This is a genomic window from Synechococcus sp. CCY 9618 (genome assembly GCF_019038415.1).
Taxonomy (GTDB): domain Bacteria; phylum Cyanobacteriota; class Cyanobacteriia; order PCC-6307; family Cyanobiaceae; genus Cyanobium.
In genome coordinates this window covers 1-47,636 of record NZ_JAFKRG010000021.1, presented here as the reverse complement: position 1 = coordinate 47,636, position 47,636 = coordinate 1, and the positions used below count along the sequence as shown (strand labels likewise).

Below are 47,636 nucleotides of genomic sequence, written 5' to 3'. Positions count from 1 at the left end.
ACCTCGACATCGCCGCCAGCCTCTATCGCGCCAACGGCTCCCTCCTCCAGACCTTCAACCCCGCCGATCTCACCAGCGCCAGCTTCTCCATCAACCTTGATGCCGGCACCTATTTCCTCGGCATCGACGGCGTCGGCGCCGGCAATCCCTTCGCCAGCAGCCCCACCGGCTACACCGACTACGGCAGCCTCGGCCAGTACATGGTCAGTGGCTCCGTTCAGCAGGTCACAGAAATCATCGCGCCCCCGCCGACGCCCCCCCCGGTGACGCCCCCGCCGGGAACGCTGGTGATCCAATCCACCGGCATCCTCACGACCAGCGAGAGCGGCGGCAGGGCCAGCTTCCAGCTGAGCCTGTCCCGCGCCCCACTGCAGGACGTGATCGTCACCCTGGCCAGCACCAACCCGGGGGAGGGCGTGCCCCTGACCAGTCGCTTCGTATTCACCGCCGGCGACTGGGCGACCCCTCAGACCGTCACCATCGAGGGGATGGATGACGGGGCGGTCGACGGCACCGTGAATTACGCGATCACCCTGAGCACGAGCAGCTCCGATCCAGGCTTCGACCAGATCCAGTCCACTCCTGTGGCGCTGCAGAACCTGGACAACGATGTGGCGGCCAGCCCGACGCTGTTCATCGCCAGCGCCGGGGCGCTGAAACTGGCCCAGAACTACATCACACCTCCCAGCGTCAGCGGTTCCCTGGCAGACATCAGCGGCAGCGACGATCGGCGCATGGCCATCAGCGAAGGAACCATCGCCCTGAAGAGAAACCAGACAGGCAGCGATCTCAATGCCTATCAGTGGACGTTCGACAACCTGATCGATGCCCGATCTTTGCTGTTCGAAGGGTTTCGGACGGCCAATTCGGTCCTCGACAACTTCAGCATCCAATTCTCCACCAACAACGGCAAGCGATGGACCACGGCCTTCACCGTCTCGAACAGCACCGAGAGCCTCTTCTCCCATGACCTGGGGAGCTCAGTGAACGGGACGGTGCTCGTGCGAGCGATCGACACCAACTCCAACAGCAACTCCCGGGACGGCAACACCCTGTATGTGGATCAGCTTGTGTTCAGCAGCGCGTCGTCGGCGACTGGCTCGAAAGGCAAGGCCCCCGAGGCGGATCCCATCATCGGATCGGCTCTGGGATCGGGTGCCTGCTGTGATCCAGCGCCGGTGGGGTGGATGGAGAACCCACCAGGGACTTTGGTTGATGTCGCGCCCCACGACCTGCAGACCGCATCATCGATGGTGCTGCTCCCCGGCAGCACCAACAACGGGCCGTTCACCGAGACAACCGATCCCCTGTCGGTCTGGCATGCGGGGCCGACAGGTCTGATCTGAAGGATTGAGGGCTCGTGGCTCAGGACTCGGCCAGCCCAGGAAACACCATCAGGTCGATATGACCACCGGCGGGCTGGCGCCACTCCCGGAATTCAGCCGCCAGGGCCTTGTGCTCATGATCCAGGGATTGCGATTCCAGATCCAGCAGGCGTTGGTGCACCAGATCGAGGGTGTTGTCGATCAGCTGGGCAGCCTGTTCGGAGGTCATGGCATCGCTGCGGTGGGGAAAGCCTGCGCTTCGAGGTGTTGTAGAAGACGTCGCCGGGCAGGGCTGTAGCCCCTGACACGGGCCGGCCTTCCGGTGGGTGTCAACGCACAGGCTCAGACCCCTGCCGCGGCCTCCGGCGCCAGCGTGAGCGCCAGCCAGTTGTGCAGGGGCGTCCAGTCGTCCCGCTCGTCGATGGCGGTCCAGAGCCCTTCGATCAGCGGCCGGATCGGGGGTTCGGGCAGGTTCCAGCGGACCAGGGCGGCGGCGAGGGTGGGGCCGGCCCCGACGGCATGGCTCCAGGCCCACCAGGCATCACGCCAGACCAGCCATTCGGCCCGGGGCGGCGCCGGCGCTTCCGCCACGAAGGGTTCCAGGTCTTCTGCCGTGGCAGGCGGTCCCCCCAGCCGGATGCGTTCGGCCAGGGCGGCGAAGAAGCGGCCATAGGCCACGGGCCATGCGGCCAGCAGCCGCAGGGTGGGCGGCACCGGATCCGGCAGCTCCGCCCCAGGGCCGGCAGAAATCGGGACCCCATCAAGCCCCAGCCGGCGGGCCATCCGGCGGCGGTAGTGGGCGTCATACACGGCCCCGAATCGCTCCAGCGCCGCCGCCAGGGGCCCCCGCGGCAGCAGCATGGCCAGGGGCTCCTGCAGGAGCCGCAGGTTGTGCTGACAGACCAGGGGCTGGCGGCCATAGGCGTAGAGGCCGCTGTGGTCGAAGTAGGCGGCGGTGAAACCCGGATCCCAGGTCTCGAGGAAGGCGAAGGGGCCGTAGTCGAAGCTCTCCCCGGCCAGGGACATGTTGTCGGTGTTGAGCACCCCATGGGTGAAGCCGGCCGCCATCCACTCCGCCGCCAGCCGCGCCACCCGCTCCACCAGCTCGCCGTAGAAGGCCAGCAGCTGGGGCTCGCAGCCGCCGGGCCCATCGGCAGGATGGGCGAGCGCCAGGTGCGGATAGTGCACGGCGACGACATGGCGCAGCAGCCGCTCCAGCTGGGCCGGCCGGCGCAGGTGCAGCAGCCGCTCGCAGGTGCCGAAGCGCAGATGGGTGCGGGCCATCCGCACCATCACCGAGCTGCGGGTGGGGGAGGGCTCATCACCGCGCCAGAGCTCCTCGCCGGTTTCGATCAGCGAGAGGGTGCGGCTGGTGGTGACGCCCAGGCGCTGCAACGCCTCGCTGGCGATCACCTCCCGCACACCCCCCTTGAGGGTGAGACGGCCGTCGCCGCCCCGGCTCCAGGGGGTGATGCCGGAGCCTTTGGTGCCCAGGTCCTGCAGCTGGCCGTGGCGATCGCGCAGCTGGCCGTAGAGGAAGCCGCGGCCATCGCCCAGCAGGGGGTTGTAGACGCCGAACTGATAGCCGTGGTATCTCAGGGCCAGCAACGGCGCACGCCCCTCGAAGCGGCCGTAGGCGGCCTCGAGATCGGCGTCGCTGACGGTGGCCGGATCGATCCCCAGCTGGCGCAGCAGGGGATTGTTGCGGAAGCGCAACCGCGTCATCGGGAACGGGGCCGCCTCCACCACGTCCCAGTGGTCGGGACCGAGACCCTCAATGGACGGTTCGAAGGGCAGGCCCAGCAGGGGATTGGGGCGCTGGGGCCCATCCGCCTCCCTCCCCGCCACCGGCGAGGGAGGCGGGGGCGAAGGCTCGGGGATGGCGGGACTGCCGGTCATGGACAGGGTTCGGGGGGCCTGGCGGGGGACGGGAACGTTGCTCACCAGGGGTGGCTCTAGCCTGGATCAGGCCCTGCGGCCTGTCTCCCTGAGGCGTCGGCTGCCGTGCGGGGGCGGCTGGAACCCGGTGCTTGAGATATCACTTGAGATATCAGAGATGAGAACCATGAGCGCCGAAGCCTGATCTCCATGACCGACCATCAGATCCGTTTCGTCGATGGCACGGGTTACGAGCGGTACATGGGGAGATGGAGCCAACGGGTCGGTGAGCGGTTCCTCGACTGGCTGGCCCCACCATCAGGGTGGCGCTGGCTGGATGTGGGCTGCGGCAATGGTGCCTTCACCGCAACACTCGCCGCCCGGTGCCACCCGAGCGCTCTTCATGGGGTCGACCCCTCCGAGGAGCAGCTGGCGTTCGCGCGTCGTCGATCCGGGCTGGGCGAAGCGGTGGTGGCCAAAGGCGATGCCATGGCCCTTCCCTTCGGCGACGACAGCTTCGACGCCGCTGTCATGCCGCTGGTGATCTTCTTCGTCCCCCAGCCGGCCAGGGGTGTGGCGGAAATGGCCCGGGTGGTCTGCCCCGGTGGCCTCGTGGCGGCCTATGGGTGGGACCTGGCAGGCGGTGGATTTCCTTACCAGGCCCTGCGGGAGGAACTGCAGGCCCTCGGGGCCACCATCGGGATGCCTCCCAGCCCCGGCGCGGCCCAGATCGATTCCCTGCTGGCGCTCTGGAGGGGTGCCGATCTGGAGAGACTGGACACCCTGGCCATCACGGTGGAAAGGACATTCACCGATTTCGACGACTACTGGCAAACCGTACGGGTGGGGCCAAGTGTCAACGCCACGCTGGCGACCCTCGAGTCCGGGGCCCTTGCGGAACTCCGGGTGCGCCTGAAGCAGCGCCTGCCGACCGATGCCGACGGCCGGATCATCTGTTCCGCCCGGGCCAATGCGATCAGGGGATTCGTACCCATCCGCTCCGGGCAGCAGGCTCAGGGCTGAGCAGACGTCCTGAGCTGTGGTGACCCGCGCGGCGCGTCGTGTTCGCCCGATGGCAAGCGAGCAGGAGAAGACGACCACCTGATGTCTGCCTGCTTCATCAGCGACGGCAGGTCTGGGGCTTGCTTTGATGTGGGGGCACCAAATTCCTGCAACAGACCGGTCCAGGTGTCGCGAATGATCTGTCCCCTGGGGAGCCTTTCCCGACGGGTTTGTGGAGCAACGCCACCACTCAGTGGCGGAAGGTCAGGGCCAAGGGTCAACAAGACCCGGAATCAAATCAATGAAAAGAGACTGATCGTCCCCTCTGCCTGGATGGTCGTGAAGCGGCCATTCAGCCGATGCCGGTGCGGCAGAGATCCAGCACATCGGCCATGGAGCGGATCTGATCCATGGTGGTGCGCAGCTGGGCCGCGCTCAGCAGCTCCACCCGCAGATCGATGCGGGCCGGCTTGCCGGCGCTGGTGCGCACCCGGGCGTCGCTGACGTTGATGCGGTGGTCGGAGAGGCGCATCAGGATGTCCTTGAGCACTCCCACCCGATCCAGCACCTCGATGCGCAGCCGCACCGGGTAGCGGCGCTGGTGGGCTTCGCCAAGGGGATTCCAGCGCACCGGCAGACGCCGTTCGGCCGGCACCTGAGCCACGTTGGAGCAGTCCTGGCGGTGAATCGTGATGCCGTGGTTGCCCAGGGCCACGGTGCCCACGATCCCCTCGCCGGGCAGGGGGCTGCAGCAGCCACCCAGCCGGTATTCCAGGCCCTCCAGCCCCAGGATCGGGCTGTCGGAGGGGTGCACGGCCGGAGCGTGACGGGGCTGGGACGCCGCCACGCTGGCGGCCACCTCCTCGTTGGTCCGGGCGGGGGTGGCAGCTTCGGTGCTGAGGCGCACCTCCTCCCGCAGACGGTTGAGCACCTGCTGCAGGGTGACGCCGCCGAAACCCAGGGCGGCCAGCAGATCCTCGGTGCCCACCAGATTGCAGCGCCGGGCCACCCGGGCGATGGCCTCGCCGTTGAGCAGGGCGTCGAAGCCCTCGCGGCCCAGCTCCCGCTCCAGCATCTCGGTGCCCCGCTGGATGTTGTCGTCGCGGTGGCTGCGCTTGTACCAGCCGCGGATGCGGTTGCGGGCCGTGGGGGTGGCCACGAAGTTGAGCCAGTCGAGGCTCGGGTGGGCGTTCTTGGCGGTGATCACCTGCACGAAGTCGCCGTTCTTGAGCGGGGTGGCCAGGGGACAGAGGCGGTCGTTGATGCGCACGCCCTGGCAGTGGTTGCCCACCTCGGAATGGATGCGGAAGGCGAAATCCACCGCCGTGGACCCCTTGCGCAGCCCCACCACATCGCCGTTGGGGGTGAACACGAACACCTCCTCGTCGAAGAGGTCCTCCTTGATCGAGGCCAGGAAGTCGCTGCTGTCCTCGCCGCCGTCGTCCTTCTGCCAGTCGACCAGCTGCCGCAGCCAGTTGAAGCGCTCCGTCTCGCCGGCGGCGGGGGAGCCCCCCTCCTTGTACTTCCAGTGGGCGGCGATGCCGTACTCGGCCACCTGGTGCATGTCGGTGGTGCGGATCTGCACCTCGATCGGCCGGTGGCGGCCGATCACGGCGGTGTGCAGCGACTGGTAGCCGTTGGGCTTGGGCAGGCCGATGTAGTCCTTGAAGCGGCCGGGGATCGGCCGGAAGGTGTCGTGCACCACCGCCAGGGCCCGGTAGCAGCTCTCCACGCTCGGGCAGAGGATCCGCAGGGCCGCCACGTCATAGATCTCGTGGAAGGCCTTCTGCTGGCGCTGCATCTTGCTCCAGATGCCGTACAGGTGCTTGGGCCTGCCGCTCACCTCGCAGTCGGCCAGCCCCACCGCCGCCAGCCGATCGCGCAGCAGCTGCACCGTGGCGCCGAGCCGCTCCTCCCGCTCGCTGCGCTTGGAGGCCACCTGCTGCTGCACATCCCGGAAGGACTCGGGCTCCAGCACCTTGAAGGCCAGATCCTCCAGTTCCCACTTGAAGCGGCCGATGCCCAGGCGGTTGGCCAGGGGGGCGTAGATGTCGCGGGTTTCGCGGGCGATGCGCTGTTGCTTCTCTGGCTTGAGGGCCGAGAGGGTGCGCATGTTGTGCAGCCGGTCGGCCAACTTGACCAGCACCACGCGGATGTCGCTGGCCATGGCCAGGAACATGCGGCGCAGGTTTTCGGCCTGGGCTTCGGTGCGGTTGGTGAAATGGATGCCGCCCAGCTTGGTGACCCCCTCCACCAGGGCGCGGACCTCCTCGCCGAAGCGGGCCTCGATCTCCTCCGGGGTGACCTGGGTGTCCTCCACCACGTCGTGGAGGAAACCGGCGGCGATCACCGCCGGGCTGGCGCCGATGTCGCGCAGCAGACCGGCGACGGCGATCGGGTGGACGATGTAGGGCTCGCCGCTGGCCCGGAACTGGCCGTCGTGGAGCTGGTAGGCGAAGTCGAAGGCGGCGGCGATCAGCGCCTCGGGGTCGCCGGAGGGCGCTCCCTGGCCGACCGGCGGCAGGTGCTGAAGGCTCTGGCGCAACCAGGGGGGCAGGGAAACGCCGTAGGCCTGGTCCGCCGTTTCCGGAGACGGGGCGCCGGCGACCGAGGGACAGGATCGGGACGGCCGCATCGCGGCTGCATCCACGGGGCCGGCTGCAGCAGGGGATGGAACCGGGGCGTAGGCCACCGGAGAGGAACCTTGATCCGGCACCGCTCTCAGCATCACACCCTTCGGGGTTCACCCATGGTATGGGGCAATCGTCACGAAGCCGGGGATATGCGCGTACGGCCATCCAGACTGGGCGCCGCCGGCGTCGTCCATGGCCCTGCCCGCCCCGTCCATCCCCCAGCCGCCGGTGCTGCAGATCGGCGGATTGCTGGTCCGGTACCCCGGCAGCGAGCACCCCACCCTGGACGGCCTCGATCTCAGCCTCTCCGGTGGCGAACGGCTGGCCCTGGTGGGTCCCTCGGGCTGCGGCAAGAGCACCGTGGCCCGGGCGGTGCTGCAGCTGCTGCCCCCCGGCAGCCGCTGCGACGGGGATCTGCTCCTGGCCGGCCGGGATCCCCGCCGCATGACGCGCTCAGCCCTGCGGCAGCTGCGGGGCGAGGCGGTGGGCCTGGTGTTCCAGGACCCCATGACCCGACTGAACCCGTTGCTCACCATTGGCGAGCACCTGCGCGACACCCTGGCCGCCCACCGCGGCGGCGGCCGCGAGCGGGCCCGGGAGCTGCTGGCGCGGGTGGGCATCGCCCCGGAGCGCTACGGCAGCTTCCCCCACGAATTCAGCGGCGGCATGCGCCAGCGCCTGGCCATCGCCCTGGCCATGGCCCTCAATCCCCCCCTGGTGATCGCCGACGAGCCCACCACCAGCCTGGACGTGGCCGTGGCCGGCCAGGTGATGGCCCAGCTCAGCGACCTCTGCACCGAAGCCGGCAGCGCCCTGCTGCTGATCAGCCACGACCTGGCCATGGCCGGGCGCTGGTGCGACCGCATCGCCGTGCTCGACCAGGGGAAGCTGGTGGAGGAGGCCCCCAGCCGTCAGCTGCTCACGGCACCGGCCTCCCCCCTGGCCCGGCGGCTGGTGCACGCCGCCCGCGAACGGGAGGGGAGCCGCAGCGAAGCCCCCGCCGCAGCCCCGGTGCTGCTGGAGGTGGAGGAACTGCGCAGCTGGCATTCGCTGCCCTCGCCGCCCTGGAGGCCCCGCTGGATCAAGGCGGTTGATGGTGTCAGCCTCACCCTGCATGAGGGGGAGACCATCGGGGTGGTGGGGGCCTCAGGCTGCGGCAAGAGCAGCCTCTGCCGGGCCCTGATGGGTCTGGCGCCCGTGCGGGGCGGCGCGGTGCGGCTTCAGGGCGTCGACCTGCGTCAGCTGCGCGGCCGGCCCCTGCGGCGGGCCCGGCGTCGCCTGCAGATGGTGTTTCAGGATCCCCTGGCCTGCCTCAACCCCCAGATGACGGTGGGGGAAGCGGTGGCTGATCCGCTGCTGATCCATGGGCTGGCCTCCCGCCAGGACGCCCGCCGCCTGGCCCGCCGCCAGCTGGCACTGGTGGGGCTGGATCCGCCCGAAGGGTTCGAGGACCGGCTGCCGCGGCAGCTTTCCGGCGGCCAGCAGCAGCGGGTGGCGATCGCCCGGGCCCTGATCCTGAAGCCCCAGGTGCTGCTCTGCGACGAGAGCGTCAGCATGCTGGATGCCGAAGTCCAGGCCGAGGTGCTCGCCCTGCTGCGGCGACTGCAACGAGAACTGGGCCTTGGGATGCTGTTCATCACCCACGACCTGGCCGTGGCCGGCGGTTTCTGCCATCGGGTGATCGTGCTGGACGGCGGCAGGGTGGTGGAGCAGGGGGCCGGCGCGGATCTGCTGGCCCACCCCCAGGCAGCGATCACCCGCACCCTGGTGGAGGCGTGTCCGCGCCTGCCAGCCCTGCCCTAGCCGCCGGGCCGCAGCGCCGGTGCAGGGCCTCGAGCAGCTTCACGAACACCTCCGGCAGGGGGGCCTCGCACACCAGCCGCTCGCCGCTGATGGGGTGATCCAGTCCCAGCTGCACCGCATGCAGAGCCTGGCCGGGAAGCGCCACGGGAAGGCGGCGGCAGCGGCCGTAGGTGGCGTCGCCCACGATCGGATGGCCCATGTGGGCGCAGTGGACGCGGATCTGGTGGGTGCGGCCCGTGTCCAGCCGGAAGCGCAGCAGGCTGTAGTCACCGAGGGCTTCGATCAGGCGCCAGTGGGTGCAGGCATGGCGGCCGGAGGCATCGGCGACGACGGCGTACTTCTTGCGATCGAGCGGATGGCGACCGATGGCCCCCACGATCGTGCCGCTCTCCGCCGCAGGCCGGCCATGCACCACCGCCAGGTACTCCCGTGAGGCGATGCGCTTCTGGATCTGCACCTGCAGCTTCACCAGGGCCTCCTGGCTCTTGGCCACCACGATGCAGCCGGTGGTGTCCTTGTCGAGCCTGTGCACGATTCCCGGCCGCATCTCGCCGCCGATGCCGGGCAGGTCGGGGCAGTGGTGCAGCAGGCCGTTCACCAGGGTGCCGTCCCTGTTGCCTGGGGCCGGATGGACCGTCAGACCGGCGGGCTTGTTGAGCACGATCAGGTGGGCGTCCTCGTAGAGCACGTCCAGCACCATGGGCTGGGCCACCAGGTAGGGCAGGGGCTCGGGCGGTGGCATCCACAGCTCCACGGTGTCGTCGGTGCGCAGGGGGGTCTTGGCCCGGCCGGTGACGCCGTTGACCCGCACGTAGCCGGCATCGATGAATTTCTGGATGCGGGCCCGGCTCTGTTCGGGCCGCTGGGACACCAGCCAGCGGTCGAGCCGCATGGGCAGCGGCCGGGGGTACCGCAGGGTGAGCAGCTCACCGTCTCCCTCGCCGAACGCGCCCATCAGTCGGGAGGCGGCTCCTGGAGGGGCAGTTCCAGGGAGATCGGCCCCAGCAGGGAGCGGCGGAAATCGTCCAGCAGCCGCTGGGCCATGCGGGCCGTGTCGCCGCTGGTGTGGCGGGCGGCGCTGGCCGCCAGCCAGGCGGCGGCATCCGGCCGCCCGGGGGCCATCGCCACGCCGTAGCGCTTCTCCAGCAGCCCCGGGGCCACGCCGGCACCCGCCACCGGCTCGAGCTGGCTCAGCAGCTGCAGGAAGGCCTGGGCCACCGCCTCACCGTCGTAGGCGGCCTGGCCGATGTCGTCGCAGAGGGCAAGCCGCAGCCCGGCCAGCTGATCGTCGAGCCGGGGCGGCAGCACCCCGGGGGCATCGAGCAGGTCCAGATCCTGGCCCAGCCGCACCCAGCGCAGGCTGCGGGTGACGCCGGCGCGGCGGGCGCTCTCCACCACCTTCTGGCGCACCAGGCGGTTGATCAGGGCTGACTTGCCCACGTTGGGGAAGCCCAGCATCAGGGCCCGCACCGGCCGGGGCCGCATGCCGCGGCCGGCCCGGCGGGCGTTGAGCTGTTCCCCGGCCCGGATCGCCGCCTGCTGCAGCTGCTTGACGCCGGTGCCCACCTTGGCGTCGCACCACCAGGGCACCTGACCCCGCCGGCGGAACCAGCCATCCCAGGCCAGGCGCGCCTCGGGGCTCACCATGTCGCGGCGGTTGATCACCAGCAGATGCTGCTTGCCCCGGATCCAGCGTTGCAGCCGCGGGTGGCTGGTGGCCAGAGGGATGCGGGCGTCCCGCACCTCGATCACCAGATCCACCTTCTCCAGGTTGGCGCTGAGGGCCTTCTCCGCCTTGGCGATGTGGCCGGGATACCACTGAATCGGTGGGGCGGCCGTGCTGAGCCGGACCGGATCGCCGTGATCCGGCATCAGGGCACCACCAGCACCGGACAGGGCGCCAGCTGCAGCACCCGGGCGGCGGTGCTCTGCTGGTCCCCGTCGAGGGTGATGCCGCGGGTGCCCATGACGATCACATCGGCATTGATCTCATCAGCCACGTCGCCGATCACGAAGGCCGGCTTCCCCTCCCGCTCGATCACCTCACAGCTCACGCCGGCCTGGCTGAAGCTGGCCCGGGCCTGCTCCAGCAGGCGGGCCACCTCGGCCGGATCGTGCATCACGCCCTCCTCCGCCTCCACCACCGACAGCAGCACCACCCGGCTGCCGTGGCGCTGGGCCAGCTGCAGGGCGACGGCCGCCGTATCCATCGTCTGACGGCTCTGATCGATGGGAAAGAGGACGGTGTCGAACATGGGGGGTTAACCAGCTCACTTGTCCTAGCGCTGACCGCCGCGGTCGCCAGGGGCGGGGGGTGGGAAGAACCGAATCGCCCCACACGCGGGGCAGGAGGGGCCGGAGGCTAAGGTCCCCCCGCCTTTCCTTAACCGTATCCATGGCGAAGCGATCCCTCTCCAGCCTCAGCGCCGACGATCTCCGCGGCAAGCGGGTGCTGGTCAGGGTCGACTTCAACGTTCCCCTCGATGACGCCGGCGGCATCACCGACGACACCCGCATCCGGGCCGCCCTGCCGACCGTGCGCCATCTGGTCGACCACGGGGCCCGGGTGCTGCTGGCGGCCCACTTCGGCCGGCCCAAGGGCCAGGTGAACGAGGCCATGCGGCTCACCCCGGTGGCGGCCCGGCTCGGCGAGCTGCTCGGCAAGCCGGTGGTCAAGACCGACAGCTGCATCGGCCCCGACGCCGAAGCCAAGGTGGCGGCCATGGCCGACGGCGACGTGGTGCTGCTGGAGAACGTGCGCTTCTTCGCTGAAGAGGAGAAGAACGACGCCGGCTTCGCCGAAAAACTGGCCGCCCTGGCCGATGTCTACGTCAACGATGCCTTCGGCGCCGCCCACCGGGCCCATGCCTCCACCCAGGGCGTCACGGCCTACCTGAATCCCAGCGTGGCCGGCTTTCTGATGGAGAAGGAACTGCAGTACCTGCAGGGCGCCATCGATGAGCCCAAGCGCCCCCTGGCCGCCATCGTGGGCGGATCCAAGGTGAGCAGCAAGATCGGCGTGCTGGAGTCGCTGATCGACAAGTGCGACAAGGTGCTGATCGGCGGCGGCATGATCTTCACCTTCTACAAGGCCCGGGGCCTGGCGGTGGGCAAGAGCCTGGTGGAGGAGGACAAGCTGGAACTGGCGAAGGAACTCGAAGCCAAGGCGGCCGCCAAGGGCGTGCAGCTGCTGCTGCCCACCGATGTGGTGCTGGCCGACAACTTCGCCCCCGACGCCGCCAGCCAGACCGTGGCGATCGAGGCCATCCCCGACGGCTGGATGGGCCTCGACATCGGCCCCGATTCGGTGAAGACCTTCCAGGCCGCGCTGGCCGACTGCAAGACCGTGATCTGGAACGGCCCCATGGGCGTGTTCGAGTTCGACGCCTTCGCCGCCGGCACCAACGCCATCGCCCACACCCTGGCCGACCTGAGCGCCAAGGGCTGCTGCACGATCATCGGCGGCGGAGACTCGGTGGCGGCGGTGGAGAAGGTGGGCGTGGCCGAGCAGATGAGCCACATCTCCACCGGCGGCGGCGCCAGCCTGGAGCTGCTGGAAGGCAAGGTGCTGCCTGGCGTGGCCGCCCTCGACGAGGCCTGAGCGGCAGTCATGACCGGATGGAACCGGCTTCAGATGGAGCCGGCTTCGCCCTGGGACCGCTCACCCCATTGGCCCTTGCGATCCCCCTTGCTCCACTGGGGCAGGGGGATGCCGTTGCGCTCAAACACGGCCTTCATCGCGGCGCGATGCTGCTGGCGCTGCCGCTGGTAGGCGTCGCGTTCCTGCTTCATGCAGTTGCGAAGGGCTTCACTGCTGCCGGCGGACGAAAGGCAGCGCTCGCCGTTCTGGAGGATGGCGATCCGGGCCTGGTGGTCGCTGATGGCCAGACGCTTCTGATCGGGGAAGATCTTCTGCATCTGGGCGGCGGTGGGCCGGCCCGGCCCGGAAGACCCCGCCTGGGCCAGGGCGGCACCGGAGGACCCCAGAGCCAGAGCCAGGACGGCGATCGGGAGGGAGAGACGACGGACGCAATTCATGGGGGAGACACATTCATAAACATCGTCATCGTGACGGTCAGGTGTGACGGGATTCGGACTGGCCACCGGCGACCTGTGACCGGATACGACTGTCCAGGTCACGCAGATGCTGTCGGACCTCAGGGGGCCGGCAGGGGCCAGCCCCGCAGCGCCACCGCGAAGCGTCCCACCGCCGGATCCGCGACGCCTCCCGACGCCGCCAGGGGCCGCAGGTCACCACCGTGGTCCCGGGCCACCTTGGCGGCGATCGCCAGGCCCAGGCCGCAGTGGCCCTCACCACCTCTGGCCTGATCGAGCCGCTGGAAGGGCGCCATGGCCTTCTGCCACCGTTCCGGATCGATGCCGCCACCACAGTCCCAGACCTGGATTTCGAAGCCGCTTTCCACGGAGCCGCCGCCGCCGGCGGATCGCCCCGTCCCTTCCCCCGCTGCCAGGGACCTGAGCACCACCCGCAGGGGAGGCTGGCCGTAGGCCAGGGCGTTGTCGAGCAGATTGCCCACCGCCCGCGCCAGTCCGATGGGGCGGACCCGCCGCACCAGCGGTTCCAGATCCAGCTCCAGGGGCACATCTCCCACCGCTGCCGCCGCCTCCGCCACCAGGGCATCGAGGGGCACCAGCACAGGAGCCTCGCCGGCTTCGGCCCCGGCGAAGATCAGGAACTGACGGGTGATCCGTTCGATCGAGCGGATGTCGGCCTGGGCCCGCTCCTGCTCCACCGGGGCCATGGGGCCCTCGGCGGCGAGGGCCAGTCGCAGCCGGAGTCGGGTGAGGGGACTGCGCAGGTCGTGGGCGATGCCGGCCAGCATCGTGGTGCGCTCCCGGCCGGACTCCTCCAGCCGCCTCAGCATGGCGTTGAAACGGGCCGTCAGCTGGCGCACGGCCGGCGCTCCCCTGGACGGCAGGGCCTCGGGCAGGGCCTCCACCCCCACGTCCGCGAGGGCCTCCTGCAGCCGCAGCAGGGGTCGCTGGATCTCCAGCGTCAGATAAAGCAGCACCGCTCCCAGGCCCCCCAGACCGAGGGAGAGGGAGAGCAGGAACGGATCGGGTGGCCAGCCCTGGGGCGAAGGCAGGGAGGAGAACAGCCACACCGCCTCCAGGGGGGAGGCCATCTCCACCCACACCCCCCGCCGGGGGGAGAGGGCCGGCCGCACGGCGGGGCAACGGCCCAGCCGGCGGCACAGTTCCCGCTGCAGTCGCTGCGCCTGCCAGCGCAGCCTCTGGTCCGCCCGGCGGACCTCGGCCAGGGTCGCCTTCGGCTCGGGCTCGGTGCCCACCACCAGGAGCATGCCGCTGATCTGACTGAGCACTTTGGGGCTGAAGCGCTCCAGGGCCACCTCCCCCAGCAACAGATTCGAGGCCACTTCCGAACCCTTCTGGATCAGCTGCTGCTGGGCCAGCCGCCGCCCCACCAGCAGCTGCAGCATCACGAGCGTGAGGGCAGCCGCACCGGTACCCACCAGCAGGTAGCCGAGGATGCGGGTGAGCGAAGGCCGCCAGGGGGAGCGATCAGGACTGACGGGGCTTGCCATCGGGGACGAACACGTAGCCGTAACCCCAGACGGTCTGGACGTAGCGGGGGCGGGCCGGTTCAGGTTCGATCAGCCGCCGCAGCCGCGACACCTGCACATCCATGCTGCGGCTGTCCGTGTCGCTGCCGGGCCCCCGGGCCAGCTCGACCAGCCGCTCCCGTGACAGGGGCCGGTGGGGGTGCTGCACGAAGGCCGCCAGCAGGGCGAATTCACCGCTGGTGATCGCCAGGAACTCCCCGTGGCGCTCCAGGGTGCGGGCCGCCAGATCCACCTCCAGGTCACCGAAGCCGACCCTGACCCCGTCCGGCTGGGGCAGGCCGCCTGGCAGGCTGCCCCGGCGACGCAGCACCGCCTCGATGCGGGCCGACAACTCGCGCGGCAGAAAGGGTTTGGCGAGGTAATCGTCGGCGCCCTGTTCCAGGCCGATGATCCGATCCACCGCATCGGCCCTGGCCGTGAGCATCAGCACCGGCAGGTCGTCATCCCCATCCCGCAGGCGCCGCAGGAGGGTGAGGCCGTCATCGCCGGGGAGCATCAGATCGAGCACCAGCAGGTCGGGACGCTGACCTTCGAGGCGAGCCATCATCTGGGCGCCGTCCCCCATGCAACGGACCTCGTAGCCCTGCTCCCCCAGATAGGTGGACAGCAGATGGCGCAGATCGGGATCGTCGTCCACCACCCAGATCCGATGCGGTCGGCCCATGGGTCAGGGTTCGAGCGACTTGCGATCGGCCACGACCCGCACCCGTTTGGTGGCGCTGACAATGCCGTCGGGATGGACCAGCAGCACAGACCAGGTCTGGGAGCCGGGGGTGAAGGGAGCCTGCACCGTCTTGAAGATGCCCCCGCCACCCAGGGCGCCCAGTTCCATGCTCGGACTGGCCATGACGGCCTGCTGCTGGGGGGTGATGGCCGTGATGCCACCGGCGGCAAGGGCACCGTCGAGGGGCTCGTCGAAGATCACGTCCACGTCGTAGCGCTGGCCGGTGAGGACGGCATCGGGGATCAGCAGGCTCACCGGCAAGGGCTTGTCACCACTGCGCAGCAGAGATCGCTCGCGCAGCACCGTCTGACCGTTGATGCGGCTGCCGTCGCTCTGGAGCGCCAGCTGCTGTTCCGCCTCCAGCCGGTAGGTGGTTCCCCCCTGGCGGCGGGTTCCATCCACCTTGAGGGTGACCGTGGGCTGGCCGTCACGCAGGGGCGCTCCGGCGCTCAGCTGCCAGCGGGCATCCGGGAACTGCTGCCGCAGCAGCCGGCGGCGGCTCTCCATCAGGCCTGGATCCAGTCCGGGACCGGCCTGCAGCAGACCGGCCAGGGCGTTCTCGGAGCTGCTGTTGAGGGCGCTCTCCAGGGCCTGCAGCTGGGCAGGGCTGGGGGCGGCCGCCAGGGCGGGCACACCGACGGCCCCGACCGCAGTGGCCAGGAGTGCGCCGAGCAGGACGGACGGGGAGGGAGTGGGCAGCGGGCGGGGCGAGGCCATCGAGAGGGGGGAACCGGGGCGGCGGTGAGCGGACCGGAATCGGCTTTTAAGTTAGGCGCGCCCGTTCCCCCCGCCCATGCCGACCCTGCTGATCGCCGCCAGCGGCACGGGTGGCCACCTCTTCCCCGCCCTGGCCGTGGCGGAGGCCGTCCCGGAGGACTGGCAGGTGCACTGGGTGGGGGTCCCGGACCGGCTGGAGACCCGACTGGTTCCCAGCCGCTACCCACTGCACCTGGTGAGGGCGGGGGGGCTGCAGGGCCGCGGCCTGCGCCGACTGTGGAACCTGCTTCAGCTGCTGCTGGCGGTGCTGCCCATGCGCCGCCTGATCCGTCGGGAGGGCATCGCGGCCGTGTTCAGCAGCGGCGGCTACATCGCCGCCCCGGCCATCCTGGCCGCCCGCTGGTGCGGTGTGCCGGTGGTGCTGCATGAAAGCAACGCCATCCCCGGCCGGGTGACCCGGCTGCTGGGTCCCCTCTGCTCCCGGGTGGCGGTGGGGCTTCCCCAGGCCGCCGATCGCCTGCCCCGCTGCCGGCCGCTGGTGAGCGGCACCCCCGTGCGGCGGGCCTTCCTCTCCCCCGCGGCCCAGCCGGACTGGGTGCCGACGGGCACCGGGCCGCTGCTGCTGGTGATGGGGGGCAGCCAGGGAGCCCTGGGCCTCAACCGGATGGTGCGGCCCCTGCTGCCGCGACTGGTGGCCAGCGGCTGCCGCGTCGTGCACCTCACCGGCAGCCACGATCCGGACGCCGGCCAGCCGGCCCTCGACGGGGTGGTGGAACGCGCCTTCAGTGACGATCTGCCGGGGCTCCTGCAGCACTGCGATCTGGCCATCAGCCGGGCCGGCGCGGGCAGCCTCAGCGAGCTGGCCGTCTGCGGCACCCCCGCCATCCTGGTGCCCTTCCCCCAGGCGGCCGATCACCACCAGGACGCCAACGCCGCCGCCGCCGCCGCCGTGGGTGGCGCGGTGATCGTCTGGCAGCACGCACCGGGAGAAGCGGCCCTGGGCCGGGCGGTGTGGCGGTTGCTCGGCCCGCGCCTGCGGAGCGCGCCCGCCGCCGCCGACCCGCTGCTGCAGCTGCGTCGGGGGATGGAAACCCTGGCAGTTCGGGACGCGGACCGGCAACTGGTTCAGGTGCTGGTGCAGGTGATCCGGCGCTCCCGAAGCGCCCCCCGGCGGCCCTAGCCAGAGGAGCTCAGAGACGCGGCCCTGTGCAGGGCCCGCAGGAGGCGGCGGTTGCCGGCCCGGTCCTGCAGCCCGATGCGCAGCCAGCCCGCCCCCAGACCATCGAAGGAGCGGCAGTCACGCACCAGGATCCGGTGGCGGCGCTCGAGCTCCAGCCGCAGGGGATCCAGGGAAACGCCCGGAACGCCGCTGCGCACCAGCAGAAAATTCGCCGCCGATGGCAGGGGCCGGAGGGCTGGCAGCTCCGCCAGCCGGGCCGTCAGCCAGGGCCCCTCCAGGGCCACCCACCGCTGCACCCGCTGCTGCCAGCGGCGCAGGCCGGCCTGATCGGCCATCAGGGCCTGCCCCACCGCCGCAGCCAGACCGTTGACGGGCCAGGGATCCCGCCAGCCGGCCCAGCGGGCAAGCCGCTCGGGGGCGCCGAGGGCGTACCCGAGCCGCAGTCCCGCGATGGAGAAGAGCTTGGTGAGGCTGCGGATCACCACCAGGTTGGGGTGGGCCGTCAGCTGCGGCACCAGCGACTGGGCCTCACCGTCAGGCACCAGCGGCAGGAACGCCTCATCCACGATCACCAGGGCGTACCGCTCCAGCAGGGGTTCCAGGGAGGCCCGACTCCAGAGCTGGCCGGTGGGGTTGTGGGGATTGGTGAGCCACAGAACCGCCGGAGCGCCGGCCGGGGCCCCGGCGGTTGAGGCGGAGCTGGCAGCCGCCTCCAGGGGCCAGGCGCATGGACCTGGCTCCTCCCAGACCTTCGGCAGGGACAGGGACTGCCAGCCCGCGCCCCAGCAGGACAGGGCCCGGCGGTAATCCCCGAACCCCGGCGAGGGCAGCAGATTCGTCCCACAGAGGACCGCATCCCGGGCCGCCCAGGTGAACAGCTCGGCGGCACCGTTGCCGGGCAGCACCATGGCCGGATCCAGGCCGTGCCAGGCGGCGATGGCCTGGCGGAGGCCTGCGTAGTCGCGGTCGGGGTAATCCCGCAGACCGGTGAGCTCGGCCCGGCGGAGCAGGCGCCGCAGGCTGGGCGGCGGCCCAAAGGGCACCAGGGAGGCACTGGCATCGAGCAGTTCGGCCGGACGGCAACCCAGGCGGGCGGCGGCGGCCTGCCGGTTGCCGCCATGGGGGGCGGGAGGATCGGGATCCTGCGTCGCCGGGAGCTGAACTGGCACCGACCCCAGCGAACGTTAAGGCGGTTGTAACACGGAAGGAAGGCAGGGCTGCTGCAATGGGTGGGCCCTCGGCTCGCCAACGCACCCCCGTGCCCGCCTCCCCGCTTCAACCGGTGATCAGCGCGATCGGAGGCGTCCTGCTGGGCAAGGAGCATGAGGTGCGGCTGGCCCTGGCCTGCCTGCTGGCCCGGGGCCACCTGCTGATCGAGGATCTGCCCGGCATGGGCAAGACCACCCTGGCCGAGGCCCTGGCGCGCAGTTTCGGGCTGGGCTTCAAACGGGTGAGCTTCACCAGCGATCTGCTGCCCGCCGATCTCACCGGTCTGAACGTGTTCGATCCAGGCGAGGCCAGCTTCCACTTCCAGCCAGGACCGCTGTTCAGCCAGGTGCTGCTCGCTGACGAGATCAACAGGGCCAGCCCCCGCACCCAGAGCGCGCTGCTGGAGGCCATGGCGGCCGGCCGGGTGAGCGTCGACGGCACCAGCCATGCCCTGCCCGAGCCCTTTCTGGTGATCGCCACCCAGAACGGCCTCGACCAGGGGGGAACCTCGGCCCTGCCCGAATCCCAGCTGGACCGGTTCCTGATGCGCCTCAGCCTGGGCTACCCGCCCCGCCAGGCGGAGCGCGCCCTGCTGCTGGGCGAGGGGCAACGCCCCGATGGCATCGTCCGCGCCTTCGGACCGGCCGATCTGCTGGAGCTGCAGGACCGCTGCGACCACCAGCACTGCAGCCCCGCCCTGCTCGACTACGTGCTCGATCTGCTGGAGCGCAGCCGGCGGCAGCCGGCCCAGGGCCATCCCCTCTCGCCCCGGGCCGGACTGGCCCTGGTGGCGGCCGCCCGGGCCTGGTCACTGCTGGAAGGCCGCGACCATGTGATTCCGGACGATGTTCAAGCGGTGCTGGCCGCCGTCTGCGAACACCGCATGGACGGTGGCCAGCGCGGCAGCAGCGACCCGGAACTGAGCCAGCGGCTCCAGGCAGGAGTGGATGGACTTCGGTAGGCCCCAGCAGGGCGAGAGGGTGCGCCTCAGGATGCGCAGTCTCTACATCCTGCCGACCCGGTTCGGCTGGCTCTGGCTGGCCGGCACCGTTCTGCTGCAGGTGGTCGGCATCCAGATGCAGAGCAACGGCCCGCTGCTGCTGAGCTTCCTGATGCTGAGCCTGTTCCTGCTGGCCCTGCATCTCACCCACTTCAATCTGCAGGGCGTGGAGCTGTCCTGCGGCGTCCCCGCTCCCGGCTTCGCCGACGCCCCCGTGGCCTACCCGATCCGCCTGCGCTGCCCGGGGCCCAGCGAAGGGGTGCGTCTGCGCCTGGCTGGGAAAGAGCCGGACCTTCCCCTGTCCCTGCCGCCGGGGGAGCATGAACTGCTGCTGCGCTGGAGCCCACCGGGCCGGGGCTGGCAGCGGCCGGGACTGCTGCGGATCCAGACCACGGCCCCCCTGGGCCTGTTCTGCTGCTGGGCCCGCTGGCAGCCGGCGGCGAGCCAGCTGATCTACCCGGCCCGCCGGGCCGGACCGGTCCGCCTGCTGGCCAGCGCCACCGCCCCCCTGGTCGGTGAGCGCGCCGTTGCCAGCCAGCGGGATGGCAGCGACGACTGGCGGGACCTGGCTCCCCATCGCCCCCAGGACAGCCCCACCCGCCTGGCTTGGAAGCTGCTGGCCCAGGGTCGCGGGGAATACACCAAACGCTTCCGGGATCTGCCCGAAGCGGCCCCCCTGCTGGCCCCGGAGCCCGGCGTGCCCCTCGAGGACGCCCTGGAGCACCTGAGCGAACGGATCTGGCGGCTGCATGGCCAGGGCCTCAGCTACGGCCTCGAGCTCCCGGGGCAGAGCGTGAGCCCGGGCCGGGGCCTGGTCCACCGCGACCAGTGCCTGGCGGCCCTGGCCTGGTGCCGATGAGCCGGGCCGCCGCTCCCCTGCAGTGGCTGACCATGGGCCTGCTGGCCCTCGGTCTGCTGGGCCTGACACCCACCCTCAGCCTCAGCCTGCTGGCCGTCGGCCTGGTCGTGCTGACGGCCCTGAAGCTGCGCGAAGCGCGGCGCATCGAGGAGCGGCGGACGGTGGCCCTGCTGCAGCTGGTCTGCGCCGGTCTGCTGGCGGCCCTGCAGCCCGAACTGGGTCCGAGCCTGCTGCAGGGCCTGGCCATCCTGCTCGCCCTGGCTGGCCTGCTGGCCCTGGAACTGGGGGCTGGTCCCGACTGGAGGGTGCTGCTGCGGCGCAGCCTGCAGGTGCTGCTCGCCGCCCTGCCGATCGCCCTGGTGCTGTTCCTGCTGCTCCCCCGGATGATGCCCTTCACCAACCTGGGCTGGGGCCAGGGGATGGGGGCCGTGACCGGCCTCAGCGACACCATGGAACCGGGCGCCATCGCCAGGCTCGGCGTCAGCCGCGACGCCGCGGCCCGGGTGGCGTTTCCCGGCGGCGGTGGTCCGGCACCCATGGATCAGCGCTACTGGCGGGTGCTGGTCCACGAACGCTTCGACGGCCAGAGCTGGCGCAGCACCACGCCCAGGATCGGCATCCCTCCGGCGGCACTGCCGGTCGAAGCGCCGCAGCCCGCCCGTCCTGGGGAGGGAATCCAGCTCTGGCTGACCGAACCCAGCGGCCTGGCGGCGGTGCCCTGGAGCGGCAGGGGACGGCCCCTCTCCCCGGACCTCCGGCTGAGGCGCAACGGCGAACTGCTGAACCAGTCGCCGGGAAGCCAGCGTCGGGTCTACGCCCTGACCGACAGCGCCACCCCGGACGACTGGCGCAGCCAGCCCCCCCGGCCCATCAACCTGGCCCTGCCCCGGGGGGAGAACCCCCGCCTGGAGGCCCTGGCCGACGGCTGGCAGCGCCTCGGCGACGACCGTGAGCGGCTGCGCGCGGCGGAACGCTGGTTCCGCAGCCAGGCCTTCCGCTACACGCTGGAGCCGGGTCCCCTGCCCCGCCAGGCCCCCCTGGACTCCTTTCTGTTCGAGACGCGCCTGGGCTTCTGCGGCCACTACGCCAGCGCCTTCACCACCCTGATGCGGGCCGCCGGGGTGCCGGCCCGGGTGGTGAGCGGCTACCGGGGGGGGCAGTGGATCCAGCCCCTGGGAGGAACGGGCTATGTGGATCTGCGGCAGGCGGATGCCCACGCCTGGAGCGAGGTCTGGCTGCAGGGGGAGGGCTGGCGCCGGGTGGATCCCACCGCCTGGGCCGACGGCGACCCCCTGGCCAGCGCGGCGGTGGCTGGCGTCAGCCGCTCAAGCACCGGCCCCTGGGGCTGGGTGCAGCAGCAGTGGTGGGGGCTGGATGTCGCCTGGGCCCGCTGGTGGCTGGGCTACGACCGCGACCGGCAGGAGGCCCTGATCAGCCGGCTGCTGGGGGACCGCCGCCAATGGCTCGGGCTGGTGGTGCTGCTGGCGGTGGGCCTCTGCCTGGCCGCCAGCCTGGGGGGCCTGGGCTGGCTGGGCCGCCGCCGCCGCGGGGATCCCCTGCGCCTGGAACTGGAGCGGACCCTGCGGATTCTCGCCGACCAGGGCGTGACACCCCAGGCGGGGGAGACCCTCCCCGACTTCGCCGAACGACTCGCCCAGCTCCGGCCGACCCTCGCCTCTCCCCTCGGCGCGTTCGTGGCCCTGTACCAGCGGCAGCGCTTCGCCCCGGGGCCCTCCCGGGCGCGGAGCAAGGAGACAAGGCGCCTGGGCCGGGCGCTGCGACGGTCGCTGAAGAACGGCGAAAGTGTCCGGGAGGCGGTACAACGGGGGCGATCCTGAGGCGGGACCATGCCCAGCCATGTCCACGGCCCTGTCCGACGCCTGTCCTCGGCACCCGGGAGCCGAAGAGAATCGGTGGGCGGCGCCGGTCTTTTCCTGCTGGCACTGCTGACCACCCTGCTCATGCCGGCGCCGGCCAGGGCGGGCACGGACGACGACCTGATCCGCCTGCTGAACCAGCGCGACTGCCCCAGGTGCAAGCTGCAGGACGCGGACCTGGTGCACGCCGACCTGCGGGATGCGGATCTGCGCGGTGCCCAGCTGCAGCGGGCCAACCTCAGCCAGGCCCGCCTGGACGGGGCACGGCTCGAGGGGGCCGACCTGAGCTTCACCAGTCTCCAGGGAGCGTCGCTGCAGGGGGCCGATCTGCGGGGCGCCCGGCTTGAGGGCACGGATCTGCGCCAGAGCGATCTGAGTGGTGCCCTGCTCGATCCCGGCGGCCTGGCCCGCAGCCACTGGCAGGAGGCCCGGGGCTTGGGTCCTTCGGTGCTGAGCTACCCGGAACTGCACAACGCGGGCGTCACCGAAGCGATGGCCAACCGTTTTCCCCAGGCCGAACAGCTCTTCTCTGATGCGATCCGGCTCCAGCCCGACGCCGCCATCAGCTGGGTGGCCCGGGGCCTGGCCCGCAGCGAACAGGGCAACACCGAGCTGGCGGCCCGGGACCTGACCTATGCGGCCAGCCTCTACGCCAGGAACGGGGATGAGGAGCAGGCAAAGCAACTCACCAAGGCCTCGGCCGCCCTGCTGGCGCCGGCCAAAAAAGGGCTTGAGGGCAATGGCATGGGAGGGCAGTTGCTCAGCGGAGCGGCCGGATTTGCCCAGGTGCTGGTCCCCCTGGCAATGAAGTTCCTGCTGCCCCTCGCGTTCTGATCGTGGGAGCCCCCGATCAGGGGTTCAGGGGCGGTTGAGGAGCACCGCGGAGGAAAGCGCGGGAATCGGGGGTGGAGGGCTGGTAGCCGTAGCCGTAAGTTCCGCCTTCGGTGTCATTGATGATGCGAGGGGTCACCATGATGACCAGTTCGCGCTTTTCCCGGCTGTTGGAGGTACCCCGGAAGAACTGGCCGATAAGGGGAATATCCCCGAGGATCGGCCATTTGGTTACCACGGACCGGTCAAAATCGGAGATCACACCAGTGAGAATTAAGGTTTGGCCGTCGCGGACGCGCAAGGCACCAGAATCAAGGCGTCTAACACTAAGAGTATCAATAAAGCCACATCCTGGAACAGACTGACGGTCAGTAACGGCAGAGACACTAGGGGAAAGGGTAAATGTAACGAATCCATTGTCATCTATCTTTTCGACTCTAGCCCCCAAGACCAAGCCTGCAGTGGACAAGGTGGGCTCGCAAGTAATAATATTGGCCGTAGCCCCACTACCACCTGATGAATTTACATCAAATTGTGTGATCACGTTCGTTCCGACTCGAACCACAGCCTCATTGGCTCGGCGCCGTCCGATAGGCGAATCAATCGTGTATTCATCAAGGCCGCCGGGATTTTCAGTGTCTCCGCCCCCGGAACTGGATTGACCGCCACCCTCACGCAGCACCGAAGGGTTTTCTTGCATAATTATAGTGGGACTGGCGAGAAGCTTGGTGTTGCGCGACAAGATTTGAGCTTGTACAAAATCAAAGAAACTATCTTTTGGATAATTATTGGCGACCCCGGGATTGGGAGTTCCATTGAAGCCTTGAAAAGGAACCACCGCAGGCAATTGCTGAGTTCCCAAGTTCGGCGAACTGCCGCCAAGAAGTGAACCAAAGTTTGCCGCAAGCGAGCCATTGTCATTGACAATGAAGTTATTGCCCCAGCGGAAGGCGAAACTGTTAGCCACTTGGAAATCGTTCTCTAGATTTACATCTAGAATTTTTACCGACAGGGCCACCTGCCGCTGGCGCAGATCTAGTTGCTTCAGATACTGCTCGGCGATCGCCACCAGGCTTGGACTCCCTACAAGGGTGATAGTCGACAGACGGGTGTCGGTAGTGGCGCGCAGACCGATCAGAGGACCTTCCGAAGCTCCGAAGGTTTCCACCAGCGTGGTGCTGCTGGAGGTGGTTGTGGCGGAGGTGGGGCTGCCGGCGGGGGCCGATGTGCTGGCGACACCTTCAGAGACCGCGGTGGTGATCGTGTTGGTCTTGCTGACCTGGGCACCCAGGTTGGCAAGGTAGTCAGCCGCTGAATTGGGGGGTACCTGGTTCAGCCGATAAACCTTGGAGAGTTGGGCACCAAAATTCTTGGCCAGCACATTCGGGCCAGCGAAGATGGTGTTTCCGTCCTTCTTCCCTTGGAGGCCGGCCGCCAGGAGTGCCGAATTCAGCGCCCGCCCATAGGCTTCCCTCCGGAAGGAAATCGAAATGGGACGGGTCGCTGGAGAGCCGGGCTTTGGAGGCTCGGCTGACGGGGAGAGTGACTCTCTTCTGCCCAGGTCATTGGCATCATCGACGTAGACGAACCCGTAACCGCCCAGCTGGCTCAGGGCCATCAGCACGTCCTTGGCTGGGGCGTTGCGCAGGGTCATGGTCACCGGCGGACCGCTGACATTCACAGAGCTGGGGTTGCTGATGGTCATGGTGCCCACGGCCATGTCCCCCAGCGGGGGGGCTACGGCCCGGGGCTGCAGGGGAGGGATGAAGCCGGGCTGGGGGACCCGCCCGGGGGTGGTGGCGTTGGGGGTCAGGGTCTGGAGAGTGCTCAGCGCCGGGGCGTTGAAGGTGAGGATCAGGCTGCGGCCGTCACCACTGACCACGGGACGACCGACCGGAAAACCGGGCGTGGGGGAGACCTTGAGTTCGAAGAGGGTGCCCGAACCCTCGAAGGTGACGCTCTGCAGGCCGGCCTCGGGCAACGACAACCGCTGGGGGCCGGCCCGCAGGGCCATGGGGGTGGCGGTCTGCAGCCGGCCCATCCAGGTGGCTCCCTGGGTGGTCTGCTGCAGGACAGGGGCGGGGCCCGTTCCCTCGATCACCACCTCAACCGAATCGGGCAGCCGGCGCAGCTTGATCTGCAGCGAACCGGAGGCCTGGGAAACATCCCTGTCGGCCCGCGATGGGGAGGATCCGGAAGGGGGCGGGACCACGGTCGCCGCCAGGGCGCTCAGACCTGTCCCCTGCTGGAGGGCCACAAGACCGATGGACGCGGAGAGAACGTGCCGCCACCGACGTTTTGCCACGTTTCCCTGATCTCCGAATCGGCCGAATGTTATCGGCGGGTCAACGAATCGGCCAGTTACCGGGTCCCTTCGTGTCGACATGTCAGTTGGGAGGCGCTTGGGTGGAGGGGGCAGGAGCGGGGGCGGGAACGGCGGTGCCGCCTGGAGCCGGGGGGGCCGAGGGCGAGCGGCTGTAGAGGCCCAGGGAAAGTTTCAGGACCACGGGAACATCGGCGTTGAGGGGTTTGCCGTCAGGCCCCTTCGCATCGGGGAGAGTGAGATTGAGATTGCTCTGGACGACGAGCACGTTGAGTTCCTCCAGGCGGCGCAGGAAAGCCAGCAAGGCCGGGAAACTGCCGCGGGCTGACACCAGCAGGGTCTTCAGGCTGAGACCCTCCAGAGCGAGGGGACCGGGCTGAGCGGCTGGAGCGCCCCCCTGGGCCGGAGGCGTGCCGGGCGCAGGAGCCGGTGCTGCTGCCGGAGGGGGGGGTGTTCCACCAGGCGTGGCAGTCGGGGCACCAGGTGTCGCTGCACCAGGTGGCATCTCGGCAGGCTCGAAGAGATTGAGCTGAACCCCGGTGGCCGTGGCCTCCCGGTCGAGCATGGCCACGAAGGTGGACAGGTCGCCGTTGCCTGTGATCAGCTCCACGATCTTGGCCTTCCTGTCCGTGGCCGCCTGGGTGTTCTCCCTGGTGGCGGTCAGCTGGCTTCGCATCAACGTGACCTGGTCACGGATCTGCTCCAGTTCCTGCAGACGCTGGCTGTCCCGCTGCAGGCTGCTCCAGAGGGGCAGCAACCCCCCCAGAATCACCAGCAGACCCAGCCCGCCGAGGGCTCCGGCCGGTACAAGGAACCAGAGCCGGCGCAGGGTGGCCCCCGAGAGCCTGGAGGCACCGTCCTGAAGATTGGTCATTGGATCAGACCCTCCCCCTGAAGAAGTTGCAGACGCCGCGCCATGCCCTGGGAGCCCAGCTGCCGCATGACAGCCAGCTGTCGGGCGGGAGGCAGGCTGGCGAACGGACCGGTCATCTCGAAGCGGACCGCCGAGGCGATCACCGGATCGTCCGGCTTGGCAGTGCCGGCCGTCGCCTCGACCCGCTCCAGCTTGACGAGGTTCACCCCTTTGGCATCCATCAGGGGTGAACGGCGCAATTCCAGCTGCATGGCATTGATGCGGGCGAAGGCCAGGGGGTCAACGGCCTGACCCTTCAGAACGAGCACTGTTCCCCTGGCTTCGGCGCTGGTGATCTGCACACCCTCCGGAGTTCGCAGCTGCAGATCAGCCAGCAGGGCCGAGGAGGTGCGCAGGGTGGTGAGGGCTTCTGTGAGGCCGCGATTGATGGCGGTGAGCTGATCGAGCTTGGTCTTGCTGGCCGCCATCTCCGCCTGGAGCTGGTTCGACTCCGCCTCGAAGCGAGTCAACTGGGCGGTCTGGGCCTTCACGACCTGCTGCCGCAGAAACACCAGGGCCGTGCAGCCCACCGCGACCCCGAGGACCACCGCACCGACCAGAGCGCCCCTGAGCAGCAGGGGGCGCCTGTCGAGCAGGGCCGAGGTCATGCTCTCCTGGCCCAGCTTCTGCCGGCGCTCCCGCAGCAGATCGAGGAGGGGGGCGCTCATCGTTCCGACTCCGCCATGGCCAGCCCCTGAAGGACCAGGGATCCGTAGGGCTCCGGGGTGAGGATTTCGGCCGGAATGCCAAGCGCGTTCTGGAGTGTCTCCTGGCCAGCCACAGGAGCGCTGAGCAGGAGCCGAAGCCGGCGCACCGAAGGATCCTGGCGGCGGTAGAAGCTCACACAGCGCTGCACCTCCCGAACCAGGTCGTCATCCATCTCCGGGAGGAGCCAGTTGAACACCGGCTCGGCACGACGCAGCAGGAGCAGGCGGGCACCCTCCGCCAGCGGATGGATGAACACCGTGAGCTCGTCGTCCGGGGCCCTCTCCAGCAACGCATTCACCGCCGCAAGTCGACAGGACTGGGCCGGAGCCAGGCGCTCCAGCTGGGCGCCGGCCAGGGTGAACACCTCGATCCAGTCGTCCACCAGCTGCCTGGACGCAACGGCCATCAGCATCCGCGATGTGGGACCCGCCAGGGGCCTCAGGTCAATGGCGGCCTCGACCAGGGGAACGTTCAGCGGAAGCGGCGGGTCAATGGTGCGCAGGGCTTCGATGGGATTGTCGGGGATCGCGTCGAAGGGCCAGTCGATGACCCGCCACTCCACCGCGCCTTCGGGCAGGGAAGCCAGGACATAGGCATCTTGCAGGCCATCGCGGACCAGCAGATCGCCGATCAGATCGCCGAGGGGCTCCTTCTCCAGTGGCTGGCCATCCAGACAGGTGAGCGGGGGGAGGGGGAGATCGATGCTCACGGGCTCGGGGCTGTCCCCCTTCAGCACCTGGCCAAGCAGGGCGTCGTCCCGCAGCTCCAGCAACACCTGTCTGGGAAACAGCTGCGCCCCAATGGGTCGCAGACGATCTTCCAGATCATCCTTCAAGCCGATCAGGCCAGAAAAAACCAATTCTCCGATCCCATGCCAGCGAAAGGTACCGAATCATGGGCGCCAGGGCATCCCCGAACCCACAACTTCGGAAAGCGTCCTGCATCCATGGCGATCGAGCTGGAGCGTCAATCCCTCCAGAATCGAAGGGACAAGTGCCGGACCTTCGTAGATCCACCCGGTGTAGATCTGAATCAGGGATGCTCCGGAGCTGATCCGCTCCCAGGCCGCCTCGGCCGAGTCGATGCCGCCCACGCCGATCAGGGGCAGGGCCGGGCCGGCCGTGGCGCGCAGTCGGCGCAGCACCTCCACGGCCCGTCGGCGCAGGGGACGACCGCTCAGCCCCCCGGCTTCCTCGGCCAGGGTGCGACCCGAGGCAGCCAGACGACGGTTCTCCAGGCCCAGTCGGTTCACTGAGGTGTTCACCGCGATCACACCCGCGAGCCCCTCCTCATAGGCAAGGCGGGCGATGGTGTCGATGGCGTCGTCCTCCAGATCGGGCGCGATCTTGACCAGCAGCGGCGGGCAGGCCGGCAGACGCCGCAGCCGTTCCACCAGTCGCCGCAGCTGGGCCTCCTCCTGCAGATCCCGCAACCCGGGAGTGTTGGGGGAGCTCACATTGACCACGGCGTAGTCGGCCAGCGGTGCCAGCAGCTCCAGGGAGGCCGCGTAATCGTCCGGGGCCTGCTCCAGGGACACCGGCTTCGATTTGCCCAGATTGATACCGAGCACCGCGGGACGCTGACCCGGCGGGGGCATCTGCTGCCGTTCCAGCGTGCGGCGCACCGCCCGCGCCCCGTCGTTGTTGAAGCCCATGCGGTTGAGGGCTGCCCGCTCCTCGGCCAGCCGGAACAGCCGGGGCCGGGGGTTGCCCTGCTGCGGCTGCCAGGTGACGGTGCCCAGTTCGGCGAAGCCGAAGCCGAACAGATGCCAGATGGCAGCGGCCACACCATTTTTGTCGAAGCCGGCGGCCAGTCCCACGGGGTTGGCGAAGCGGCAGCCGAACAGGGTCTGCTCAAGGCGGGGATCCCGCCGCTGCAGCTCGGCCCCCAGCCCCGCCAGGCTGCCGCTCACCAGGGGCCAGCGGCGACGCAGGGCCGCCTGGCCCAGGGCAGCCAGGGTGAGCCGGCTCAGCTGCTCGGCATCAGCGCCGTCATCCCGGCGCAGCAACGGCTCGACGAACCGGGCGTAGAGGGCGCCGGTTCCCGACGGGCCGCCGCCGGTTGCTTGCTCCTGCGGCATACCGTTTCTCCTCACTGCGGCCTGGCCAATCCTCCCGCGCCGCGCTCCAGGCGCCAGCGTCCGTCCCCCAGAGGCCGCACGAGCCAGTCACGCCAGGGCCAGGGATCCCCTTTTCCCTCCAGGGACGCGATCGGCACCTCCAGCAGCCGGGCCAGTTCCACCGCGGTCAGTCCGTAGCCCCCACCGGCCAGACGGTCAGCCAGCTCCAGGCGTGACAGCAGCTGCTGAAGGGGCGGGGGGGCGGGGTCGGACAGCTCAGCGACGACGTCGGCGTCCACTGGCTGAGCTGCCGCACTGCCGCTCTCGCCCGCCAGCGACGGTGGCTGGCCCCGGGAGAAGGCCACGGCGATGGCGTCGCAGCGATCGTTGTCGGGGTCGCCGCTGTGGCCGCGGACGTGGCGCAGGGCGAGCCCGGGCAACCGGGCGGCGTCCAGCTGTTCCCAGAGGTCACGGTTGAGCACCGCACTGCCGGAGGCCGTGCGCCACCCCTTCCGCTTCCAGCCGGCCATCCACTTCTCGAGGCCATCGATCAGATAGCGGCTGTCGGTCCGCAGCGCCAGATCGGGATGGCGCGGCAGGTCCTTCAGGGTCTCCAGCACCGCCAGGGCCGCGGTGAGCTCCATGCGGTTATTGGTGGTGGCCGCTGCCGCTCCTCCCAGTTCGCGGCGGGAACCATCCTCGAACCGCAGCAGCGCCCCCCAGCCCCCGGGGCCCGGGTTGCCGCTGCAGGCCCCATCACAGGCGGCAGCCACCACGCGCACCGGTCGATCACCCATGAAGTCCCCTTGACGGCCTCGCTTGAATTGAACACTCATTCCCGGAGAACGCCCGGGCCCTGGAGGTGTTCCCATGCAGCGAACCTACCTGGCCCTGGCGGGCCTGGCTCTGGCCGGTGCCGGGCTGCCTCTGGTCCAGCCCTCCCTGGCCGGTGCCGTCGGTCTGTTTCAGGGTGCCGACGTGGAGGAGGAACGCTTCGCCGTGCTCGCAAGGCCGGTGGGGAAGAACGACTGGACCCTGCTGGTGCTGGAGCAGCTGGCCGCCCAGCCCGCCTGCTGGGCCCCCCGCGAAGACGGCCTGGTGGATCCGGCCCTGAACCGGTTCGACTTCACGGGCATCTGCAACCGCTATCTCGACAGCAACGGTTATTCCCTGCGGGTCGCCGACGAAGACCTGGGCACCACCTACCGGCTGCGGGTGCAGCAGGTGGGCTCCAGGCTGGAGCTGCAGGCCTCCTCTCCCAAGAGCCCGACGATCCTGGTGGTGGGCAGGGCCGAAGTGCCCGTCCGCGACCGGGACGGCTTCGTGTCCCTCCAGCTGGAACCGGGCTGGCAGCTGAAACGGCGCACCTACCAGGAACGCGCCCTCACCCACGTCTACTTCGCCAGCCCCACGTCCCTGGAGCAGCTGATCGCCAGGGCCGGTGGTGGCCAGCCCTACCGACCCATCGGAGTCGGCAGGCCCGGGACCCTGCCGGCCGTGGGCGAGCTGGACCCGCGCGACGACGACACCCTGGCAGCGGGCCGCTCCGGCAGAGCGATCGCCCTACAGGTGATTCCCTTCACCGACGACAACGAGGATGGGCGCTGACGCCTGGCCGCTGCCCCAGCCGAGCCGCTGAACGTGGTCAGTTGAATCACCGGCCTTCTCCCTCTCCACCCCCCCAACCCCTCCTTTACCTTTGAGAAGTGAGGAGTGAAGGACGCTCTTCCAGGGTCGAAACGAGGACAGACTCCCGGAATCGTTCCATCTCCAGAACCCTGCCTTCGGCGGGGTTCTTTTTTTTGTCCGGGCGTACACAACGGGCGTCAGGCCAGAAAAAAGCCGGCCCCTGAGGGCCGGCGCTGCAGAAAGGGTGGGTGAAGCCGGGCCGGAAAGCACCGACTCCGGACGGTCACTTGATCGAGACCTTGCCGCCCACTTCTTCGATGGCCTTCTTGAGGGCTTCGGCATCGTCCTTGGAGATGCCTTCCTTGACGGCCTTGGGAGCGGCCTCCACAAGGGCCTTGGCTTCGCCCAGACCGAGGCCGGTGGCCTCGCGGACGGCCTTGAGCACCTTGATCTTGGAAGCAGGATCGAAGCTGTCGAGGATGACGTCGAATTCGGTCTGCTCTTCGACGGCCTCAGCGGCGGCGCCGGGGGCGGCGGCGGCCATGACGACGCCGGCGGAAGCGGCGGCGGAGACGCCGAAGGCCTCTTCAATCTGCTTGACGAGCTCGGAAGCCTCAAGCAGGGAAAGGGTCTTCAGTTGTTCGAGAATCTGGTCGGTGGTAGCGGACATGGGGGGGGGGAATCAGCAACAGAACGGGAGGATCGGTGGAGCCCAGGGGTTCGCGACAGGCGAACTCAGCCTTCGCCGGATTCGGCGTGCTGCTTGAGCGCCCTGGCGAGACCGGACGGAACCTCGTTGATGCCCACAGCCAGCTTGGTGGCCAGGCCATTGATCGCACCGGCGATCTGGGCCATGAGCACCTCCTTGGAGGGCAGATCCCCGATGGCCTGGATGTCGTTGGGTGAGAGGAGCTTGCCTTCGAAAAGGCCTCCTTTCACATCGGACTTCTTCGTGTCCTTCTGGAAGGACTGCAGGGCCTTCACCGCACCGCCGACGTCGCCCTTGACGAGGACGAAGGCATTGGTGCCGGTGAGCAGGGAATCGAGATCCGACCAGGCGCTGTCCCCATCAATGGCACGGCGCATCAAGGTGTTTTTGGTCACCTTGCACACACCGCTGCTGGCCTGCAGACGGGTCCGCAGATCAGTCATTTCCTTGATGGTCAGGCCCTTGTAATCAAGGACCAGCGCCATTTCGGCTTCACCGAGGAGCCCCTTGAGCTCTTCGACGATCTGTTGCTTGTTCTCCAGCGTGCGGCCCATAGGAGGTGGATCGGATCGGGGGAACAAGCAGGGAACGCAGCCCGGACAGCCTCCCGTGGAGGGTGGCTTCGAGGCCGCTCATCGCTCCGCTCCGATCGGCGGGATTCCCAGGGAATCCCGCCACTCAGGCCAAAACCAATCGCGTGGACCTCGGCAGGACTTACGTGGAACGTCCATCAATCGAAGTTGATGGGGCCCTGACAACCTGCTGTCTTGGGTGGGGCGCGTGCCCCTCTGGACGAATCCAGCCATTCAACCTACACCACAGCAGGCCCCGACCCGCACCAGCGGCGGCAGAGGCCCACGAGCAGCTCAGCTCTCCTGCTTGATGTCCTGCAGCGCGGCGAAGTCGACCAGGACGGAGGGGCCCATCGTGGAGGCGACATACAGGCTTCTCCAGTAGCGGCCTTTGGCACCGCTGGGTTTGTTGCGGTCGATGGTTTCCTGCAGGGCCTTGAGGTTCTCCAGCAGCTTGGCGGTGGGGAAGCTGGCCTTGCCGAAACGCACGTGGACGATGCCGGCCCGGTCGGCCCGGAATTCCAGCTTGCCGGCCTTGAACTCGCTGATCGCCCCGACGAGATCGGTGGTGACCGTGCCGGCCTTGGGGTTCGGCATCAGACCCCGGGGACCTAGCACCCGGCCGAGCTTGGCCACCTTCGGCATCATGTCCGGGGTGGCGATCAGCAGATCGAAATCAATGGAGCCACCGGCGATCTGATCCACCAGCTCGTCATCACCGGCCAGGTCGGCGCCGGCGGCCTTGGCCTCGGCCACCTTCTCGCCCCGGGCGATCACGGCGATGCGGATGCTCTGGCCAGTGCCGTGGGGCAGGGCCACGGTGGTGCGCAGCTGCTGGTCGGTGTACTTGGGGTCAATGCCGAGGCGCACATGGGCTTCGACGGTTTCGTCGAATTTGGCGGTGGCGGTGTCCTTGACCAGCTCGAGGGCCTCGAGCGGTTCGTAGGCGCGGTCCTCCACCTTGGCGGCGAGGGCGCTGAAGCGTTTGGAGATTTTCGTCATGGCGGGAAGGGGTGCGGACGACCGTGGACGGTCTCCCCCTGGTAGGTGAACGGAAGGATGCGACGGGCCGGCAGGCTCAGTCGCTGACGGCGACGCCCATGTTGCGGGCGGTGCCTTCGATGATGCGCATGGCCGACTCGACGCTGGTGCAGTTGAGGTCCGGCAGCTTGGTCTTGGCGATCTCCTCGAGCTGGGAGCGGCTGATGGCACCCACCGCTCCCTTGGAGGAGGTGGCGGCACCTTTGTCGATGCCGGCGGCCTTGGAGATCAGCACCGAAGCCGGTGGGGTCTTGGTGATGAAGGTGAAGCTGCGGTCTTCGAAGACCGAGATCTCCACCGGGATCACATACCCGGCCTTCTCCTGGGTGCGGGCGTTGTACTCCTTGCAGAACGCCATGATGTTCACCCCGTGCTGACCGAGGGCAGGGCCCACCGGCGGTGCGGGGTTGGCTTTGCCGGCCTGGAGGGCCAGCTTGATCACAGCTACGACTTTCTTGGCCATCGGCTGGGCTGGGGAACGGAACTCCCTTGCGGGAGCGCGGGACAGGCTTCCCTGACGGGAGAGCGGGACGGTGCCCCCTGACGGGGGCGCTGCGGATCGCCGGGGCGTTGACCGGCCCGGCGGCATGGCGGCCCCGTGAGGAACCACCCAGGGCCGCCCTCCGCAGGGAGGCGGCCCCGGGGATCAGCTCTGTTTGCTGATCTGGGAGAACTCCAGCTCGACCGGGGTCTCCCTGCCGAAGATCGACAGGAGGGCCTTCAGCTTGCTGCGCTCACCCGAGACTTCGATCACCTCGCCCTGGAAGTCCTTGAAGGGACCGGCGGTGACAAGGATCTGATCGCCTTCGCTGAGATCCACCTTGAGGACGGGCTTCTTCTCGGCGGCACGCTTGAAGATGCGGTCGACCTCCTGGCGGCTGAGGGGCCGGGGCTTGATGTGCCCGCGGGCCTTGCCGGTGGCGCGGCGCTCCTCCTGGCCCACGAAGTTGATGACGTTGGGCGTGCTGCGGACGGCCATCATCGTGTCCTCGTCGAGGACCATGCGCACCAGCACGTAGCCGGGGAACACCTTCTCCTCGATGGACTGGCGGCTGCCGTCCTTCTTCAGCTTGACCCCGGGAGTCTGGGGGATCTCGATCTCCAGGATCCGGTTGCTGACCCCCAGGGTGACGGCGCGCTGCTCCAGGGTGGCCTTCACTTTCTTCTCGCAGCTGGAGGCCACCTGCACCGCATACCAGCGGGCCACCTGGGGCTTGGGGGCTTCGCTCCCGGCACCGGCCTCGGCGCCGCCCTCACCGGCCGCCTCAGCCCCCTCTCCCGGCAGTTCCAGGACCTGGGTGACGTCCGGTTCGATCTCGGGCACGGTCTCGGGCACAGCAGACAGGGGGAGGGACATCAACGGAAGATCTGGGCCGATCCCCAGTGATAGAAGCGATCGATCGCAGCGATGGCCGCGGCCGAAAGACTCACCATCAGGATCACCGCCACCGATTCGCTGAACAGCTGCTGACGGCTGGGCCAGACAACCTTGCGAAGCTCCGCCATGGTCACCGCAAGGAAACCGGTGGGCGCCTCGTCATCGGGGAAGAGACCAGCGGTTCCTTCCTCGGGCTCGGGCGAACCGTTCCTCTGGGCCAGGGGCCCATCAGGACTGCTCGTGGTGGTGGTGACGGGGGGGATTGGTTCCACGGTGTGGATTCCACTCAGTGGAGGTGGGTGGGTGAAGGATGGATCGGGGGCACAGAAGTCCCGGCCGATTGCAGCTCACCCATCGGCAAACGATCACCCTACCGGACGTCCTTCCCCAGCGACCGGCAGGGGGACGAAGCGGAAGCCCGCCTCACCGGGACCGGCGAGCTCCAGCCGCACGCCCCGGGCCGCCGTGAAGTGATCCTCCAGCAGTTCGGTGGCCAGGGGGTTCTCGATGCGGCGGCGCAGCACCCGCCGCAGCGGGCGGGCGCCGTACTCCGGTTCGTACCCCTGGTGGGCAAGGGCCGCCACGACCGCCTCGCCCACCTGGAGCTCCAGCTGCTGCTCCCGCAGCAGGGTGGCGAGTTCGGCCAGCTGCAGGCGCACGATCCGCTCCAGATCGGAGCGCGAGAGCGGACGGAAACGGATCACCTCGTCGATGCGGTTGAGAAACTCAGGGCGGAACTGGCGGGCCAGGGCCTCCTCCACCGCCAGTTCCAGGGACCGATCGTGCTCCTGTTCCTGTTCCGGCCCCACCGCGGCGCGGGCACGATCCAGGATCGCCCGGCTGGCCAGGTTGCTGGTCATGATCACCACGGTGTGGCGGAAATCGACCGTGCGCCCCTGGGAATCGGTGAGCCGGCCGTCGTCGAGCACCTGCAGCAGCAGGTTGAAGACATCGGGATGGGCCTTCTCCACCTCATCGAGCAGCAGCACCGCATAGGGCCGGCGACGGACGGCCTCGGTGAGCTGTCCCCCCTCCTCGTAGCCCACGTAGCCCGGAGGCGCCCCCACCAGACGGGCGACGGCGTTGCGCTCCATGAACTCGCTCATGTCGAGCCGCACCAGGGCCTCTTCCTCGTCGAAGAGGGCGGCCGCCAGGGCCTTGGCCAGTTCGGTCTTGCCGACGCCGGTGGGCCCCAGGAACAGGAACGACCCCACCGGCCGGGTGGGGGCCTGCATGCCGGCCCGGGAGCGGCGGATCGAGGCGGCCACCGCCGCCACGGCCTCGGGCTGGCCGATCACCCGCTCACCCAGGCGCTGCTCGAGCTCCAGCAGCTTCTGCCGTTCGCCCGCCAGCAGCCGCTGGATGGGAATGCCGGTGGAGCGGGCCACCACATCGGCGATGTCCCCCTCCTCGACCTGCTCCCGCAGCATCGGATCGCTCTGCAGTTCCTCCTCCAGGGCGGCGCGGCGTTGCTGCACCCCGTGCAGCTGGTCGTACTGGAGGCGGGCGGCCTCCTCCAGATCCCCCTCCCGCTCAGCGTCGGCGATGGCATGGCGCAGATTTTCGTCCTGGTGCAGCAGCTGGCGCAGCTCCTCCAGCCGCTCGCGCTCCCCGGCCCACCGCTGCCGCAGGCGCTCGAGCTGGTCATGGGCGAGGCGCCGCTGCTCCTGCAGCTGCAGGCGCTCCTCCAGCGGGGCTGCTTCAGCGGCCAGCAGATCCAGTTCCACCCGGCGCAGCTCCGCCTCGGCCACCTCCACCACCTGGGGCTTGGAGGTGGCTTCCATGCGCAGGTTGGCGGCGGCCTCGTCGATCAGATCAATGGCCGAATCGGGCAGGCAGCGATCGCTGATGTAGCGGTCGGCCAGCCGCGCCGCCGACACCAGGGCGCCATCGGTGATGGTGACCCCATGGTGGAGCTCGTAGCGCTCCTTGAGCCCCCGCAGGATCTCCAGACAGGTGGGGCCATCCGGCTCCCGGATCACCACCTGCTGGAAGCGGCGTTCCAGGGCCGGGTCCTTTTCGATGCTGCGCCGGTAATCCTCGGGGGTGGTGGCGCCGATGCAGCGAAGATCGCCGCGGGCCAGCACCGGCTTGAGGATGCTGGCGGCATCGGTGCCGGAGCGGTCGCCGCCCACCACCGTGTGCAGTTCGTCGATGAACAGCACCACGCCCCCGGCTCCGGCTCGACCGCCCTCCCCGCGACCGGCGCCCCCCTCCCCGCGACCGGCGCCATCGTTCTCGCGCACCTCCGCCAGCACGCTGCGCAGGCGCTCCTCGAACTGGCCGCGGAACTTGGCACCGGCGATCAGGGCGCCCAGATCAAGGGCCACCAGGCGCAGGCCCCGCAGGCCGTCGGGCACCTCACCGGCCACGATGCGCTGGGCGAGGGACTCGGCCACGGCGGTCTTGCCGACGCCCGGCTCGCCGATCAGCACAGGGTTGTTCTTGCTGCGCCGCGAGAGCACCTGGATCAGGCGGCGGATCTCTGGATCCCTTCCCACCACAGGATCGAGCTCCCCGGCCCGGGCGGCGGCGGTGAGGTCGCGGCCGTAACGGGCCAGGGCCCCGGGCTCCGGCTCCCCCTCCCGCTGCAGTCCCAGGGACTCTTCCATCGCCGGCACCGGTCGCGCCGGAGGGGACGGTCGCAGCGGAGGAGACGACGACACGGCCGGGGGGCCGGCGGAAGCAGGCACCGTGGGGACGGACGGTTCCGGTGCGGCCGGCAGCGGCCGCCACTGGCGCAGCAGCAGGTCCTCGCTCAGCCCTTCCTCCGCCAGCAGTGACGCGCCGATCCGGGGGTCCTGCAGCAGGGCCAGCAGCACGTGGGGAACATCCAGCAGGCGCGAGCCCCAGGCCCCACGGCGGCGATCGGCCTCCTCCAGCAGGTCCTCGAGGGCATCACCGATGTAGAGGGTGCCGCCGGATCCGCCGGGTTGCTCGGCGCAGAAGGCCTCCAGCCGATCCAGAAGCCGGTCCTCGTCGAGGGGCAGGGGCGCCACCCAGGTGCCGAAGCGGCGATCCAGCAGCAGGGTGAGCAACAGGTGCTCCACATCCATGGAGCCATGGCGCCAGCGGCGCGCCTGTTCCTGGGAGGCGATCAGCAGGTCCCAGGCGGCGTCACTGAAGCGATCCGGGTCGCTGGTGAGGCTGGCGGGAGCGCCGGGATCAGTGCGCATCGGGCCGGGGTGACGTCTGGATCAGTTCCACCTTGTAGCCGTCCGGATCCTCCACGAAGGCGATGACGGTGCTGCCGTGCTTCATCGGGCCGGGTTCGCGCACCACCTTTCCCCCCTTGTCAGCGATGGCCGCGCAGGTGGCGTGGATGTCGTCGACACCGATGGCCAGATGGCCGAAGCCCGTTCCCACCTCGTAACTGCTGGTGTCCCAGTTGTGGGTCAGTTCCAGCACGGTGGTGTCCTTCTCGTCGCCGTAGCCCACGAAGGCCAGGGTGAAGGCCCCACCGGGATAATCCTTGCGGCGGATCAGCTTCATGCCGAGCACCTCGGTGTAGAAGCGCAGGGAGCGGTCCAGATCGCCCACCCGCAGCATGGTGTGGAGGAGTCGCATGGTCGGCGGCGGGGTGGGTTGCGGTGGTGCGGTCGGCGGTGGGCAGCCGGTGGGCGCCTGGGGCCATTGTGACCAACGGCGCTTCCGGACCGGGCGGTCGGGGGCCGATGGCACAGGGAACACAGGCAGGCGCGGAGGTGCCCCATAGGATTCGGCCACCAGCACACCCCCTGTGTACGACTCCCTCGACCTCGTCATCGACTCGATCGTTGCCCGTGAAGTGCTCGACTCCCGTGGCACCCCCACGGTGGAGGCCGAGGTCTATCTGGAGGGGGGCGCCAGCGGTCGGGCGATCGTGCCCAGCGGCGCCAGCACCGGCGCCCACGAGGCCCACGAGCTGCGCGACGGCGGCAAGGCCTACTTCGGCAAGGGCGTCACCAAGGCCGTGGAGAACATCGAGGAGCGCATCGCACCGGCCCTCTGCGGCCTCAGTGCCCTTGACCAGGGCGCCGTCGACGAGGCCATGAACGAGCTCGACGGCAGCGACAACAAGTCGGCCCTGGGGGCCAACGCGATCCTGGCCGTGAGCCTGGCCACCGCCCATGCGGCCGCCAAGGCCCTGGGCCTGCCCCTCTACCGCTACCTGGGCGGCCCCATGGCCACCCTGCTGCCGGTGCCCCTGATGAACGTCATCAACGGCGGGGCCCACGCCTCCAACAACCTGGACTTCCAGGAATTCATGCTGGTGCCCCACGGGGCCGGCAGCTTCCGGGAGGCCCTGCGCATGGGCGCCGAGGTGTTCCACACCCTCAAGGGGCTGCTCAAGGACCAGGGCCTTTCCACCGCCGTGGGCGATGAGGGCGGCTTCGCCCCCGACCTGGCCGGCAACGAGGCCGCCGGCGAGTTGCTGATGCAGGCGATCGAGAAGGCCGGCTACCGGCCCGGCGATCAGATTTCCCTCGCCCTTGATGTGGCCAGCACCGAGTTCTACGCCGACGGCCGCTACGCCTTCGGCGGCGGCAGCTACACCAGCGCCGAGATGGTCGAGCAGCTGGCGGCCCTGGCGGGCAGGTTCCCGATCGTCTCGATCGAGGACGGGCTGGCCGAGGACGACTGGGAGGGCTGGCGCCTGCTGACCGAGCGCCTGGGGAGCACCGTGCAGCTGGTGGGCGACGATCTGTTCGTCACCAACACCAGCCGGCTGCAGCAGGGCATCGAGCAGGGCATCGCCAATTCGATCCTGATCAAGGTGAATCAGATCGGCTCGCTGACCGAAACCCTGCAGGCCATCGATCTCGCCGGCCGCGCCGGCTACACCAGCGTGATCAGCCACCGCAGCGGCGAGACGGAGGACACCACGATCGCCGACCTGGCGGTGGCCACCCGGGCCGGCCAGATCAAGACCGGCTCCCTCAGCCGCAGCGATCGGGTGGCGAAGTACAACCAGCTGCTGCGCATCGAGGACGAGCTGGGCAGCCAGGCTGTCTACGCCGGCGTGGAAGACCGGGGCCCCCGGGGTCGGGGCTGAGTCCAGCGACGCTCGCCCCAGTCAGTCCCTGGGCCCCGTCATCCGCACCCGGAATTCGGGAGTCTCCACCAGGTGGACGGTGGTGGAGCCAATCTCCACCCGGCGCTCGGCGGTGAGAAACTCATCCAGAATCCGTGAAAAGAGAAGATCCTTGGTGAGCCGGCGGATCTTGTAATCCACCACATAGCGGACCGTGAACTCCATCCAGTTGTCCGTGAGCGCCATGGTGACCATGGGCTCGACGCGGGCGTTCTCGACCAGATACTTGCTCACCATCGAGCGCCAGGCCTTGATGACCTTCTGGGTGACCTCCTCGGACACCACCTCCAGAACCACCCGCTCCAGAATCTGCCGGGCGAGCTGATGGTCACTGCCATACTTCACAGGCACCTTGATCTCATCCCAGAGAAACGGGAAATCGCCCGAGTAATTGAAGACCGGTGCCTTGAACACGAAACTGTTGGCGATGCGCACGATCCGGCCGGTGTAAAGATCCGACTGCACCCACTCCCCCAGTTCCATCAGAGTGGTGCGCAGGATGCCGATGTCGATGATGTCGCCACGGATACCCCCCAACTGCACCCGATCTCCCGTGGCGTAGAAGCCACCGAAGGAGATGGCGATCCAGCCCGCCACACTCGCAATCACTTCCTGCAGGGAGAAGGCGATGCCGGCACTGGCGACACCGATGGCGACGGAGAGACCCCCCAGACTGTCGCGGAAGACGGAGGCGATGAGGAAGGCAGCGCCGAAATAGCCCAGGAAAGAAACGATCTTCCTGGCGTAATAACGATTATCCGAACCTACGATGTAACTGGGTAGTGATCGCTGAAACAGCTGCGATACCACGGAGATGAAGAACACCCCCACGATGGCGATCGTGAATTTCCTGACGTACGGTTCGGCGAACCAGTGGCCGAGCTGGCGAAAGACATCCTCCATGGGGCTTCAGGTAACGGGAGGAGGGTGGATGGGCAGGCTGGGTGCCGGTCCGCCGGAGCTCCTCACTGCCTGCCGGCCGGCGCGGCGACCCCTGGTAACTGGTCGATGCGGCCGTCGCGCTTGAGCCGGGCCTGCAGTTTCAGCCAGGAGAGACCCACCGGCAGACCCACCACCAGGGGCACGGCCGTGAGGGCCGGCCGGCTGCTGGCCGCCAGCAGGGCCGCCGCCACCGCCAGGGCTCCGAGCAGGAAGGACTGGCCGGTGCTCTGCTGGGCCAGGGCCAGGCGCCGCAGCAGGCGATCGGTCTCCCCCGCCCGGATCAGCACCTGCAGATCGCCCTGCTCGATACGGGAGAGGCTTTCCTCCAGACGGCGGGGCAGACCCAGGGCCCGGCTGCCCACCTCGGCCGCCTGGCGGGACAGCTCATTGAACAGTTCGTTGGGGCCGTTGCCGCTGGCGGTCATGAGGGGCAGCAGGTAGGGACGGGCGATCGCGATCAGGCTAAAGCCGGGATCCAGGCTGCGGCCCACTCCCTCGAAGGTGGACAGGGCCCGCATCACGAAGATCAGCTCCGGCGGCAGGCGGAACGGCTGGCCGTACACCAGCTCGTAGAGATCCCCTGAGAGCTTGTCGATCACGTTGGCGCTGAAGGGAGGCGTCAGCGCTTCGGTGAGCATCACCCGCACCAGCCGTCGCACGGGCCCGGGGTCGATGCCCGGAGCGATCACCCCCGCCTCCTGCAGCTCCTCCACCAGGGCGGAGGCATCCCGGGCCGCCGCCGCCCGCACCATGCGTCCGAGCCGGCTGCGCAGCCGCTCGGAGATCTGCCCCATCATCCCGAAGTCGTAATAGATCAGGGACCCATCGGAAGCGACCGCCAGGTTGCCCGGGTGGGGATCGGCGTGGAAGAAGCCGAAGCGCACCAGCTGCTGCAGGTAGCTGGCCGCTCCCTTCTCCGCCACCGCCGCCGGATTGATGCCAGCCCGCACCAGGGCCTCCCGGTCGTTGATCTTGATGCCGGGCGCGTAATCGAGACACAGCACCCGGCGGGAGCTGAGTTCCCACACCACCGCCGGGATACGGATGCCTGGATCGTCAAGAAACTGCTGCCGGAACCGGGCGGCATGCTCGGCTTCGAGCCGGAAATCCAGTTCCCGCAGCAGCACCCGCCGGCATTCCTTGGCGATGCCCACCCAGTCGCGGCCGGCGCCCCAGCGGGGATGGCGCTGCACCACCGCCGCCACCTGCTGCAGCACCTCCAGATCCAGACGGAAGAGGCGCTCCAGGCCGGGCCGCTGGACCTTGAACACCACCTGCCGGCCGCTGCGCAGACTGGCCCGGTGCACCTGGGCCAGGCTGGCCGAACCGAGCGGATCCACCTGGAGATCGATGATCTCGGCCCGGCGCTCCCCCAGTTCCTGCTCCAGCAGGGCCTCCACCACCGGGAAGGGAAAGGCGGGCACCCGGTCCTGGAGATGGGCCAGCTCCTCCACCACGTCGGCGGGGAGCACATCGGGCCGGGCGGACAGCAACTGGCCCAGCTTGATGAAGGCCGAGCCGAGCTCGAGGAACTGGGCCGTGAGCCAGCGGGCCCGGCGCCGCTGACGGGCGGCCTGCCGTTCGGGGCTGCGGCCGCCGGGGTAGGTCCAGGCCCGGCCGTCCCACCAGAGACCTGCCAGCAACTGCACCACCAGACGCCAGATGCGCAGGGGCCGCCAGAGGCGGGACAACAGGATCCCGGGGGCCTTGGGGGCCGCCATCAGGCCGGCCCCGGAGGCCGGGACGGGCCATCGGCAACGGCCGGTCCCCGATCGAGGCGCCGGGCCAGTTCCGCCACCTTCACCCGCAGGGCGTCGATCCGCTCCTGCGGGTCATCGGTGGGGCCGGGCCGGGCCGGGGACGTCGGAGCACTGCCGTCGTTCTCGATGCGCTCCGCTTCCATCGCCACCTCCTCCCAGAACAGGTTGAGCTCCTGCTGCACCCTGGCAGGGGCGTCCTGGGCGAGCATCGCCAGACCGGCGGCGGCCTCGGCCAGACCGCTGCCCAGACGGGCGGCCAGCCGGTTCACGGCCGCTTTGAGAAGGGACTGCGGCGCACTCATGGCAGGGCCGGACATTTCACCGAACTGTGGCAGATCAGGGCTGGACTCCGGGAGCCGGCGGAGCGACCAGCGGCGGCGGGGCGGCCGGGGCAGGACCGGCGGCCTCCCGCTCGCGGGCCGGGGGGGTGCGGATCGGTGGCAGGGCAGGTGCCGATGGGGTTTCGGTCTCGATGGCAGGAGACGAAGGGGCTCGATCGGCTTCGATGGGGCCGTCGTCACCCTCAAGCTGCCGCTGGCGTTCCCTGGCCTCCCGGGCCTCCAGCTCCGCCCGCCGCTTCTCGATCTCGGCCGCATCCTGCTTCTGCTGCTGCTCCAGTTCGATCAGATCCAGATCGCCGCGGATGTCCCGGGCCTCCCCACCGAAGCGCTGGCGCAGGGAGTCGAGGCGCGTGCCGGGGAAGGGCTGCACATCGAAGCGCTGGCTGGCGCCCTTGGCCTCCTCGGTCCCCAGGTTGAGCAGGCGGTGGCTGACGCTGTAGCCCAGGCCGAAGCAGAGGCCCACGATCCACCAGACCCGCCAGTCCCAGCCGGGGCGGGCAGCCGCGCGGGGAGCCTGCCCCCGGGGGGGGGCATTGCCGGGAGGCGAGGGAGGCCGGACCGTGACCATCGCAGGCAGATCGATCGATGCCATCTTGCCCAGCCACGGCAGCCCCACCACTCTGACCCGGCGGGACGGATCAGGTGGTGTAGTCGGCATTGATGCGGACGTACTGATCGGAGAGGTCGCAACCCCAGGCGCTGCCGCTGCCGGGCCCGGCGCCGATCCGCAGCCGGATGGCCACGGTGTCGTCGATCAGATAGGCCCCCCGCGCCCGCTGCTCCATGTAGCGGGAGGCCGCGGGACGGTCGAAGGCCAGGGGCTGGCCGTCCGCCATCAGCTGATGCTCCCCCAGCCAGAGGGCCACCGATGCCGGATCGAAGTCGACGCCGGCCCGCCCGGCCGCGGCGACGATGCGGCCCCAGTTGGGATCACGCCCATGGATGGCGCACTTCACCAGGGAGGATCCGGCCACGGTGCGGGCGATGCGGCGGGCCCCGGCGTCGTCGGCGGCTCCCTCAAGCGTGATCTGGATCAGGCAGGTGGCCCCTTCGCCATCGCGGGCCACGGCCCGGGCCAGGTGCTGGGCCACCGCCGTGAGGCCCTCCTCCAGGGCGGTGAACTGCTGCGGATCCAGAATCTCCCCGGCGGCGAAGGCCAGGAAGGTGTCGTTGGTGCTGGTGTCGCCGTCGACGGTGATCGCGTTGAAGGAGCGCTCCACCGCCCGCCGCACCATCGCCTGCCAGAGGGGGGCCGGCACGCCCGCATCACAGCTGAGGTAGGCCAGCAGGGTGGCCATCGACGGGTGGATCATCCCGGAGCCCTTGGCCATGCCGCCGATCCGCACCGTCCGTCCGCCCAGGTCGGCCTCCAGAGCGATCTGCTTGTCGATGAGGTCGGTGGTGAGGATGGCTGCCGCCGCCGCCCCGCCGCCGTCGCCGGAGAGCGCGTCCACCAGGGACGGCAGGGCCGCCAGCAGCGGCTCCATCGGGATCGGCACGCCGATCACCCCGGTGGAACAGATCAGCAGCTGCTCCTCGGGCACTCCCAGACGCTCCGCCAGGGCGGCGGTGGCCCGCAGGCTGTCGAGCCGGCCGCGTTCGCCGGTGCAGGCATTGGCCTGGCCGGAGTTCGTCAGCACGGCCCGGGCCACCCCGCCGCCGGCCGCCAGCCGTTCGGCACAGAGGTCCACGCAGGCGGCCCGCACCCGGTTGGTGGTGAAGCTGCCGGCGCACACCGCCCCTTCCGGCGCCAGCAGCAGCGACAGATCGGGCTTGCCAGAGGGTTTCAGGCCCGCCGTGATGCCGGCCGCCAGGAAGCCCTCCGGAGCGGTGATGCCGCCGGGGATGGGCTGCCAGCAGGGGTGGTTGGACACCTTGAGGTTCGTCATCGCCCGGCCATCCTCTCCCCGCTGCCGCTCCGCCTCGATGCGGATGGCCAACGAGGATGGGTGAATCGCCGGCTCCCGCACCCCTGCCAGCGAAGCGTTGCAGGGCTTGCAGGATCCGGCCGGGGACGCTGAAGATGCAGCCCTGCCGCGCCCCTCACCCTGGGGACGGCAGCCGTGTGCACACCCAAACACCCCCAAGCCGCTGACCATGGCCCAGCGCCGCATCGGCCTCACCGGCGGCATCGCCACGGGCAAGAGCACCGTGGCGCGGCTGCTGGAGGAACGCTTCGACCTGCCGGTGCTGGATGCCGACCGTTTTGCCCATGGAGCCCTTGGCCCTGGAACCACCGGCACAGAGGCGGTGCTGGCCCGCTATGGCCAGCGGGTGCGCGACCGGTCGGCGGCGGAACCCACGATCGACCGGACCGCCCTGGGGCGGATCGTGTTCGCCGATCCGGCCGAGCGCACCTGGCTGGAGGGGCTGGTGCATCCGGTGGTGCGGCAGCGTTTCGCCGAACGGCTGGAGGCGCTGGCCGCCGCACCGACGGTGGTGCTGATGATCCCCCTGCTGTACGAGGCGGGCCTCGAGGGGCTGTGCAGCGAGGTGTGGCTAGTGAACTGCGATCAGGCCGAACAGCTGCGGCGGCTGATGGCCCGCGACGGGCTCGGCGAGGCGGAGGCGATCGCACGGATCGCCGCCCAGTGGCCCATGGCCCGCAAGCGCGCGCGGGCGGATGTGGTGATCGACAACGGCGACCGCTGCGGCGATGCCGACCTGGAGCAGCAGCTGGCGCGGGCCCTCAGCCCTTCAGCTGCTCGCTGAGGATGCGGTTGGCCAGCTTGGGGTCGGCGCGGCCGCCGGTGCGCTTCATCAGCTGCCCAACGAAGAAGCCCTGCAGCTTGTTCTTGCCGCCCCGGAAGGCCTCCACCTCCCCGGGGTGGGCCGCCAGCAGCTCCGCCACGATGGCGCCGATCGCCGCCGGGTCGCTGATCATGCCCAGACCCCGGGATTCGACGATCGCAACCGCCGAACCGCCCTGCTCCAGCAGCTCGGGCAGCAGGTCCTTGGCGATCTTGCCGCTGATGCTGCCGGCCTCGATCAGCTGCACCAGCTCGGCCAGCTGCTCGGGCCGCAGGGGGAGCTCGGCGATGGCCAGCCGGTTGGCATTCACGTGGGCGGCGATGTCGCCGGTGACCCAGTTGGCCACGGCCTTGGGATCGCCCCCGGCCGCCACCGCCGCCTCGAAGTACTCCGCCATGGCCCGCTCATCGGTGAGCACCCGGGCGTCGTAGATCGACAGGCCCAGGGTCTGGGCATAGCGGTGCCGCTTGGCGGCCGGCAGTTCGGGCAGTTCGGCCCGCCAGGACTCCCGCTGGGCCGGTGTCACCTCGATCGGACCCAGGTCGGGATCGGGGAAATAGCGGTAGTCGCTGGCCCCCTCCTTGCTGCGCATGCTCCTGGTGAGCTGCTTGCCCTCGTCCCAGAGCCGGGTTTCCTGGTGGATCGGCTCACCGGCCTCGATCGCCTTGATCTGGCGGGCGATCTCGAAATCGATGGCCTTCTGGATCGCCGAGAAGGAGTTCATGTTCTTGATCTCCACCTTGACGCCGAAGGGGGCATCAGGCCCGCGGCGCACGGAGATGTTGACGTCGCAGCGCAGGGAGCCTTCCTGCATGTTGCCGTCAGAGACGCCCAGATAGCGCATGATGCGGCGGATCTCGGAGGCGTATTCGGCCGCCTCCCGGCCCGTGCGCAGGTCGGGCTTGGAGACGATCTCCGCCAGGGCCACCCCGGCCCGGTTGTAGTCGACGAGCGAATGGGTGGAGCCCGCCAGGCGGTCGCTGCCGGCGTGGACGAGCTTGCCGGCGTCCTCCTCCATGTGCAGCCGCTCAATGCCCACTTTCTTGAGGTAGGTCTCCTTGCCCTTCTCGGCCACCTCCACCTCGATCCAGCCCTCCTCGGCGATCGGCTGGTCGTACTGGGAGATCTGGTAGTTCTTGGGCAGATCGGGATAGAAGTACTGCTTGCGGTCGAACTTGCTGTGTTCGGCGATCTGCAGATTAAGGGCCAGGGCCGCCTTCACCGCATACTCCAGCACCCGCTGGTTGAGCACCGGCAGGGTGCCGGGCAGGCCGCACACCACCGGGTCGATGTGGGTGTTGGGGTCGTCGCCGAAGCTGGTGGAGGCGGCGGTGAAGATCTTGCTGGCGGTGCCCAGCTGCACGTGGGTCTCCAGGCCGATCACGGCCTCCCAAGCCCCAGTTGCGTTGCCTTCAGCCATGGTCGCAAGTCCTGCCGGCGCTGTCGGCCCCCGCGATCGGCCGGAGGCGCTGACTGCGATCCTATGCAGCGGCGGTGGCCCCCACGGCCCCGGGGAGCCAGGACCTTGAATGGGGAGCTGCAGAACCGGAGGCAAGGGCCCTGGCTGGCACCGATCCCCACGACGCCCCCGTGCTGCTGCTGGGCGGCGGCCTGATGGGCCTGGCCATCGCCCACCAGCTGGCCCGCCGCGGCCGGGCGGTGACCGTGCTCAGCCGCCGCCGCAGCGAAGCGGCGGGCTTCGTGGCCGCCGGCATGCTGGCCCCCCATGCCGAGGGGCTGGCCGGCCCCCTGCTGGCCCTGGGCCGGGCCAGCCTGGAGCGGATTCCGGCCTGGGTGGCCCGGATCGAGGCCGACAGCGGCCTCCCCTGCGGCCTGCGGCCCTGCGGCATCGTCGTGCCCTTCACCAGCGCCGCCGAGCGGGACGCCTACCCCACCGCCGCCTACGGGCTGCCCCTGGACCGCTCGGCCCTGGAGCGGGAGCTGCCGGGCATCGGCCCCCGCTGGCGCAGCGGCCTGCTGTTTGCCCAGGACGGCCAGATCGACAACCGCCGCCGGCTGATGCGGGCCCTGGAGCGGGCCTGCGCCGCCCTGGGGGTGCGCTTCGAGGAGGGCAGCGAGGTGCTGGAGCTGCTCACCGAAGACGACCGGCGCCTGCGGGGCGTGCGCGTGCGCCGGGCCGAGGGGGGCGAGCACGTGATCGCCGCCGCCGCCGCCGTGCTGGCCTGCGGCGCCTGGAGCGCCCGGCTGCTGCCGGCGCTGCCGGTGCGGCCGGTGAAGGGGCAGATGCTCTCGCTGCAGGGGCCCCGGGCCGCCCTGGAGCGGGTGCTGTTCGGCCCCGGCATCTACCTGGTGCCGCGGCAGGACGGCCTGCTGGTGGTGGGCGCCACCAGTGAACCGGAAGCCGGCTTCGAACCCGGCCTCACCCCGGAGGGCCAGAAACAGCTGCAGCAGGGCATCGCCGACCTGCTCCCCGAAGCGGCCCTGTGGCCGCCGATGGAGCGCTGGTGGGGGTTCCGGCCCGGCACCCCCGACGAGGCCCCCCTGCTGGGCCCCGGCCCCATCGACGGGCTCTGGCTGGCCACCGGCCACTACCGCAACGGCGTGCTGCTGGCGGCCATCACCGCGGAGCTGATCGCCGAAGCGATCACCGCCGCCGGCCAGGGCTCAGGAGCCAACGCAGCCCTGCTGGCGGCGTTTCGCTGGGACCGGCCGTTCTCGGCCGCTACGGCCGCAGCGGCCTAGGAGGCTGCTGAAAAACCAGCTCAGCCGCGGGAGAATGGCCTAACGGCACTGAGCGAATGCGCGGCCAGCAGGAACGCACCGGCCCCCTG

Annotated in this window: 44 protein-coding genes; 13 read left to right on the top strand and 31 right to left on the bottom strand. The window is 69.7% G+C overall.

Annotated features, from left to right (window positions below):
- The coding region (locus KUG41_RS06225; protein ID WP_216902224.1) for a hypothetical protein at positions 1-1,346 on the top strand (1,346 nt) is incomplete at its 5' end.
- A gap of 19 nt (positions 1,347-1,365) precedes the next feature.
- Here the strand turns inward: KUG41_RS06225 and KUG41_RS06220 are convergent.
- Both KUG41_RS06220 and KUG41_RS06215 read right to left on the bottom strand, forming a co-directional pair.
- The gene (locus KUG41_RS06220; RefSeq protein WP_216902222.1) at positions 1,366-1,554 is read right to left on the bottom strand and encodes a hypothetical protein; all 189 of its coding nucleotides are present in this window, start codon (positions 1,552-1,554) and stop codon (positions 1,366-1,368) included.
- A gap of 113 nt (positions 1,555-1,667) precedes the next feature.
- Complete coding sequence (locus tag KUG41_RS06215; protein ID WP_216902220.1) at positions 1,668-3,224, bottom strand: YdiU family protein; 1,557 nt, start codon at positions 3,222-3,224, stop codon at positions 1,668-1,670.
- Between the two features lie 189 nt (positions 3,225-3,413).
- On the opposite strand from KUG41_RS06215, the gene KUG41_RS06210 reads away from it, so the two are divergent.
- On the top strand, positions 3,414-4,226 hold the full coding sequence (locus KUG41_RS06210; RefSeq protein WP_216902218.1) for a class I SAM-dependent methyltransferase: 813 nt from the start codon (positions 3,414-3,416) through the stop codon (positions 4,224-4,226).
- A 331-nt stretch (positions 4,227-4,557) separates the two neighbouring features.
- Here the strand turns inward: KUG41_RS06210 and KUG41_RS06205 are convergent, their stop codons facing one another.
- The gene (locus tag KUG41_RS06205) at positions 4,558-6,840 is read right to left on the bottom strand and encodes a bifunctional (p)ppGpp synthetase/guanosine-3',5'-bis(diphosphate) 3'-pyrophosphohydrolase (protein ID WP_254216897.1); all 2,283 of its coding nucleotides are present in this window, start codon (positions 6,838-6,840) and stop codon (positions 4,558-4,560) included.
- A 190-nt stretch (positions 6,841-7,030) separates the two neighbouring features.
- On the opposite strand from KUG41_RS06205, the gene nikE reads away from it, so the two are divergent.
- Positions 7,031-8,641, top strand: coding sequence for an ABC transporter ATP-binding protein (gene nikE / locus KUG41_RS06200; protein WP_216902214.1), 1,611 nt, complete (start codon positions 7,031-7,033; stop codon positions 8,639-8,641).
- Here nikE and KUG41_RS06195 read toward each other — a convergent pair.
- The 3 genes from KUG41_RS06195 to KUG41_RS06185 are packed head-to-tail and all read right to left on the bottom strand — an operon-like array spanning position 8,592 to position 10,896.
- Positions 8,592-9,596 (bottom strand): RluA family pseudouridine synthase, encoded by a 1,005-nt coding sequence (locus KUG41_RS06195; protein WP_216902212.1) that lies wholly within the window; start codon positions 9,594-9,596, stop codon positions 8,592-8,594. The two genes, nikE and KUG41_RS06195, sit on opposite strands and share 50 nt — an antisense overlap.
- On the bottom strand, positions 9,596-10,513 hold the full coding sequence (gene ylqF, locus KUG41_RS06190; protein ID WP_216902210.1) for a ribosome biogenesis GTPase YlqF: 918 nt from the start codon (positions 10,511-10,513) through the stop codon (positions 9,596-9,598). Before ylqF ends, KUG41_RS06195 begins: the two co-directional genes overlap by 1 nt.
- Positions 10,513-10,896: a universal stress protein gene (locus tag KUG41_RS06185; RefSeq protein ID WP_216902209.1), complete on the bottom strand. Its 384-nt coding sequence runs from the start codon at positions 10,894-10,896 to the stop codon at positions 10,513-10,515. Before KUG41_RS06185 ends, ylqF begins: the two co-directional genes overlap by 1 nt.
- Positions 10,897-11,036: 140 nt before the next feature.
- On the opposite strand from KUG41_RS06185, the gene pgk reads away from it, so the two are divergent.
- Positions 11,037-12,242: a phosphoglycerate kinase gene (pgk, locus tag KUG41_RS06180; protein WP_216902207.1), complete on the top strand. Its 1,206-nt coding sequence runs from the start codon at positions 11,037-11,039 to the stop codon at positions 12,240-12,242.
- 29 nt (positions 12,243-12,271) lie between these two features.
- Here pgk and KUG41_RS06175 read toward each other — a convergent pair whose 3' ends face one another.
- The 4 genes from KUG41_RS06175 to KUG41_RS06160 all read right to left on the bottom strand — a co-directional run bounded on the left by KUG41_RS06175 (position 12,272) and on the right by KUG41_RS06160 (position 15,688).
- Positions 12,272-12,679, bottom strand: coding sequence for a hypothetical protein (locus tag KUG41_RS06175; RefSeq protein ID WP_216902205.1), 408 nt, complete (start codon positions 12,677-12,679; stop codon positions 12,272-12,274).
- A gap of 119 nt (positions 12,680-12,798) precedes the next feature.
- Positions 12,799-14,208: a HAMP domain-containing sensor histidine kinase gene (locus KUG41_RS06170; protein ID WP_216902203.1), complete on the bottom strand. Its 1,410-nt coding sequence runs from the start codon at positions 14,206-14,208 to the stop codon at positions 12,799-12,801.
- A complete protein-coding gene (locus KUG41_RS06165) occupies positions 14,186-14,911 on the bottom strand; it encodes a response regulator (protein ID WP_216902201.1) in 726 nt (241 codons plus the stop codon). The genes KUG41_RS06170 and KUG41_RS06165 overlap by 23 nt, the downstream gene beginning before the upstream one ends.
- Before the next feature lie 3 nt (positions 14,912-14,914).
- Positions 14,915-15,688, bottom strand: coding sequence for a hypothetical protein (locus KUG41_RS06160; RefSeq protein ID WP_216902199.1), 774 nt, complete (start codon positions 15,686-15,688; stop codon positions 14,915-14,917).
- Positions 15,689-15,764: 76 nt separating this feature from the next.
- On the opposite strand from KUG41_RS06160, the gene KUG41_RS06155 reads away from it, so the two are divergent.
- Positions 15,765-16,868 (top strand): glycosyltransferase, encoded by a 1,104-nt coding sequence (locus tag KUG41_RS06155; RefSeq protein ID WP_216902197.1) that lies wholly within the window; start codon positions 15,765-15,767, stop codon positions 16,866-16,868.
- Here the strand turns inward: KUG41_RS06155 and KUG41_RS06150 are convergent.
- Positions 16,865-18,037 carry a threonine-phosphate decarboxylase gene (locus KUG41_RS06150; protein ID WP_216902195.1) on the bottom strand — a complete coding sequence of 391 codons (1,173 nt, stop codon included), beginning with the start codon at positions 18,035-18,037 and terminating at the stop codon, positions 16,865-16,867. The genes KUG41_RS06155 and KUG41_RS06150 overlap by 4 nt on opposite strands.
- 89 nt (positions 18,038-18,126) lie before the next feature.
- Between KUG41_RS06150 and KUG41_RS06145 the strand changes: the two genes are divergently transcribed.
- The 4 genes from KUG41_RS06145 to KUG41_RS06130 are packed head-to-tail and all read left to right on the top strand — an operon-like array spanning position 18,127 to position 22,647.
- Complete coding sequence (locus KUG41_RS06145) at positions 18,127-19,038, top strand: AAA family ATPase (protein WP_371734053.1); 912 nt, start codon at positions 18,127-18,129, stop codon at positions 19,036-19,038.
- Entirely contained in the window at positions 19,025-19,936 is a 912-nt protein-coding gene (locus KUG41_RS06140) for a hypothetical protein (protein WP_216902191.1), read from the top strand. Before KUG41_RS06145 ends, KUG41_RS06140 begins: the two co-directional genes overlap by 14 nt.
- On the top strand, positions 19,933-21,774 hold the full coding sequence (locus tag KUG41_RS06135) for a DUF3488 and DUF4129 domain-containing transglutaminase family protein (protein WP_216902189.1): 1,842 nt from the start codon (positions 19,933-19,935) through the stop codon (positions 21,772-21,774). Before KUG41_RS06140 ends, KUG41_RS06135 begins: the two co-directional genes overlap by 4 nt.
- 9 nt (positions 21,775-21,783) lie before the next feature.
- A complete protein-coding gene (locus tag KUG41_RS06130) occupies positions 21,784-22,647 on the top strand; it encodes a pentapeptide repeat-containing protein (protein WP_216902187.1) in 864 nt (287 codons plus the stop codon).
- 16 nt (positions 22,648-22,663) lie between these two features.
- Here the strand turns inward: KUG41_RS06130 and KUG41_RS06125 are convergent, their stop codons facing one another.
- The 6 genes from KUG41_RS06125 to KUG41_RS06100 form a co-directional block, all read right to left on the bottom strand.
- Positions 22,664-24,901, bottom strand: a complete 2,238-nt coding sequence (locus KUG41_RS06125; protein ID WP_216902185.1) for a general secretion pathway protein D — start codon at positions 24,899-24,901, stop codon at positions 22,664-22,666.
- A 130-nt stretch (positions 24,902-25,031) separates the two neighbouring features.
- The gene (locus KUG41_RS06120) at positions 25,032-25,841 is read right to left on the bottom strand and encodes a hypothetical protein (protein ID WP_216902183.1); all 810 of its coding nucleotides are present in this window, start codon (positions 25,839-25,841) and stop codon (positions 25,032-25,034) included.
- Positions 25,838-26,548 (bottom strand): PilN domain-containing protein, encoded by a 711-nt coding sequence (locus KUG41_RS06115; RefSeq protein WP_216902181.1) that lies wholly within the window; start codon positions 26,546-26,548, stop codon positions 25,838-25,840. Before KUG41_RS06115 ends, KUG41_RS06120 begins: the two co-directional genes overlap by 4 nt.
- Positions 26,545-27,423: a hypothetical protein gene (locus KUG41_RS06110; protein ID WP_216902179.1), complete on the bottom strand. Its 879-nt coding sequence runs from the start codon at positions 27,421-27,423 to the stop codon at positions 26,545-26,547. The genes KUG41_RS06115 and KUG41_RS06110 overlap by 4 nt, the downstream gene beginning before the upstream one ends.
- A gap of 57 nt (positions 27,424-27,480) precedes the next feature.
- The gene (locus KUG41_RS06105) at positions 27,481-28,668 is read right to left on the bottom strand and encodes a quinone-dependent dihydroorotate dehydrogenase (RefSeq protein WP_216902177.1); all 1,188 of its coding nucleotides are present in this window, start codon (positions 28,666-28,668) and stop codon (positions 27,481-27,483) included.
- A gap of 11 nt (positions 28,669-28,679) precedes the next feature.
- Positions 28,680-29,444, bottom strand: a complete 765-nt coding sequence (locus KUG41_RS06100; RefSeq protein ID WP_216902175.1) for a ribonuclease H — start codon at positions 29,442-29,444, stop codon at positions 28,680-28,682.
- Positions 29,445-29,517: 73 nt separating this feature from the next.
- On the opposite strand from KUG41_RS06100, the gene KUG41_RS06095 reads away from it, so the two are divergent.
- Positions 29,518-30,255: a DUF3747 domain-containing protein gene (locus KUG41_RS06095; RefSeq protein ID WP_216902173.1), complete on the top strand. Its 738-nt coding sequence runs from the start codon at positions 29,518-29,520 to the stop codon at positions 30,253-30,255.
- Positions 30,256-30,559: 304 nt separating this feature from the next.
- Here KUG41_RS06095 and rplL read toward each other — a convergent pair whose 3' ends face one another.
- The 8 genes from rplL to gloA form a co-directional block, all read right to left on the bottom strand.
- Positions 30,560-30,946 carry a 50S ribosomal protein L7/L12 gene (gene rplL, locus KUG41_RS06090; protein WP_216902171.1) on the bottom strand — a complete coding sequence of 129 codons (387 nt, stop codon included), beginning with the start codon at positions 30,944-30,946 and terminating at the stop codon, positions 30,560-30,562.
- Positions 30,947-31,011: 65 nt separating this feature from the next.
- Positions 31,012-31,539, bottom strand: a complete 528-nt coding sequence (gene rplJ, locus KUG41_RS06085; RefSeq protein WP_216902169.1) for a 50S ribosomal protein L10 — start codon at positions 31,537-31,539, stop codon at positions 31,012-31,014.
- A 312-nt stretch (positions 31,540-31,851) separates the two neighbouring features.
- Positions 31,852-32,559, bottom strand: a complete 708-nt coding sequence (gene rplA, locus KUG41_RS06080) for a 50S ribosomal protein L1 (RefSeq protein WP_216902167.1) — start codon at positions 32,557-32,559, stop codon at positions 31,852-31,854.
- Between the two features lie 76 nt (positions 32,560-32,635).
- The gene (rplK, locus tag KUG41_RS06075; RefSeq protein ID WP_216902165.1) at positions 32,636-33,061 is read right to left on the bottom strand and encodes a 50S ribosomal protein L11; all 426 of its coding nucleotides are present in this window, start codon (positions 33,059-33,061) and stop codon (positions 32,636-32,638) included.
- A gap of 183 nt (positions 33,062-33,244) precedes the next feature.
- On the bottom strand, positions 33,245-33,955 hold the full coding sequence (gene nusG, locus KUG41_RS06070; RefSeq protein ID WP_216902163.1) for a transcription termination/antitermination protein NusG: 711 nt from the start codon (positions 33,953-33,955) through the stop codon (positions 33,245-33,247).
- Positions 33,955-34,248, bottom strand: coding sequence for a preprotein translocase subunit SecE (gene secE / locus KUG41_RS15565; RefSeq protein WP_371734052.1), 294 nt, complete (start codon positions 34,246-34,248; stop codon positions 33,955-33,957). The genes nusG and secE overlap by 1 nt, the downstream gene beginning before the upstream one ends.
- Positions 34,249-34,341: 93 nt before the next feature.
- On the bottom strand, positions 34,342-37,152 hold the full coding sequence (locus tag KUG41_RS06060) for an ATP-dependent Clp protease ATP-binding subunit (RefSeq protein WP_216902161.1): 2,811 nt from the start codon (positions 37,150-37,152) through the stop codon (positions 34,342-34,344).
- On the bottom strand, positions 37,142-37,543 hold the full coding sequence (gene gloA, locus KUG41_RS06055; RefSeq protein ID WP_216902159.1) for a lactoylglutathione lyase: 402 nt from the start codon (positions 37,541-37,543) through the stop codon (positions 37,142-37,144). Before gloA ends, KUG41_RS06060 begins: the two co-directional genes overlap by 11 nt.
- A gap of 172 nt (positions 37,544-37,715) precedes the next feature.
- Here gloA and eno point away from each other — a divergent pair, with 172 nt between their 5' ends.
- Positions 37,716-39,011, top strand: coding sequence for a phosphopyruvate hydratase (eno, locus tag KUG41_RS06050; RefSeq protein ID WP_216902158.1), 1,296 nt, complete (start codon positions 37,716-37,718; stop codon positions 39,009-39,011).
- A gap of 21 nt (positions 39,012-39,032) precedes the next feature.
- On the opposite strand, the gene KUG41_RS06045 is transcribed toward eno, so the two are convergent.
- From KUG41_RS06045 to argJ, 5 genes are all read right to left on the bottom strand, one after another.
- Positions 39,033-39,953 (bottom strand): mechanosensitive ion channel domain-containing protein, encoded by a 921-nt coding sequence (locus KUG41_RS06045; RefSeq protein WP_216902156.1) that lies wholly within the window; start codon positions 39,951-39,953, stop codon positions 39,033-39,035.
- A gap of 62 nt (positions 39,954-40,015) precedes the next feature.
- Entirely contained in the window at positions 40,016-41,713 is a 1,698-nt protein-coding gene (locus KUG41_RS06040; protein WP_216902154.1) for an AarF/ABC1/UbiB kinase family protein, read from the bottom strand.
- The gene (locus tag KUG41_RS06035) at positions 41,713-42,054 is read right to left on the bottom strand and encodes a hypothetical protein (protein WP_216902152.1); all 342 of its coding nucleotides are present in this window, start codon (positions 42,052-42,054) and stop codon (positions 41,713-41,715) included. The genes KUG41_RS06040 and KUG41_RS06035 overlap by 1 nt, the downstream gene beginning before the upstream one ends.
- A 34-nt stretch (positions 42,055-42,088) precedes the next feature.
- Positions 42,089-42,685, bottom strand: a complete 597-nt coding sequence (locus KUG41_RS06030; protein WP_216902150.1) for a hypothetical protein — start codon at positions 42,683-42,685, stop codon at positions 42,089-42,091.
- A 46-nt stretch (positions 42,686-42,731) separates the two neighbouring features.
- Positions 42,732-43,982 carry a bifunctional glutamate N-acetyltransferase/amino-acid acetyltransferase ArgJ gene (gene argJ / locus KUG41_RS06025; protein WP_216902227.1) on the bottom strand — a complete coding sequence of 417 codons (1,251 nt, stop codon included), beginning with the start codon at positions 43,980-43,982 and terminating at the stop codon, positions 42,732-42,734.
- A gap of 208 nt (positions 43,983-44,190) precedes the next feature.
- Between argJ and coaE the strand changes: the two genes are divergently transcribed.
- Entirely contained in the window at positions 44,191-44,805 is a 615-nt protein-coding gene (gene coaE, locus KUG41_RS06020; RefSeq protein ID WP_216902148.1) for a dephospho-CoA kinase, read from the top strand.
- Here coaE and gatB read toward each other — a convergent pair.
- Positions 44,783-46,264, bottom strand: a complete 1,482-nt coding sequence (gatB, locus tag KUG41_RS06015) for an Asp-tRNA(Asn)/Glu-tRNA(Gln) amidotransferase subunit GatB (RefSeq protein WP_216902146.1) — start codon at positions 46,262-46,264, stop codon at positions 44,783-44,785. The genes coaE and gatB overlap by 23 nt on opposite strands.
- Before the next feature lie 194 nt (positions 46,265-46,458).
- Here gatB and KUG41_RS06010 point away from each other — a divergent pair, with 194 nt between their 5' ends.
- The gene (locus KUG41_RS06010) at positions 46,459-47,547 is read left to right on the top strand and encodes an FAD-dependent oxidoreductase (RefSeq protein ID WP_216902226.1); all 1,089 of its coding nucleotides are present in this window, start codon (positions 46,459-46,461) and stop codon (positions 47,545-47,547) included.
- Positions 47,548-47,636: the final 89 nt, after the last annotated feature.

Bases quoted from the DNA above. Each gene is read 5' to 3' on its own strand.
- KUG41_RS06220 (WP_216902222.1), bottom strand. From the start codon at position 1,554: ATGACCTCCGAACAGGCTGCCCAGCTGATCGACAACACCCTCGATCTG.
- KUG41_RS06215 (WP_216902220.1), bottom strand. From the start codon at position 3,224: ATGACCGGCAGTCCCGCCATCCCCGAGCCTTCGCCCCCGCCTCCCTCG.
- KUG41_RS06210 (WP_216902218.1), top strand. From the start codon at position 3,414: ATGACCGACCATCAGATCCGTTTCGTCGATGGCACGGGTTACGAGCGG.
- KUG41_RS06205 (WP_254216897.1), bottom strand. From the start codon at position 6,840: ATGCGGCCGTCCCGATCCTGTCCCTCGGTCGCCGGCGCCCCGTCTCCG.
- nikE (WP_216902214.1), top strand. From the start codon at position 7,031: ATGGCCCTGCCCGCCCCGTCCATCCCCCAGCCGCCGGTGCTGCAGATC.
- KUG41_RS06195 (WP_216902212.1), bottom strand. From the start codon at position 9,596: ATGGGCGCGTTCGGCGAGGGAGACGGTGAGCTGCTCACCCTGCGGTAC.
- ylqF (WP_216902210.1), bottom strand. From the start codon at position 10,513: ATGCCGGATCACGGCGATCCGGTCCGGCTCAGCACGGCCGCCCCACCG.
- KUG41_RS06185 (WP_216902209.1), bottom strand. From the start codon at position 10,896: ATGTTCGACACCGTCCTCTTTCCCATCGATCAGAGCCGTCAGACGATG.
- pgk (WP_216902207.1), top strand. From the start codon at position 11,037: ATGGCGAAGCGATCCCTCTCCAGCCTCAGCGCCGACGATCTCCGCGGC.
- KUG41_RS06175 (WP_216902205.1), bottom strand. From the start codon at position 12,679: ATGAATTGCGTCCGTCGTCTCTCCCTCCCGATCGCCGTCCTGGCTCTG.
- KUG41_RS06170 (WP_216902203.1), bottom strand. From the start codon at position 14,208: ATGGCAAGCCCCGTCAGTCCTGATCGCTCCCCCTGGCGGCCTTCGCTC.
- KUG41_RS06165 (WP_216902201.1), bottom strand. From the start codon at position 14,911: ATGGGCCGACCGCATCGGATCTGGGTGGTGGACGACGATCCCGATCTG.
- KUG41_RS06160 (WP_216902199.1), bottom strand. From the start codon at position 15,688: ATGGCCTCGCCCCGCCCGCTGCCCACTCCCTCCCCGTCCGTCCTGCTC.
- KUG41_RS06155 (WP_216902197.1), top strand. From the start codon at position 15,765: ATGCCGACCCTGCTGATCGCCGCCAGCGGCACGGGTGGCCACCTCTTC.
- KUG41_RS06140 (WP_216902191.1), top strand. From the start codon at position 19,025: ATGGACTTCGGTAGGCCCCAGCAGGGCGAGAGGGTGCGCCTCAGGATG.
- KUG41_RS06135 (WP_216902189.1), top strand. From the start codon at position 19,933: ATGAGCCGGGCCGCCGCTCCCCTGCAGTGGCTGACCATGGGCCTGCTG.
- KUG41_RS06130 (WP_216902187.1), top strand. From the start codon at position 21,784: ATGCCCAGCCATGTCCACGGCCCTGTCCGACGCCTGTCCTCGGCACCC.
- KUG41_RS06120 (WP_216902183.1), bottom strand. From the start codon at position 25,841: ATGACCAATCTTCAGGACGGTGCCTCCAGGCTCTCGGGGGCCACCCTG.
- KUG41_RS06115 (WP_216902181.1), bottom strand. From the start codon at position 26,548: ATGAGCGCCCCCCTCCTCGATCTGCTGCGGGAGCGCCGGCAGAAGCTG.
- KUG41_RS06105 (WP_216902177.1), bottom strand. From the start codon at position 28,668: ATGCCGCAGGAGCAAGCAACCGGCGGCGGCCCGTCGGGAACCGGCGCC.
- KUG41_RS06100 (WP_216902175.1), bottom strand. From the start codon at position 29,444: ATGGGTGATCGACCGGTGCGCGTGGTGGCTGCCGCCTGTGATGGGGCC.
- KUG41_RS06095 (WP_216902173.1), top strand. From the start codon at position 29,518: ATGCAGCGAACCTACCTGGCCCTGGCGGGCCTGGCTCTGGCCGGTGCC.
- rplL (WP_216902171.1), bottom strand. From the start codon at position 30,946: ATGTCCGCTACCACCGACCAGATTCTCGAACAACTGAAGACCCTTTCC.
- rplJ (WP_216902169.1), bottom strand. From the start codon at position 31,539: ATGGGCCGCACGCTGGAGAACAAGCAACAGATCGTCGAAGAGCTCAAG.
- rplA (WP_216902167.1), bottom strand. From the start codon at position 32,559: ATGACGAAAATCTCCAAACGCTTCAGCGCCCTCGCCGCCAAGGTGGAG.
- rplK (WP_216902165.1), bottom strand. From the start codon at position 33,061: ATGGCCAAGAAAGTCGTAGCTGTGATCAAGCTGGCCCTCCAGGCCGGC.
- nusG (WP_216902163.1), bottom strand. From the start codon at position 33,955: ATGTCCCTCCCCCTGTCTGCTGTGCCCGAGACCGTGCCCGAGATCGAA.
- KUG41_RS06060 (WP_216902161.1), bottom strand. From the start codon at position 37,152: ATGCGCACTGATCCCGGCGCTCCCGCCAGCCTCACCAGCGACCCGGAT.
- gloA (WP_216902159.1), bottom strand. From the start codon at position 37,543: ATGCGACTCCTCCACACCATGCTGCGGGTGGGCGATCTGGACCGCTCC.
- KUG41_RS06045 (WP_216902156.1), bottom strand. From the start codon at position 39,953: ATGGAGGATGTCTTTCGCCAGCTCGGCCACTGGTTCGCCGAACCGTAC.
- KUG41_RS06040 (WP_216902154.1), bottom strand. From the start codon at position 41,713: ATGGCGGCCCCCAAGGCCCCCGGGATCCTGTTGTCCCGCCTCTGGCGG.
- KUG41_RS06035 (WP_216902152.1), bottom strand. From the start codon at position 42,054: ATGAGTGCGCCGCAGTCCCTTCTCAAAGCGGCCGTGAACCGGCTGGCC.
- KUG41_RS06030 (WP_216902150.1), bottom strand. From the start codon at position 42,685: ATGGCATCGATCGATCTGCCTGCGATGGTCACGGTCCGGCCTCCCTCG.
- argJ (WP_216902227.1), bottom strand. From the start codon at position 43,982: ATGACGAACCTCAAGGTGTCCAACCACCCCTGCTGGCAGCCCATCCCC.
- coaE (WP_216902148.1), top strand. From the start codon at position 44,191: ATGGCCCAGCGCCGCATCGGCCTCACCGGCGGCATCGCCACGGGCAAG.
- gatB (WP_216902146.1), bottom strand. From the start codon at position 46,264: ATGGCTGAAGGCAACGCAACTGGGGCTTGGGAGGCCGTGATCGGCCTG.
- KUG41_RS06010 (WP_216902226.1), top strand. From the start codon at position 46,459: ATGGGCCTGGCCATCGCCCACCAGCTGGCCCGCCGCGGCCGGGCGGTG.